Source organism: Nonomuraea sp. NPDC005501 (assembly GCF_040605905.1).
In the GTDB taxonomy this organism is placed as follows: Bacteria; Actinomycetota; Actinomycetes; order Streptosporangiales; family Streptosporangiaceae; genus Nonomuraea.
Window position 1 is genome coordinate 53,858 of the sequence record NZ_JBEXDT010000014.1, and the last position, 51,940, is coordinate 105,797.

General features: G+C 73.4%; 52 protein-coding genes (1 of these 52 only partly in view). 24 read left to right on the forward strand and 28 right to left on the reverse strand.

Annotated elements, in window-relative coordinates:
• The 6 genes from ABZS51_RS10670 to ABZS51_RS10695 all read right to left on the reverse strand — a co-directional run.
• Window positions 1-507, reverse strand: partial view of an ABC transporter permease gene (locus ABZS51_RS10670; RefSeq protein ID WP_355438509.1) — the 5' portion only. It extends 282 nt beyond the left edge of the window; 507 of the gene's 789 nt are visible here — the first part of the coding sequence; its start codon is at window positions 505-507; its stop codon lies beyond the left edge, outside the window.
• Complete coding sequence (locus ABZS51_RS10675) at window positions 504-1,442, reverse strand: ABC transporter permease (protein ID WP_355438511.1); 939 nt, start codon at window positions 1,440-1,442, stop codon at window positions 504-506. The genes ABZS51_RS10670 and ABZS51_RS10675 overlap by 4 nt, the downstream gene beginning before the upstream one ends.
• Window positions 1,439-3,064 carry a TIGR04028 family ABC transporter substrate-binding protein gene (locus ABZS51_RS10680; protein ID WP_355438513.1) on the reverse strand — a complete coding sequence of 542 codons (1,626 nt, stop codon included), beginning with the start codon at window positions 3,062-3,064 and terminating at the stop codon, window positions 1,439-1,441. The genes ABZS51_RS10675 and ABZS51_RS10680 overlap by 4 nt, the downstream gene beginning before the upstream one ends.
• Window positions 3,065-3,203: 139 nt before the next feature.
• Complete coding sequence (locus tag ABZS51_RS10685) at window positions 3,204-3,341, reverse strand: hypothetical protein (protein WP_355438515.1); 138 nt, start codon at window positions 3,339-3,341, stop codon at window positions 3,204-3,206.
• Window positions 3,342-3,406: 65 nt separating this feature from the next.
• A complete protein-coding gene (locus ABZS51_RS10690) occupies window positions 3,407-4,390 on the reverse strand; it encodes a glutathione S-transferase C-terminal domain-containing protein (RefSeq protein WP_355438517.1) in 984 nt (327 codons plus the stop codon).
• Window positions 4,391-4,471: 81 nt separating this feature from the next.
• Window positions 4,472-5,809: a lanthionine synthetase LanC family protein gene (locus tag ABZS51_RS10695; RefSeq protein WP_355438519.1), complete on the reverse strand. Its 1,338-nt coding sequence runs from the start codon at window positions 5,807-5,809 to the stop codon at window positions 4,472-4,474.
• Between the two features lie 73 nt (window positions 5,810-5,882).
• On the opposite strand from ABZS51_RS10695, the gene ABZS51_RS10700 reads away from it, so the two are divergent.
• Window positions 5,883-6,860: a sulfotransferase gene (locus ABZS51_RS10700; RefSeq protein WP_355438521.1), complete on the forward strand. Its 978-nt coding sequence runs from the start codon at window positions 5,883-5,885 to the stop codon at window positions 6,858-6,860.
• Window positions 6,861-6,932: 72 nt separating this feature from the next.
• Here the strand turns inward: ABZS51_RS10700 and ABZS51_RS10705 are convergent, their stop codons facing one another.
• Entirely contained in the window at window positions 6,933-7,853 is a 921-nt protein-coding gene (locus tag ABZS51_RS10705; RefSeq protein ID WP_355438523.1) for a hypothetical protein, read from the reverse strand.
• A 120-nt stretch (window positions 7,854-7,973) separates the two neighbouring features.
• On the opposite strand from ABZS51_RS10705, the gene ABZS51_RS10710 reads away from it, so the two are divergent.
• Window positions 7,974-8,201 carry a hypothetical protein gene (locus ABZS51_RS10710; protein ID WP_355438525.1) on the forward strand — a complete coding sequence of 76 codons (228 nt, stop codon included), beginning with the start codon at window positions 7,974-7,976 and terminating at the stop codon, window positions 8,199-8,201.
• A gap of 8 nt (window positions 8,202-8,209) precedes the next feature.
• Here the strand turns inward: ABZS51_RS10710 and ABZS51_RS10715 are convergent, their stop codons facing one another.
• The 7 genes from ABZS51_RS10715 to ABZS51_RS10745 form a co-directional block, all read right to left on the reverse strand.
• Window positions 8,210-10,873, reverse strand: coding sequence for a fumarate reductase/succinate dehydrogenase flavoprotein subunit (locus tag ABZS51_RS10715; RefSeq protein WP_355438527.1), 2,664 nt, complete (start codon window positions 10,871-10,873; stop codon window positions 8,210-8,212).
• Window positions 10,874-11,680, reverse strand: a complete 807-nt coding sequence (locus ABZS51_RS10720; RefSeq protein ID WP_355438529.1) for an ATP-binding cassette domain-containing protein — start codon at window positions 11,678-11,680, stop codon at window positions 10,874-10,876. It lies immediately after the preceding gene.
• The gene (locus ABZS51_RS10725) at window positions 11,677-12,573 is read right to left on the reverse strand and encodes an ABC transporter permease (RefSeq protein ID WP_355438531.1); all 897 of its coding nucleotides are present in this window, start codon (window positions 12,571-12,573) and stop codon (window positions 11,677-11,679) included. The genes ABZS51_RS10720 and ABZS51_RS10725 overlap by 4 nt, the downstream gene beginning before the upstream one ends.
• The gene (locus tag ABZS51_RS10730) at window positions 12,573-13,982 is read right to left on the reverse strand and encodes an ABC transporter substrate-binding protein (RefSeq protein ID WP_355438533.1); all 1,410 of its coding nucleotides are present in this window, start codon (window positions 13,980-13,982) and stop codon (window positions 12,573-12,575) included. Before ABZS51_RS10730 ends, ABZS51_RS10725 begins: the two co-directional genes overlap by 1 nt.
• An 11-nt stretch (window positions 13,983-13,993) precedes the next feature.
• Complete coding sequence (locus ABZS51_RS10735; protein ID WP_310707893.1) at window positions 13,994-14,221, reverse strand: 4Fe-4S dicluster domain-containing protein; 228 nt, start codon at window positions 14,219-14,221, stop codon at window positions 13,994-13,996.
• A 5-nt stretch (window positions 14,222-14,226) separates the two neighbouring features.
• Window positions 14,227-15,054 carry a GntR family transcriptional regulator gene (locus ABZS51_RS10740; RefSeq protein ID WP_355438536.1) on the reverse strand — a complete coding sequence of 276 codons (828 nt, stop codon included), beginning with the start codon at window positions 15,052-15,054 and terminating at the stop codon, window positions 14,227-14,229.
• Window positions 15,055-15,218: 164 nt separating this feature from the next.
• Entirely contained in the window at window positions 15,219-15,821 is a 603-nt protein-coding gene (locus tag ABZS51_RS10745; RefSeq protein ID WP_355438538.1) for a DUF305 domain-containing protein, read from the reverse strand.
• A gap of 98 nt (window positions 15,822-15,919) precedes the next feature.
• Here ABZS51_RS10745 and aroQ point away from each other — a divergent pair, with 98 nt between their 5' ends.
• Window positions 15,920-16,372 carry a type II 3-dehydroquinate dehydratase gene (aroQ, locus tag ABZS51_RS10750; RefSeq protein WP_355438540.1) on the forward strand — a complete coding sequence of 151 codons (453 nt, stop codon included), beginning with the start codon at window positions 15,920-15,922 and terminating at the stop codon, window positions 16,370-16,372.
• 12 nt (window positions 16,373-16,384) lie between these two features.
• Here aroQ and lanL read toward each other — a convergent pair whose 3' ends face one another.
• The gene (gene lanL / locus ABZS51_RS10755) at window positions 16,385-18,967 is read right to left on the reverse strand and encodes a class IV lanthionine synthetase LanL (RefSeq protein ID WP_355438542.1); all 2,583 of its coding nucleotides are present in this window, start codon (window positions 18,965-18,967) and stop codon (window positions 16,385-16,387) included.
• 143 nt (window positions 18,968-19,110) lie between these two features.
• Window positions 19,111-19,281: a hypothetical protein gene (locus ABZS51_RS10760; protein ID WP_310707888.1), complete on the reverse strand. Its 171-nt coding sequence runs from the start codon at window positions 19,279-19,281 to the stop codon at window positions 19,111-19,113.
• 293 nt (window positions 19,282-19,574) lie between these two features.
• On the opposite strand from ABZS51_RS10760, the gene ABZS51_RS10765 reads away from it, so the two are divergent.
• Window positions 19,575-21,467 carry an ABC transporter ATP-binding protein gene (locus tag ABZS51_RS10765; RefSeq protein WP_355438544.1) on the forward strand — a complete coding sequence of 631 codons (1,893 nt, stop codon included), beginning with the start codon at window positions 19,575-19,577 and terminating at the stop codon, window positions 21,465-21,467.
• A complete protein-coding gene (locus ABZS51_RS10770; protein ID WP_355438546.1) occupies window positions 21,464-22,372 on the forward strand; it encodes a MauE/DoxX family redox-associated membrane protein in 909 nt (302 codons plus the stop codon). Before ABZS51_RS10765 ends, ABZS51_RS10770 begins: the two co-directional genes overlap by 4 nt.
• 12 nt (window positions 22,373-22,384) lie before the next feature.
• Here ABZS51_RS10770 and ABZS51_RS10775 read toward each other — a convergent pair whose 3' ends face one another.
• The 3 genes from ABZS51_RS10775 to ABZS51_RS10785 form a co-directional block, all read right to left on the reverse strand.
• Complete coding sequence (locus tag ABZS51_RS10775; protein WP_355438548.1) at window positions 22,385-23,941, reverse strand: phospholipase D-like domain-containing protein; 1,557 nt, start codon at window positions 23,939-23,941, stop codon at window positions 22,385-22,387.
• Between the two features lie 10 nt (window positions 23,942-23,951).
• Window positions 23,952-26,282, reverse strand: coding sequence for a xanthine dehydrogenase family protein molybdopterin-binding subunit (locus ABZS51_RS10780; RefSeq protein WP_355438550.1), 2,331 nt, complete (start codon window positions 26,280-26,282; stop codon window positions 23,952-23,954).
• A 127-nt stretch (window positions 26,283-26,409) separates the two neighbouring features.
• Window positions 26,410-26,808 carry a DUF1992 domain-containing protein gene (locus ABZS51_RS10785; protein ID WP_355438552.1) on the reverse strand — a complete coding sequence of 133 codons (399 nt, stop codon included), beginning with the start codon at window positions 26,806-26,808 and terminating at the stop codon, window positions 26,410-26,412.
• Window positions 26,809-26,920: 112 nt separating this feature from the next.
• Here ABZS51_RS10785 and ABZS51_RS10790 point away from each other — a divergent pair, with 112 nt between their 5' ends.
• The 8 genes from ABZS51_RS10790 to ABZS51_RS10825 all read left to right on the forward strand — a co-directional run bounded on the left by ABZS51_RS10790 (window position 26,921) and on the right by ABZS51_RS10825 (window position 35,501).
• Window positions 26,921-27,520 carry a sulfite oxidase-like oxidoreductase gene (locus ABZS51_RS10790; protein WP_355438554.1) on the forward strand — a complete coding sequence of 200 codons (600 nt, stop codon included), beginning with the start codon at window positions 26,921-26,923 and terminating at the stop codon, window positions 27,518-27,520.
• 23 nt (window positions 27,521-27,543) lie between these two features.
• Window positions 27,544-28,260, forward strand: coding sequence for a ferredoxin reductase (locus tag ABZS51_RS10795; RefSeq protein ID WP_355438556.1), 717 nt, complete (start codon window positions 27,544-27,546; stop codon window positions 28,258-28,260).
• 57 nt (window positions 28,261-28,317) lie between these two features.
• Entirely contained in the window at window positions 28,318-28,584 is a 267-nt protein-coding gene (locus ABZS51_RS10800) for a DUF6510 family protein (RefSeq protein ID WP_310707880.1), read from the forward strand.
• 149 nt (window positions 28,585-28,733) lie between these two features.
• Entirely contained in the window at window positions 28,734-30,143 is a 1,410-nt protein-coding gene (locus ABZS51_RS10805) for an LCP family protein (protein WP_355438558.1), read from the forward strand.
• Window positions 30,144-30,205: 62 nt separating this feature from the next.
• The gene (locus ABZS51_RS10810) at window positions 30,206-31,483 is read left to right on the forward strand and encodes an FAD-dependent monooxygenase (protein ID WP_355438560.1); all 1,278 of its coding nucleotides are present in this window, start codon (window positions 30,206-30,208) and stop codon (window positions 31,481-31,483) included.
• 38 nt (window positions 31,484-31,521) lie between these two features.
• On the forward strand, window positions 31,522-34,314 hold the full coding sequence (locus ABZS51_RS10815; protein WP_355438562.1) for a LuxR C-terminal-related transcriptional regulator: 2,793 nt from the start codon (window positions 31,522-31,524) through the stop codon (window positions 34,312-34,314).
• A 53-nt stretch (window positions 34,315-34,367) separates the two neighbouring features.
• Window positions 34,368-35,273 (forward strand): alpha/beta fold hydrolase, encoded by a 906-nt coding sequence (locus tag ABZS51_RS10820; RefSeq protein ID WP_355438564.1) that lies wholly within the window; start codon window positions 34,368-34,370, stop codon window positions 35,271-35,273.
• A gap of 39 nt (window positions 35,274-35,312) precedes the next feature.
• Window positions 35,313-35,501, forward strand: coding sequence for a hypothetical protein (locus ABZS51_RS10825; protein ID WP_355438566.1), 189 nt, complete (start codon window positions 35,313-35,315; stop codon window positions 35,499-35,501).
• 30 nt (window positions 35,502-35,531) lie between these two features.
• Here the strand turns inward: ABZS51_RS10825 and ABZS51_RS10830 are convergent, their stop codons facing one another.
• Window positions 35,532-35,702 carry a DUF3073 domain-containing protein gene (locus tag ABZS51_RS10830; protein ID WP_310707873.1) on the reverse strand — a complete coding sequence of 57 codons (171 nt, stop codon included), beginning with the start codon at window positions 35,700-35,702 and terminating at the stop codon, window positions 35,532-35,534.
• A gap of 86 nt (window positions 35,703-35,788) precedes the next feature.
• Between ABZS51_RS10830 and ABZS51_RS10835 the strand changes: the two genes are divergently transcribed.
• Genes ABZS51_RS10835 through ABZS51_RS10845 form a run of 3 tightly spaced genes read left to right on the forward strand, consistent with a single transcriptional unit; the run spans window position 35,789 to window position 37,977 of the window.
• Complete coding sequence (locus ABZS51_RS10835) at window positions 35,789-36,121, forward strand: metalloregulator ArsR/SmtB family transcription factor (protein ID WP_310707872.1); 333 nt, start codon at window positions 35,789-35,791, stop codon at window positions 36,119-36,121.
• A gap of 51 nt (window positions 36,122-36,172) precedes the next feature.
• Entirely contained in the window at window positions 36,173-37,051 is an 879-nt protein-coding gene (locus ABZS51_RS10840; protein WP_355438568.1) for a 1,4-dihydroxy-2-naphthoyl-CoA synthase, read from the forward strand.
• 11 nt (window positions 37,052-37,062) lie between these two features.
• Window positions 37,063-37,977, forward strand: coding sequence for an aminoglycoside phosphotransferase family protein (locus tag ABZS51_RS10845; protein ID WP_355438570.1), 915 nt, complete (start codon window positions 37,063-37,065; stop codon window positions 37,975-37,977).
• Window positions 37,978-37,980: 3 nt separating this feature from the next.
• On the opposite strand, the gene ABZS51_RS10850 is transcribed toward ABZS51_RS10845, so the two are convergent.
• The gene (locus tag ABZS51_RS10850; protein WP_355438572.1) at window positions 37,981-38,736 is read right to left on the reverse strand and encodes an HPP family protein; all 756 of its coding nucleotides are present in this window, start codon (window positions 38,734-38,736) and stop codon (window positions 37,981-37,983) included.
• A gap of 123 nt (window positions 38,737-38,859) precedes the next feature.
• Here ABZS51_RS10850 and ABZS51_RS10855 point away from each other — a divergent pair, with 123 nt between their 5' ends.
• Window positions 38,860-39,387: a CGNR zinc finger domain-containing protein gene (locus ABZS51_RS10855; RefSeq protein WP_355438574.1), complete on the forward strand. Its 528-nt coding sequence runs from the start codon at window positions 38,860-38,862 to the stop codon at window positions 39,385-39,387.
• Between the two features lie 17 nt (window positions 39,388-39,404).
• Here ABZS51_RS10855 and ABZS51_RS10860 read toward each other — a convergent pair whose 3' ends face one another.
• The 3 genes from ABZS51_RS10860 to dapA form a co-directional block, all read right to left on the reverse strand.
• Window positions 39,405-40,316 (reverse strand): NADP-dependent oxidoreductase, encoded by a 912-nt coding sequence (locus ABZS51_RS10860; protein WP_355438601.1) that lies wholly within the window; start codon window positions 40,314-40,316, stop codon window positions 39,405-39,407.
• Between the two features lie 123 nt (window positions 40,317-40,439).
• On the reverse strand, window positions 40,440-40,907 hold the full coding sequence (locus ABZS51_RS10865) for an NUDIX domain-containing protein (protein ID WP_355438576.1): 468 nt from the start codon (window positions 40,905-40,907) through the stop codon (window positions 40,440-40,442).
• A gap of 21 nt (window positions 40,908-40,928) precedes the next feature.
• Window positions 40,929-41,795, reverse strand: coding sequence for a 4-hydroxy-tetrahydrodipicolinate synthase (dapA, locus tag ABZS51_RS10870; RefSeq protein WP_355438578.1), 867 nt, complete (start codon window positions 41,793-41,795; stop codon window positions 40,929-40,931).
• Between the two features lie 71 nt (window positions 41,796-41,866).
• Between dapA and ABZS51_RS10875 the strand changes: the two genes are divergently transcribed.
• Window positions 41,867-42,736 carry a LysR substrate-binding domain-containing protein gene (locus ABZS51_RS10875; RefSeq protein WP_355438580.1) on the forward strand — a complete coding sequence of 290 codons (870 nt, stop codon included), beginning with the start codon at window positions 41,867-41,869 and terminating at the stop codon, window positions 42,734-42,736.
• A 44-nt stretch (window positions 42,737-42,780) separates the two neighbouring features.
• On the opposite strand, the gene ABZS51_RS10880 is transcribed toward ABZS51_RS10875, so the two are convergent.
• Entirely contained in the window at window positions 42,781-43,719 is a 939-nt protein-coding gene (locus ABZS51_RS10880) for a serine hydrolase (RefSeq protein ID WP_355438582.1), read from the reverse strand.
• 144 nt (window positions 43,720-43,863) lie between these two features.
• Between ABZS51_RS10880 and ABZS51_RS10885 the strand changes: the two genes are divergently transcribed.
• From ABZS51_RS10885 to ABZS51_RS10895, 3 genes are all read left to right on the forward strand, one after another.
• A complete protein-coding gene (locus tag ABZS51_RS10885; protein ID WP_355438584.1) occupies window positions 43,864-44,862 on the forward strand; it encodes a polyprenyl synthetase family protein in 999 nt (332 codons plus the stop codon).
• Between the two features lie 73 nt (window positions 44,863-44,935).
• Complete coding sequence (locus ABZS51_RS10890) at window positions 44,936-45,607, forward strand: hypothetical protein (protein WP_355438586.1); 672 nt, start codon at window positions 44,936-44,938, stop codon at window positions 45,605-45,607.
• Window positions 45,608-45,655: 48 nt separating this feature from the next.
• Window positions 45,656-46,225, forward strand: a complete 570-nt coding sequence (locus tag ABZS51_RS10895; RefSeq protein ID WP_310707861.1) for a hypothetical protein — start codon at window positions 45,656-45,658, stop codon at window positions 46,223-46,225.
• Here ABZS51_RS10895 and ABZS51_RS10900 read toward each other — a convergent pair.
• Together ABZS51_RS10900 and ABZS51_RS10905 are read right to left on the reverse strand one after the other, a co-directional pair.
• Window positions 46,194-47,633 carry an MFS transporter gene (locus tag ABZS51_RS10900; RefSeq protein WP_355438588.1) on the reverse strand — a complete coding sequence of 480 codons (1,440 nt, stop codon included), beginning with the start codon at window positions 47,631-47,633 and terminating at the stop codon, window positions 46,194-46,196. The two genes, ABZS51_RS10895 and ABZS51_RS10900, sit on opposite strands and share 32 nt — an antisense overlap.
• 42 nt (window positions 47,634-47,675) lie before the next feature.
• Window positions 47,676-48,398, reverse strand: a complete 723-nt coding sequence (locus tag ABZS51_RS10905; RefSeq protein WP_355438590.1) for a class I SAM-dependent methyltransferase — start codon at window positions 48,396-48,398, stop codon at window positions 47,676-47,678.
• A gap of 128 nt (window positions 48,399-48,526) precedes the next feature.
• On the opposite strand from ABZS51_RS10905, the gene ABZS51_RS10910 reads away from it, so the two are divergent.
• Window positions 48,527-49,900, forward strand: coding sequence for an LCP family protein (locus ABZS51_RS10910; protein WP_355438592.1), 1,374 nt, complete (start codon window positions 48,527-48,529; stop codon window positions 49,898-49,900).
• Window positions 49,901-49,924: 24 nt separating this feature from the next.
• Here the strand turns inward: ABZS51_RS10910 and ABZS51_RS10915 are convergent, their stop codons facing one another.
• Window positions 49,925-50,404 carry a tetratricopeptide repeat protein gene (locus ABZS51_RS10915; protein ID WP_355438594.1) on the reverse strand — a complete coding sequence of 160 codons (480 nt, stop codon included), beginning with the start codon at window positions 50,402-50,404 and terminating at the stop codon, window positions 49,925-49,927.
• 67 nt (window positions 50,405-50,471) lie between these two features.
• Here ABZS51_RS10915 and ABZS51_RS10920 point away from each other — a divergent pair, with 67 nt between their 5' ends.
• Window positions 50,472-51,404: an ATP-binding protein gene (locus ABZS51_RS10920; protein ID WP_355438596.1), complete on the forward strand. Its 933-nt coding sequence runs from the start codon at window positions 50,472-50,474 to the stop codon at window positions 51,402-51,404.
• Window positions 51,405-51,489: 85 nt separating this feature from the next.
• Complete coding sequence (locus ABZS51_RS10925; protein WP_310707855.1) at window positions 51,490-51,876, forward strand: SCO5389 family protein; 387 nt, start codon at window positions 51,490-51,492, stop codon at window positions 51,874-51,876.
• Window positions 51,877-51,940 lie beyond the last annotated feature (64 nt).

Sequence of the window (51,940 nt, forward strand, 5' to 3'; positions counted from 1 at the left end):
CCGGCCGCCGCTGCCGAACGCCGCCTCCACGTAGTCGGTACGCCGTACCCGCACCACCTCCGAGCGCGCCAGGCGGGCGAACGAGGCGACGGACCCCACTCCCACGGCGATCGCCACGTTGACCGTGCCGGGCCCGAGCAGGATGATCACCGTGAGCGCGAGGAGCAGCCCCGGCACGGAGAGCAGCACGTCCACGACCCGCATGACGACCTCGTCCAGCGCCCCGCCGGCCGAGCCGGCGAGCAGGCCGAGCAGCGTGCCGAGCACCAGGCCGACCGCGACGGCGACGAACGCGCCGGACAGCGAGTGGACGGCGCCGTGCACCACCCGGGCGAACAGGTCACGGCCCACGGCGTCGGTGCCGAACAGGTGGCCGGGGCCGGGTGCGGTCAGCTTCTCCGCCGGCACCCCGGCGATCGGGTCGTACCCGGTGAACAGGCCGGGCGCCAGCGCCCACAGGGCGACCAGCACGACCAGCGCCCACGAGAGGATCAGGCCGGGCCTCACGCGACGGCCCTCCTCAGTCTCGGGTCGAGCACCGGGTACAGCAGGTCCACGACCAGGTTGACGAGCACGAACACCGTCGCGGCGAGCACGACGACGGCCAGCAGCACCGGCGTGTCCTGGGCGTTGACCGCCTGCTCGGTGAGCCGGCCCACGCCGTTGCGGCCGAAGACCGTCTCGGTGACCACCGACCCGGCGATGAGCTCGCCGAACGTCAGCCCCGCCACGGTGAGGGTGGGCGGGAGGGCGTTGCGCGCCACGTGCCGCCACAGGATCCACCCGGGCGAGGCCCCCTTGGCGGCGACGACGGGCACGAACGCCTGGGCCCGCACCTGGTCGAGGCTGCGCGCGAGGATCTGCGCGATGGGCGCGGAGATCGGCACGGCGAGCGTGAGCACCGGCAGCAGGAGCTGCTGCGCCTCGCTGCCGCCGATCACCGGCACCAGCCGCAGCCGGAACGAGAACACCTGGATGAGCACGATGCCGAGCCAGAACGCCGGGACCGAGATGAACAGCGACGGCACCGCCTGGAGCGCCCCCCGGATCCAGCCGAGCCGGGCGTGGCAGGAGGCGAACGCGACGGCCACGGCGATCAGCACGGCCAGCGCGAACGCCGAGCCCGCCAGCCTCGCGGTGGCCGGCAGGCCCTCGGCCAGCCGCTCGGCCACGGGCGTCCCGGTGTCGATCGAGTAGCCGAAGTCCGCTCGCAGGAAGCCGAGCAGCGTGTGCAGGTAGGCGCCGGGGCCGTTCGTGCCGTAGTAGGCGCGGATCTCGGCGATCTGCTCGGGTGACAGGCCGAGCTCCGGGTTCTGGAACTTGATGAGGATCGCGTCACCGGGCAGGAGCTGGAGGAGCACGTAGCCGGCGGTGAAGGCGGCCCACAGGACGAGCGCCGCCTGCCCCGCGCGCGACAGGAGGTACCTGGCGGATCCGCTCATGACTTCCAGACCGAGTAGAAGCTCGGCCGGGCCACCGCCTCGAAGGCGACGCCGTGGACGTTCGGCGCCACGCCGTACACCTGCGGCTCCTCGAACAGCGGGATGGCGTACGCCTGGTCGACCACGTAGCGCTGGATCTCGGCGACCTTGGCGTTGCGCTTGGCCACGTCGGCGAGGGCCGACTCCTCCTCCAGCAGCCGGTCGAGCGTCTTGTCGTTCGACAGGATGACGTCGCGGTTCTTCGTGTGGAAGTGGCTCTTGATGACGTCCTGGTCGGCGCGGCCGACCATGCTGTGCGCGACGGCGGTCTTCTCCGCGTTCTTGATGTCCACGGCCTGCGTGCCGGCGTCGGCGGGCCGGATCTCCAGCTTCACACCGAGCTTGGCCCACTGCTGGCCGACGAGCTCCAGGGTCTGCTTCGACAGCGGCTGGGGGCCGGAGACGAAGACGCCGAGCTGGAGCTTCCTGCCGTCCTTCTCGCGGACGCCGTCGGCGCCCTTCGCCCAGCCGGCCTCGTCGAGCAGCTTCGCCGCGGCCTCGGGGTCGTAGGCCAGCTCCTTGGACAGGTCGACGTAGCCCTGCGCGAGGTGGCTGAGGACCGACGTCGCGACCGGGTAGCTCGGGGTGAAGAGGGTGTCGACGACCTCCTTGGCGTTCGTGCCCTTCTGGAGCGCTCTCCGGACCTTGATGTCCCGCAGGATGCTGTTGGCCGGACGCAGGTAGAGGCCGTTGTTGACGCCCCGGGTGGGCTCGGCGCGGATGGTGAACCCGGCGTCCTTGACGGTCTGCTCGTCGTACGCCTGCACGTAGCGGACGTAGTCGGCCTGGCCGGAGGTGAGCGCGCCGACGCGGACGTTGTCCTCGGGCGTCACAATGATCTTGATCTGGTCGAGGTACGCGCGGCCCTGGTGGGCGCTGGACTTGGGCGCCCAGTCGTAGTCCTTGCGGGCCGCCAGGTCGATCTCCTTGTCCACGACCTGCCCGGCGAGCGTGAACGGGCCGGAGCCGACGACGTTCTTGAGCTGGCACTGCTCCTCGTACGGCAGTGAGATCGTCTTCTTCGACACCAGGCCGGCGCCGATGACGGAGGTGCCCTGGAGGAAGCCGGGCGAGGGCTTGCCGAAGTGGAAGCGCACGGTCTTCTTGTCGAGGACCTCGCTGCGCTCGTAGTTGTTGACGAACTCGGCGACGGGCAGCTTGAGCGCGGGGTCGCCCTTGCCGTACACGTCGAAGTTGGCCGCGACGGCGTCGGCGTCGAGCGGCGTGCCGTCGCTGAAGGTCACGCCGTCACGCAGGTGGAAGGTGTACTGCGTGGCGTCCTTGTTCACCTCCCACGAGGTGGCGATCCACGGCTCGATCTCCAACGTCTCCGGGTTCTGCCAGGTGAGCTTGTCGGTGAGCTGGTTGAGCACGCCGCCGTTCGGATAGAAGCCGGCCGCCGGCAGGTAGAGGCAGGTCGGCGCCTGGTGTTCGAGGTACGTCAGCGTCCCCCCGTACACCGGCTTGCCGGCCGCCGCGGCGGCGCCGGCGGCCGGGGCCCCGCCGCCGCAGGCGCTGAGCAGGCAGGCGGCGACGGCGACGGCGAGGGACGCGAGGACCGGGCGGGGTGTGGACGATGACATGCGAATGCCCTTCGGGGAACAGGGGGACAAGTCGCCGGGTCCCAGCCCGGCGCCTAATCCATATTAACCTACCTGTTTTATAGGCATTAGGCACGCCCGCATGCTGAGACGGCCCTGCGTCACGGCGTCAGGTTCGCCGCTACGGGACGCCGGGCCCCTCGTCGGGCTCGGCGTCGTCGTCGGGCAGGTCGTACCAGTGGACGTCGCCGGGGAACTCCTCCGGCTCGCCCGAGCCGTGCGCGCCGGCGGCGTCGTAAGCGGGTCTGGTCGTGGTCACGGAGGACTCCTCCAGGGGAGGCGCGCCGGTACGCCCCGGCGCGCGCAGCAAAGGGTAACAACCGATCAGGAGGCGGCCAGGCGGTCGCGGTCGTGCGGGGCGCCCCAGTCAGCCTCCACCGGCTCGACGGCGATCCGCACGAGCCCGTCCCCTCCGGACGGGCTGGTGCGGAACGTGGCGAAGTCGGTCGTCTCCCGGAAGGCGGGCCGCTGGTAGAGGTCGCGGGCGTACCCCCACAGGGCAGGGAAGTCGGTCAGGGCCCGCTCGCTGATCCGCGCCTGCGGGTTGTGGAGGAGGTCGAACCGGGCCAGCGTCGGCCACAGCCGCACGTCCGCCTCGGTGATCCGGTCGCCGAGCAGGAACCGCCGCGTCGCCAGCCGCTCCTCCAGGCGCTCCAGCGCGGCGACCGCGCGGTGGCGCGACTCCTCGTACTCGTCCTGCGTCCCGGCGGCGGCCACCCTGCCGGGCGCGTGGTTGACCTCCTGGAGGATCTCCTCGTTGAGCGCGTCGATCTCCTCCCGCCGGTCCTCGGGGTAGAGGTCCACGGACGGGTCGGCCCACTCCCGGAACTGGGTGCCGAGGTCGAGGGTGATGTCGGGGAAGTGGTTGCTGACGATCCGGCCGGTACGCCGGTCCCAGAGCACGGGCACGGAGATGTGGCCGCGGTAGCCCGGCTCCGTGGCCTCGTATGCCTGCTCCAGCAGCGTGAAGCCGTTGACCGGGTCGGGACCGCGCCGCTCGCGGAAGGCCCAGCCGCGGCCGTCGCGGTCGTCGTCCACGTACGACAGCGACACCACGTCCTCCAGCCCGGCCAGCTTCCGCGCGATCGCGGCGCGCTGCGCCCAGGGGCAGACCCAGGCGACGTAGAGGTGGTAGCGGCCCGGCTCGGCCCGGTAGCCGCTGGAGCCGTCGGCGGTCACCCGGCCCTGGAAGGGGTAGATCGGGCGGTTCCACGTCGGGGAGGTGTGCAGGCGCCCGGGGCCGTACGGGCCGTGGGTCTCAAGATCGGCCACGCTGGCGTAGGCGGGCGCGTCCGTGGTCGCGGTCATCAGAGGGGCTCCTCACATGTAAAACCAGTAGGAACAGTAGGGAACAGGCAGACGGATGGACCTCGATACGGATGCGGTCAGTCAGGAGGCGGCCAGGGCGGTGGGCGGCAGCGGGATGGCGGGGAACGGGTTGTCGGGCAGCAGGATCACCCGGCGTGCCCGGGCGGCCTGGCCGGCGGCGTCGAGGTGGAGCAGCGCGGCGCCGATGCCGGCCGCGCCGACCATGTAACCGGTGTCCGCGCTGACCTCCTCCGGCCGCAGCCGCCGGTACGCCTGGTACCACCGGTAGCCGTGGCCGTCGTGGTCGCTGGCTCGGCCGATGAGGTTGCCGGCCAGCGTCCGGGCGAAGTCCAGGTGGGCCACGCGCCCGGTCGCCGCCCACAGCCCGACGAACAGCTCGATCAGCCCGGCCGCGCCGCAGCACTGGCAGGCCACGTTCCAGTAGCCCTCGGTCTGCCGGTACGGCACGCCGCTGCTCGTGATGCCCCGCGCCAGGCGCTCCACCCAGTCGAGGTCGCCCGGGTCGCCGGCCACCTGGTGCAGCTCGTAGAACATCCGCGCCACCCCGGCCGAGCCGGAGCAGAAGCCCAGGTAGTGCAGCCCGCGGGCGTGCGGCACGTGGTGGGGCACCACCGCGGAGTCGCCGCTCACGATGCTGACCTCGCGCACGAAGTCCGCCCCGCTGCGCGCCGCGCGCAGGAAGCGGTCGTCGCCGCTGACGCCGTACAGGCGGGCGAGCAGGAACGCCGTGCCGGCCGTACCGGCGAGGAAGCCCGGCGTCACCGCGTCCACCGGCAGGTCGGCGCAGTCGCCGAACAGGTGGCCCGGCACGGGCAGCCGCGCGATGCGCAGACCGGCCTCGACGGCGAACTCCTCGTAGGCCGGCACGCCCAGGTGGGCCCCGGCCCTCAGCAGGCCGAGCACGATGCCGCCGTCGCCGCGCTGCGCCGGGTCGGGCGACCAGCCGGCCTCGCCGTCGGCCGTGCGCCCCCTGCTGACGATCAGGTCGGCGATGGCCCTGGCCTCGGACTCGAAACGGGCGTCGCCGAGAGCCCAGCCGGCCTCCATGAGTGCGATCATGACGCCGGTCAGGCCATGGTAGAGAGAAAGGTCGCCCTGGTCACGCCAGGTGGCGGCCAGGCGGCGGGCTCCGGCCCGGGCGTCGTCGAGGTACGCCTCGTGGCCGGTGGCGGCGGCGAGCTCCAGGAAGAACAGCACGATGCCCGCGCCGCCGGAGTACAACGACCAGGGCTCCTCGGGGGTGGCCGCCGGCCGGCCGCGGAGATCGGGGTTCGCCTGCCAGTGCCGGCCCTGCGCGTCGTCCACCGCCGCCGACCTGATCCACCTGCCGGCCAGGATCGCGGCGGTCAGTGGGGATTCCGCGCGGGCGCTGGGTGAGCGGGTCCTGTCCAGACTCATGACTAGATTATCCCACACATTTGGTAGGAAAATAAGGATTGACGGAGCATGGAGAGAAGGAAGGACGAGGACGATGCCGCTGCCCCACTTCCTGGTGATCGGCGCCCCCAAGGCCGGCACCACGGCCCTGCACGCCGCGCTCCAGCAGCACCCCGGACTCCACCTGCCGCACGTCAAGGAGCCGAAGTTCTTCCTGACCGACGGACCGCCCCCCACCCGCGGCGGCCCCGGCGACGCGCCCACCTACCGGGAGCACGTCTGGCGCAGAGCCGACTACGAAGCCCTCTTCGCCGGCGCGCCGCCCGGCGCCCTGCTCGGGGAGGCCACCCCGTTCTACCTGTACGACCTGGACGCGCAGCGGCGCATCCATGCCCTCGTCCCGCACGCGAAGCTGATCGCCATCCTGCGCGACCCCGTCGAGCGGGCCCACTCCAACTGGACGCACCTGTGGTCGGCCGGGCTGGAACCCATCGGTGACGTGGTGCGCGCCTGCGCCGACGAGCCCCGCCGGATCGCGGCCGGGTGGGCGCACTTCTGGCACTACGTCGGCCTCGGCCGGTACGGCGAGCAGCTCGCGCACCTCTACACCCTCTTCCCCCGCGACCAGGTCCTCGTCTTCCGGTACCGCGACCTCGTCGACCGGCCCGCCGAGACCCTCGACCGGATCACCGGCTTCCTCGGGGTCGAGCGGGGCCTGGTCACCGAGGTGCCCCGCGAGAACGTCACGGCCCACCCCGAGCAGGACGGGCGGCACCGCCTGCTGGCGGCGGCGACCCGCACGGCGCGCTTCCTGCCGCACGGGCTGGAGCGGGCGCTGAACGGCCGCCTGGAGCACCTGATCCAGCGTCGCGGCAAATCTCGCCGGCCGCTCACCTGGGAGCAGCGGCGGGCGCTGATCCCGTACTTCGCCAAGGACGTCGAGCTGCTGCAACAGGTCACGGGGGCGGACTTCAGCGACTGGCTGCAGCCGCGGGAGCGCTCCGGCGGCCTGGTGGGCGCCCGCCCGCCGGGCCAGCGACAGGCCCGCAACGGCCGCCCGAAGCAGGGCTGACCCACTCGCCGTCCCCGCCCGCGCCCCGGCGACGAGGCGCGGGCTCATGCGGGGCATGGGCCGGGGCGCCGCTCAGGCGGGGCGGAGCTCGGTGCGCAGCTCGTGGCTGCCGTCGGCGCAGGTGTACTCGTAGTACAGGCGCACCCCGCCCTCCGGCAGGTCCACCACGTCCAGGTAGCGCAGCCCGCCGCCCCCGTGCGGGGACGAGGCGGCCGGGGCGTCGCCCAGGGGTGTCAGCGCCGCCGGGTCCGTCCCGGTCGCGATCCCGGTGCGCTCCTCGTAGTTCTCGGCGGCGCTCGCCCGGCCGTCGTAGAAGGCCAGCACGCCGGCCGGGGTGAAGCGCACGGCGCTCACCCGGGTGCCGCGCGAGTCCCACGTGCCGGGTCGGCCGCTCAGGGCCGTGCCCTGCCACGTCCAGGACAGGCCGTCGTCGCTGGTCGCGTAGTCGGTGACCATCTGGTCGGCCTCGTCGGGGTCGGCCAGCGGGTGGCAGGAGGCCCACAGGTGCCAGGTGCCGCCCCGCCGTACGATGACCGGGTCCTTGACGCCCGTCTTGGGGTCGCCGGGCAGGACGGTGGCACGCGCGGCCGGGTCGAAGGAGCCGGGGTCGTCCGCTTCCAGGACCTCGACGCGCCAGTGCTTGGTCCCGTACGTGGCGCAGCTCAGGTAGAGGCGCCAGCGCCCGCCGGGCAGGCGGACGAGCGTGGGACGCTCCAGGGACTCGGCGTCCATCTCCGCACGCGTGATCGTCAGCAGCGGCTCGAACCGCTCGCCGTCGGTGGAGCGGGCCACGACGACGGCGTGGCCGCGCCCCTCCCCGATGGGCCGGCGCAACCGGTACGCCAGGTGGATCACTCCGTCGTGGGCGACCGCGCTGGGCGCGCCCACCCAGTGCCCGGCTCCGGACGACTCGGGCACGACCGCGGCCACCGAGCGCTCCGGGGCGGGGATCAGTGCCTCCACGGCCGAGGCGTTCCCGTCTTCGATCAGCATGGGCACGAGGGTAGGCGTCCGGACCGGGAGATTCATGAAGATTCGCCCTTCATTGGTGTCGAGATCAAGACCCCTTGACCATTCCAACAATTCCTATTGCTTTCGTAGGAAATATAGCGCATGATCGAGGCCGCTGACGGGATCGGCGAACGGCGGGTGGAGGACTGGGGTGCCTCCGCCCGCCTCCCGTCCCGCGCATCCCCCGCGGGAAGGCACTCCCATGAGGACTCCTCGCTGCGGGAGGCGGGGTGGCGGCCGGTGGCGGCGTTCGCCGCGGCCACGGCGGTGAACGTGTCGGTCGCCCTGGGGCCGGCCGTGCTGCTGTGCAGCGGCCTCTCCGCCACCTGAAAGCCTGATCACGGCGTCAGGGCTCGGCGGGCGTAGGCGCGGACGTCGGCGTCGGCGTCGGTGAGGGCGTCACGCAGCGCGGCGGCCACCTCGGCACGTTCCGCCCAGCGGGTCAGCGCCAGCACGGCCGCCTTGCGCACGTCGAGGTTGGCGTCCGACAGCGCCACGATGAGCGGGGCCGCCGCCGTCTCGGGGCCCGCCGCCGCGAGGCAGCGCGCCGCGCCCACCCGCACCTCCCATGCCGGGTCGGCCAGCCCTCGTACGGCGAGGGCCTCCAGCGGCGTGCCGACCGTGCCCGACGACTCCAGCGCCGCCGCTCTGACCAGCGGGTCCGCATCCTCGGCCAGCGTCTCCAGGGCGGCCGACGGCTTGCCGACGAGCCCGATGCCCTTGGCCGCCCACACCCGCACCTCCCGGGACGGGTCGGCCACGGCGGCGGCGAGCACGTCGGTCTCGTCCAGCGACACGAGCCCCCGGACGGCCTCGATGCGCACCCGGTGGTCGGCATCGCCCAGCCCCGCCACGAACACGTCGCGGCCGCCGAGCCGCAGGCTCCGCAGCACGTCCAGCACCGTGGCACGCACGAGCGCGTCCGCGCCGGACAACCTCGCGGTCAGGGCCGTCCCCAGCTCGGGCGTGGCGGGCAGCACCTCGACCAGCTCCCGCAGGCCGGTGGCGGCGGCCCGCCGTACCGTGCCGTGCGCGTCACCCAGAGCGGCCACGAGGGCCGCCCCCGTGCCCGCGGGCACGGTCTCGGTGAGGGTGGCGATGGCGGCGCGCCGCACCTTGGGGTCGGGGTCGTCGAGGTACGGCGTGAGGCGCTCGACCGTGGGCTGCTCCTCCGCCAGCCGGTGCAGCTCCAGGATGCGGGGCGAGCGGCCGACCGAGGCCCGCTCGGCGCGGCCGTGCGCGGGGGCCCGCCGCACCGCCGTGGAGGTGTGCGCCCCGAGCAGCACCGGCTCGGCGGCGACCGGCTCGAACCCCTCGACCGGCACCAGGTACGGCTCCACCGGCCGCTTGACGAACTCCATGGCGCCGTCGGCCCGGCGGCGCAGGTTCAGGTGGAACAGCCACTCCCCGTCGTCGCGCCGCGGCTGGTCGGCACGCTCGTGGTAGAGGCCCCAGCGGCTCTCGGTGCGGGTGATCGAGGCGCGGGCGGCCATCTCGGCGCAGTCGCGGATGAAGTCCACCTCGGCGCAGCGCATCAGCTCGTGCGGGGTGCGCGCGCCCATCGCGGCGATCTCGCCGCGCATCCGCTCGAACGACTCCAGGGCGATCTCCAGCTTCGCGCCGGTCTTGGGCGGGGCGACGTAGTCGTTGACGAAGCGGCGCAGCTTGTACTCCACCTGGGCGTGCGGCGGGCCGTCGGGGTTGCGCAGCGGGCGGTAGACCAGCTCGTGCGCGGCGGCCACCTGGTCCTCGGGCGGCGCACCGCCGGGGGCGGCCCGGTGCTCGGTGGCGTGGGCGCCGGCCAGGTCGCCGAAGACGAACGCGCCGATCATGTAGTTGTGCGGCACGCACGCCAGGTCGCCCACCGCGTACAGGCCGGGCACGGTCGTCGCACCGTGCTCGTCCACCCACACGCCCGACGCGGAGTGCCCGCCGCAGAGCCCGATCTCGGAGATGTGCATCTCCACGTCATGCGTGCGGTAGTCGTGGCCGCGCCCCGCGTGGAACGTGCCACGTGTGGGCCGCTCGGTCGAGTGCAGGATGCCCTCCACCGCCGCGATCGTCTCCTCGGGCAGGTGCGTGAGCTTGAGGTAGATGGGTCCGCGCGCGGAGGCGATCTCGGCGGCCACCTCGGACATCATCTGCCCCGACCAGTAGTCGGAGTCGACGAACCGCTCGCCGCGGTTGTTGACCTGGTAGCCGCCGAACGGGTTGGCCACGTACGCGCAGGCCGGGCCGTTGTAGTCCTTGATCAGCGGGTTGATCTGGAAGCACTCGATGCCGCTCAGCTCGGCGCCCGCGTGGTAGGCCATGGCGTAGCCGTCGCCGGCGTTCGTCGGGTTCTCGTACGTCCCGTACAGGTAGCCGCTGGCGGGCAGCCCGAGCCTGCCGCACGCGCCGGTGGCGAGGATGACCGCCCCGGCCGACACCGTGACGAACCGCCCGGAACGGGTGTCGAACCCAGCGATCCCCACGGCCCGGCCGCCCTCGGTGAGCACCCTCACGGGCATGACCCGGTTCTCGATGCGCACCCGCTCGCGCAGGTCGCGGTGGCGCAGCACCCGGTAGAGGACCTTCTTGACGTCCTTGCCCTCGGGCATGGGCAGCACGTAGCTGCCCGAGCGGTGCACCTTGCGCACCGCGTACTCGCCGTGCTCGTCCTTCTCGAACTTCACGCCGTACCGTTCGAGGCGGCGCACCATGGCGTGGCCCCGGGTGGCGGTCTGGTAGATCGTCTTCTGGTTGACGACGCCGTCGTTGGCCCGGGTGATCTCGGCGACGTAGTCCTCCGGCGTGGCCTTGCCGGGGATGACCGCGTTGTTGACGCCGTCCATGCCCATGGCCAGGGCGCCGCTGTGCCGTACGTGCGCCTTCTCCAGCAGCAGCACGCGGGCGCCGCGCTCGGCGGCGGTGATCGCGGCCATCGTGCCGGCGGTGCCGCCGCCGACGACCAGCACCTCGCACTCCAGGTGCAGGCGGTCCTCGATCGCGGGGACGTCCATCTACAGCTCCTCCAGGATCCTGGCGCGCAGCGCGCCGCGGTCGGCGGCGGGCTCGCGCGGCGTGGGCACGTCGATCAGCGAGCGGACGCCGCCCCGCCCGAGCACCACGACGCGGTCGGCGAGCAGCAGCGCCTCGTCCACGTCGTGGGTGACGAAGACGACGGTGGCCCGGGTGTCGCGCAGCACGTCCAGCAGGAGGCGCTGCATCCCGGCGCGGGTCTGGGCGTCGAGCGCGCCGAACGGCTCGTCCATCAGCACGGCGCGCGGCGCGGCGACCAGGGCGCGGGCGAGCTGCACGCGCTGGCGCATCCCGCCGGACAGCTCGCGCGGCAGCCGCTCCTCGAACCCGGCCAGGCCGACCCGCGCAAGCCACCGGTCGGCGGCGGGGCGGCGCTCGCGCCGGGGCACCCCGCGCAGCCGCAGCGGCAGCTCGACGTTGCGCCGCACGCTGCGCCACGGCAGCAGCGCGTCGTCCTGGAACACCATGGCCCGGTGGTGGGCATCACGGTGGTGGGCATCACGGTGGCGGGCATCACGGTGGCCGGCGTCTCCGTGGCCGGTCGACGCGGCGTCGCCTGCGACGATCTTCCCGTCGTACGGCCTGAGCAGCCCGGCCAGTGCCCGCAGCAGCGTGGACTTGCCCGACCCGGACGCTCCCACGATGACGAGCACCTCGCCGGGCCGCACCTCCAGGTCCACATCACGCAGCACCAGGCCGCCGCCGTATCCCAGGGACAGCCCGTCGAGCGTGAACCCGAGCCCTCCCTGGACGATCTCCCCTGCGGTCTCCGCTGTCGTCGCGCTCATGCGCCGCTCCCTTCCGCGCGGGGCAGCCAGCGGGTGACCCGCCGGCCGACCAGCTCGACCCCCGCCGAGGTGAGCCAGCCCAGCAGCCCGATGGTGATCATGCCGACGATCACGGCCGGGTAGTCGACGATCGTGTACGAGCTCCACGTCCGGTAGCCGACGCCGAACTCGCCGGAGATCATCTCGGCCGAGATGACGCAGATCCACGCCACGCCCATGCCGACCGACAGCCCGCCGAACACCCCCGGCAGGATGCCGGGCAGCACCACGTGCCACAGCACGTGCCGCCGCCCGCCGCCGAGGGTCCTGACCGCGTCCTCCCACAGCGTCGGCAGCGCCCGCGCGGCGTGCCGGGTGCTCACCATGATCGGGAAGAAGGCGGCGGCGAACGTGATGAACACGATCCCCTGCTCGTCCGCCGGGAAGAGCAGGATCGCCACGGGCACCAGCGCGATGGCCGGGATCGGCCGCACCGCTTCGAGCAGCGGCAGCAGCACGTACCCGCTCCGCCGGGACCTGGCCACCACGATCCCCACGGCGACGCCCGCCACGGCGGCGAGCCCGAACCCGGTGAGGATCCTGACCAGGCTCTGCAGCAGGTCCAGGTAGTAGAGCTGGGTGGTGAGCTGGCGGGCGGCCTGCCGGCCGATCTCGACCAGCGTGGGCAGCCGGTCGAACCGCAGCCACAGCCGCACGTCGTTGGCGGTGAGGACCTGCCACAGAGCGGCGGCGGCCAGCAGCGACGCCGCCCTGACGGCCCACGCCGCCCCGCGCCGCCCGCGCCGCTCACGCGGAGCCGCCGCCCCACCGCTCACGCCCGCCGACACGGGACCGGTCGACAGGGGCTCGGAGGAGGTCACCGGCTGGGTCTTGAGGTCGGTCTCGGCACTCATCAGGCGTCACCCCCGCCCTTGGCCGCCTGGACCGCCTGCTCGTACGTGACCGGCTCGGCCTTCGGGTGGCGCTCGCGGTAGGCGTCCGCGCCGTCCTGGGTGGTGAAGGGCAGCAGCCGGGCCTTCTCGGGGGCGGTACGGTCGCGCAGCCAGATCGACTTGTCGGCGAACCACCGGGTCCCGGTCGTGGTGTCCGGCACGTAGGCGGCCCGCACGGCGCCCTTGGCCGTCGCGATCTGGCGCAGGAGGCATGTCGGCGTCTCCGCCGGGTGGGTCGCGCTCTCCCCTGCCGGCCAGAGCTCCGAGGCGGTGGCGGGGTCGGACACGGTCCCGCCGCAGGCGGCGTCGGTGCCGGTGACGCGGGCCTGGTTCACCGTCGAGGCCCGGTCGGAGTCGTACGACGGCCCGTACGCCTCACGCAGGTAGCGGTCGTCGACGAAGGAGGAGACGTTCACGCCCCCGAAGTCGGGGCTGATCCGCTTGAGGTAGGCCACGTCGTGCTCGTGCGCGGCCTGGAGCGGCTGCTTGAGCGTGACGTCGAAGGTGGAGATGCCGCCCGGGCCGTTGTAGAGGTAGACGACCTCGGGCGGCAGCCCCGTGACCTTCGCGACCGACTCGGCGGCGGCCAGAGGGTGCTCGTGCAGGTAGCGGGTGGCGTCGATCTGCGCCTGGAGGAACGCCTTCACCACGTCGGGGTGCTCCTTGGCGTACGCCTGGCGCAGCACGACGCCGTGGAAGGTCGGCACGTCGAGCGCCGAGCCGTCGTAGACCAGCCGGCCCTTGCCCTGGAAGACCAGCAGCCCCGGCCAGGCGACGAACTGGGCGTACCCCTGCACACCGCCCGATTCGAGCTGGGCGGCGCCGACGGCCGGTTGGTGGTTGACCACCTCGACGTCCTTGGCGGGGTCGAGGCCGGCCTTCTCCAGCGCCTGGACCAGCGTGCCGTGGCCGGCGGAGCCGACGCTGGCGGAGATCTTCGTGCCCTTCAGGTCGGTCAGCGTCCTCGCCTTCGACCCGGGCGGCACGACCACCATGTTGAGGCCGCCGCGCAGGTTGTAGCCGGTGACGGAGACCAGCTCAGTGCGGGCCGTCTCGACGGCCTGGGTGCGGGAGGCGTTGATGAGCAGCGGGTAGTCGCCCATCGAGCCTATGTCGATCTTTCCGGCGACCATCTTGGCGGTGATGGGGGCGCCGGTGTCGTAGTCCTGCCACTCGACCGTGTAGCGGTCGCCGAGCCGCTTCTCCAGGTAGCCGAGCGAGCGAAGCAGCGTCCCGGCGGTCACCGTGTTGATGGTCTTGGACTGGTAGCCGACGACGACCTTGACCTTCCCGTCGCCGCCGCCCGCCGCCTGGGACACCGAGCAGCCGGCCAGGGCGAGCACCAGCGCGGCGGCCAGAGCCTTGCGCATGTCGGGTCCCTTCATCGCAGCAGGTAGGGGATGTCGATGGTGATGGCGTCCACGGGGCAGCGAGCGGCGCAGGGGCCGCAGTACCAGCACTCGTCCACGTGCATGTACGCCTTGCCGGTCTCGTCGCTGATCGCGAGCGAGTCGAGCGGACACGCCTCGACGCAGAGCGTGCAGCCGTCGATGCAGAGCGCCTCGTCGACGGTCACGGGGACCTCGACCCGCTGGTTGACCAGGGCCATGCCTGTCACTCCTCGCCTGATGGGATGCCTGATGGGATGCCCGATGGGATGCCCGGGAGGGCGCCTGGGGGGACGCCCGGGGGGATGTGGTGCTCGCGGCGCAGATGGCCGCGCATGGTCAGCCGGTCGCCCCGGAACCGGACGAACTCCAGGTCCACCGGGCGGCCGTCGGACAGGTGGGTGAGCCGCTCCACCATGAGCAGGGCGGCCCCGCGCGGGGCGCCGAGGGTGGCGGCGGTGTGGGTGTCGGCGTTGACCGCCTCGACGGTCAGCTCCGCCATGCCGAGGGGCTGCCCGGCGACCTGTTCGAGCAGCACGAAGATGTCGTTGTGGACGAGGTCGGCGTCGAACAGCGGCTCGCCCACGTCCCGTACGAGGTAGGTCAGGTCGAGGGAGAGCGGCAGGCCGTTGAGGCTGCGCAGCCGCTCCAGGTAGACGACCTGCTCGCCGGGCGGCAGGCCGAGCCGGTGGCTGACGGGGGCGGGCGGCTCGATGAGACTCATCGTGCGGACCGCGTTGGTCACCTCGCCGTGCTCGTGCAGGGTCTCGGCCAGGCCGAGGAGCTGGTGCAGGCCGTGCGGGTACTTCTCGGCCGCGACGGTCGTGCCCACGCCGGGGCAGCGCTCGACCAGGCCCTCCTCGCGCAGCAGGTCCAGGGCCTCGCGCACGGTGTTGCGCGAGATGCCGAACTCGCGGGCCAGCACCCCTTCCAGGGGGAGCCGGCCGCGTGGCAGGTTGCCGTGCACGATCTGCCGGCGCAGCAGGTCGGCCACCTGCCTGGCGCGGTCGGCGCGGCGTCGTCGGGTGTCGGGTGCGGCCACCGGCCGGTCCATGCCTCTCCTCCCGGCTCGCTCCTCATTTCCCGTTTAACCTATCAATCAGGTAGGGAAGATGGGATAACGGCCGGATTGCGCCACCTGACAGGTGGCGGGCATGGTGCTGACCTGCGGCTCAGTCGAGCGGGCGGCAAGATCTGCCACCCCCGCGACCCTTCCGGTCAGGCGAGGTGCTGCCTGATGGCGGCGACCTCCTCGCGCTGCTCCTCGACGAGCCTGCGAGCGAGCGTGACCGTGGGCGCGTGCTTGCCGAGGGCCTGCGCCACCTCGGCCATCTTCACGCCGGCGTCCAGGTGGTCGGCCAGCGCCTTCAGCCACGCCCGGTCGAACGCGGGCCCGGACAGCTTCTTCAGCGCCGCCAGGTCGTCGGCCGACACCATCCCGGCCATGTTCGTGCCCGACTCCATACCCGGCATGTCATGACCGGCGTGGCTCTCGTCCGGCACCTCGGCCTTCCACGAGCGCAGCCACGACGTCATCTGCGTGATGTCCTTCTGCTCGGCGGCGACCAGCTTCCCGGCGAGGTCGCGCACGTACGCCGTGTCGCTGCGGTCCGGCGCCAGCTCGGCCAGCCGGATCGTCAGCCGGTGGTGCGTGATCATCTCCTGCGAGAACGAGACGTCGGCCTCCGCGTGGCCGTCCTGCGTCGCCGCCCCGGCCATCGCGGCGGGCGGGGCGGGCTGGGCCTGGGAGGCGGCTGCGCATCCGGCGACGAGCTGGACACCCAGCACGGCCAGGACGGCCACGACGCGCTTCTGGGGCATGCTCGCTCCTCGGGGATCGGTGGGTTCGGGAGTCCGGGCTCGTTCCCAGGTACGCGCCCCTCGCCCCACCGGTTCACCCCTCGGGTTAGTCTCCCGCTGTGACCTCGGTTCTGATTCTCAACGGCCCCAACCTCAACCTCCTCGGCACTCGCAGGCCGGAGATCTACGGCTCGGCCACGCTCGCCGACGTGGAGGAGCTGTGCCGGCAGGAGGCCGGCAAGCTCGGCCTCGACGCGGTCTTCCGGCAGTCCAACCACGAGGGGCAGCTGGTCGACTGGATCCAGGAGGCCGGCGCGGAGGTCAAGGCGGGCCGGTGCATCGGCGCCGTCCTCAACGCCGGCGCCTACACCCACACCTCGGTCGCGCTGCACGACGCCATCGAGGGCGCCGAGCTGCCCGTGGTGGAGGTGCACATCTCGAACGTCCACCGGCGCGAGGAGTTCCGGCACCACTCGTACCTGTCGCCGGTCGCGCGCGGCATCGTGGTCGGCTTCGGCGTGTACGGCTACGCCCTGGCCGTCAACGGCCTGTACCACGCGACCAGGGCGTAGGCCGCCTGGCCCCTACCCGGGCAGGCGCCAGGCGGCCGTCCACAGGCGCGTGCCCGAGCGGCGGTCCAGCCGGCGCAGGAACGACAGCACCCCGGCGGTCCCCGTGGCCCAGGTGTACCCGGCCTTGTCCAGGTCGTTGCCCGGGAACACCGGCCGCTCCGGCTCTCCCCCGGCGCGCACCAGCATGAGCTCGGCGATCTGCTCCGCCCCGCGCCAGTGGCGGTCGTCGCCCGTGACCAGGGCCAGGTCGATCAGCGCCTCGCCCATGCCGGCCAGGCCGCAGCACTGCGAGACCACCCACGCCTGCGGGGCGACCGTCAGCCCGGCCAGCGCGCCCCGTTCGGCCAGCGCCAGGTAGGCGTCGTCGCCGTACGCCGCCGCGGCGTGCGCCAGCGCGCTGGCGATGCCCGACACGCCCTGGCACCAGGACGCGCCCATCGGCCGCGCCTCCGGCCCCGCCAGCTCGGCCAGCATGGCCTCGGCCCGTACGGCCAGGCCCGCGAACCGCTCCCTGGCCGCCTCGCCGGCCGCCGGGTCGCCGGTGACCTCGTGGTAGGAGAGCAGGAAGTCCGCGCAGCCGGCCTCGCCGTGGGCGAACGCGGCATCCACGGCCACCCCCGACCCGGGCGGCGGCGGCACGTCCTCCTCCGGCGCGGTGACCTCCCCCGCGAGCAGGCGCCTGGCGCACTCCGCGGCGACCTCCAGATGCCGGGGGTCGTCGCCGATCGCGGCCAGCGCCAGGTGGCCGGCTCCGATGCCGGCGACGCCGTGCGCCTGGTCGGCGCGCTGGGGGCCGTCGAGCGTGACCGGCTCGGGCACGGCCAGCTCCGGCACGGCGGTCAGCCGGGCGGCGGTCAGGAACAGCGCCGTCCCGGTGCGGCCGAAGTACAGGGACGGAGGAAGCACGGCGGGCGGCATGACGCGGGCCGTCCAGCGGGCCAGGTCGGCGGCGACGGCCTTGGCCTCAGGGTGGTGCAGCAGCTCCATGCCGACGCCGGCGCAGCCGCCGTAGACGTTCGTGACCGGCGGGCTCGCCCGGCGCGCGTCCTCGGGGGCGTCCATGAGGCGCTCGGCGAAGGCGACGCATTCGCGGGTCGTGTGGTCGAGGACGCTCGCCAGCAGGTCTCCGGTCAGCCTCGGCGGCACGGGCCGCGTCCGGGCGGGGAACGCGGACGCCCCGCCCAGGCCCGACCTCAGCGCCGCGGCGGCCTCGGTGCGCTCCTCCGCGTCCAGGCTGAGCAGCGACGGCAGCAGGCCGCGCACGCCCCCCGGAGTGCCGGGGGACATCCGCGCGAGGCACATCAGCGTGCGCTCCAGGTTGCGGACCGGGTCGGGGTCGATCATGACGGGGTTCATGCCGGTGGTGGCGAAGAACAGGGTGGCGCCGAGCGAGAAGTAGTCGTCGGCGGGCCCGGACTCCCGGTCGGTGTGCTGGTCGGGCACGCTGTAGCCGCGGCTCCAGCCCGGGAGCTGGAGGCCGTCGTACCGGCTGTTGCCGAAGTCGATGAGCGTGCAGCGGCCGTCCTCGCCCAGCACGACGTTCTTGGGCGACAGGTCCCGGACCACCACCCCGCGCGCGTGCACGGCGTCCAGCACCTCCAGCAGGCGCGCGGCCAGCGCGCCGAGGTCGCGGTCCCATGGCCCGGCCCCGGCGGGCCGGTCGGTGAACAGGCCGTTCTCGGCCACGAACCGGTTGAGGTCGCGGCTGCCCGCGTCGGTCATGACGAGGAACTCGTCGTCGCCGTGGCGGAAGTGGTCGATCGGCTCGGGCACGCCGGGCACGCCCTTGAGTGCCTGGAGGACGCGCAGCTCGTTGCGCAGGTACATCCGCAGGTCCCAGCCCTGGGTGTTCTCGCCGACGTACGCGCGGGCCTCCTTGACCACGACGGGCCGGCCGGCCGCGTCGGTGGCCCGGTAGACGTTGCCCCGGGGGCCGCGCACGACGCCGGAGGTCACGCGGTATCGCCCGCCGATCAGCCTGCCCCCGGAACCGGCCTGCGCGGCGGACGAGCCGGAACCGGCCTCCCCCGCGGGTGAGGAGTCGCCGGGCCGGAACGGGTCGGTGGCCCACGGCGGGCAGGAGTACTCCGGGCCCGCCGCCCCCGGCAGCCGCTCCCCGTCCGGCCCGACCACCACCAGCTCGAAGTCCCCGTTGTCGTCCACGCGGTACTGCGGGGCGAAGGGCGCGTACCGGTAGTAGACCGGCGCGTCGCTGCGGATCCGCCGGTCGCTGACGATGCGCGGCGCGGCCATCCCGGCGAGCGCGCTCGCGAGGGCGTGCCCGATCTCCACCACCGCGTTCTGCGCCGGGTAGACCGTCATGGCCTTGCCCACGGCGCCGGGGTCGAGGTCGCCCGAGTTGAGCTCCATGAGCGTGTGTGCCGAGCGGGCCACCTTGAAGGCGCACCCGGCGGCGGCGAGGACGGGCAGGGCCCGGTCGAGGGTGTCGGCGAGGGTTCCGGGACGTGCCGAGACGTGGAGCTTCCAGCCTTGGACCGGGGTTTCCGCCTCAGGGTCGTGAACGCTGATCCACGTGTCGTCCTCGTAGATTTCCCTACCATACGAATCGGCAAATCGGGTAAGGCGGTCGCGCACATTTACGTCCATCGTGACCCTTCGATCGCGGAGCGCTTATGCCGATGAAAGGAAAGGCCACCGGAACTGCGCCGATGGCCTTTCCACAGCGCTTTGCACGGCCACGCGTCCCCGCGTGGCCGCGAGCGGGTTACCGGATGGAGCTACACGATGGACGGGCAGCAGGGAAAGCTGCTGCAGACCGTACGCTTGCAGGTGTTGACGCAGGCCTGGGGGCCGTGGAGCAGCTTGCCCAGCTCACCTTCGAAGTCGACCATGAGGTCTTCGAACTCGATGACGCCTGCGTCGCGGGGCTCAAGGGCCAGCACGGACATGGGGGCTCCTTCCTTGGCCGTCGATGGACGGCCGCTGTAGGGATCTGAGCCTCGGGATGACGCTGGTAAGCGCCTTTTCCCGTGCCCTGTGCGCCGTCGAGAATCGCGTTCACGACCAAGGCGACGCACAAACGGTCGCATTATGGGCAGATATCCGGACGCATGTCCAGAGGCATCGCGGATTGCCAAAAAGGCATTTACTTCGTCCTTTACACTGCCGCGATGGTCACTTAGATTGACTCCGTGATTCGGGGAACTCCGCCGTGCCGGCTGTCACGAGAGGGCCTCCCCGCGTGAGGCTGTGGCGCAGGCGGGGGCCCGACGTCCCGGACGACAGGTCCGGGCTGGTGGTCGCCTACTGGGAGAGCCACGACGAGCACCTCCTGACCACGACGCTCGGCACCATCGCCCGCCGCCTCCCCTCGCTCGTCGCCGCCGCGCTGCGGCTGGCCTGGCAGGCGAGCCGCCGGGACACGGCGGTGGCCGTGGCGGGCAGCCTCGCGGCCGGCGTGTTCACGGTCTTCGGCCTGGTGGCGACCTCCGACGTGCTCGCCTCCCTGTTCGCCGCCGGGCCAACCCCCGAGCGGGTGCGGGCCGCGCTGCCCTCACTGGTGCTCGTCGCCGCCGCGGCCGGGCTGCGCGGCGCGCTGCTGACGGGCGCGGGCTGGGCGCAGGCCCGGCTGAAGCCGCTGGTCGAACGGCTCGCGGAGACCAGGCTCTTCGAGCTGACCACCCGCGTCGACCTCACCGCGTTCGACGACCACGACTTCCACAACGGGATGCGGCGCGCCCGCGACAGCGGCGTGCCCGACAGCGCGACCGTGGTCGAGACGGCCATCGCCGTGCTCACCGCCGCCGTCGGCGTGCTGGCCTCCGCCGCCGCGCTCGGCCTGCTGCACCCGGTCCTCATGCCGCTGCTGCTGGTCACGGCCGTGCCCGCCGGCTGGGCGGCCGTACGCGCCGCCCGCCTCGGCTACCAGGGGTTCTACCGGCTCTCCGCCGCGCGGCGGCGCAAGTTCATGCTGTCCGACCTGATGGCCGAGCGGTTACCCGCCGCCGAGGTCCGGGCCTACGGGCTGCGCGACTTCCTGCTCGGCCAGTACGCCAAGGTGGCGGACCTGGAGCAGGAGGTGCAGCTCGACGTGGCCCGCCGGCGGACCGCCGCCAAGGCGGCCGGCGACCTGCTGACCGGGGTCGCCACGGCCGGCGTGTACGCGGCCCTCGGCGGGCTGCTCGCGGCCGGGATCGTCCCGCTGGCGGTGGCCGGGGCGGCGGTGCTCGCCGTCAGGACCGGCCAGGGCTCGCTGACGGGCCTGGTCCAGGCCATGAACCGGCTGTACGAGGCCGGCCTGTACTTCGGCGACTACCTGGCCTTCCGCGAGCTGGCCGAGGATCGCGTCGCCCGCACGGACGGCACGCTCCCGCCCGCGCCGTTCCGCCGGCTGACCGCCGACGACGTGACCTTCACCTACCCGGGAGCCGACCGCCCCGCGCTGTCGGGCGTCAGCGTGACCGTGAACCGCGGCGAGGTCGTCGCCCTCGTCGGCGAGAACGGCTCGGGCAAGACCACGCTGGCCAAGCTCCTGGCCGGGCTCTACCGGCCGGACCAGGGCGCGATCCGCTGGGACGGCGCCGACCTCGGCACGCTCGACGCCGACGCGCTGCGCCGGCACGTCTCCGTGATCGCCCAGGACCACACGCGCTGGCCGCTCACCGTCCGGGAGAACATCATCATGGGCGAGCCCGTGGACGAGCACCGGCTGGCCGCCGCCGCGGAGGCGTCGGGCGCGCACGAGGTGGTGGCCGCGCTGCCGGACGGGTACGACGCCCTGCTCGACCGCCGCTTCCGCGGGGGGCACGACCTGTCGGGCGGGCAGTGGCAGCGCATCGCCGTGGCGCGCGGCTTCTACCGCGACGCGGCGCTGGTCATCTTCGACGAGCCCACCTCGGCGCTGGACGCGCGGGCCGAGCACGCCCTGTTCGAGCGGATCAGGAAGCACGCCGACGGCCGTACGATCGTGCTCATCACCCACCGGCTGGCCAGCGTCCGCTACGCCGACCGGGTCTACGTGCTCGACCGCGGGCGCGTGGCCGAGCACGGCACACACGAGGAGCTGATGGCGCGCGACGGGCTCTACGCCGACCTCTACGAGTTGCAGGCGTCCGCCTACCAGGGGGTGCCGTGATCGTCCTCGCGTCCGCGTACCTGGCGGTGGCGGCGGTGCTGCTGGGGGCGGCCCTCGGCAAGGTCCGCGACGTGCGCGGGTTCGCGGCGACCATCGACGGCTACCGGGTGCTGCCCGCCCCGCTGGCCCTGCCCGCGGCGGTGACCGTGCTGGCCGTCGAGGTGGCGGCCGCGGCGCTGCTGCTGGCGCCGGGCCTCCGCCGGCTGGGGGCCGTGGTCGCGGCGCTGCTGTTCGCGGTGTTCCTCGCGGCGATGGGCTCGGTGCTGCGGCGCGGCCTGCGGGTCGGCTGCGGCTGCTTCGGCGGCCGCGACCTGGTCGGGCCCGGGACGATGGTGCGGACGGGGGTGCTCCTGGCGCTGGCGCTCATGGCGGTCGCGGCGGGTCCGTCGCCGTTCGCGCCGGCTCAGGTGGCGGTGGCCGCCGCGCTGCTCGGGCTCGCGTTCGTGCTCCCGATCCTGCTGCCCGGCGCCGGACGTCACGGCTCGTCCGGCGGGCGTACCGATACGTCCGGTCGTACCTACACCACGGGCCGGACCGAGCACGGGCCGCGGCCCGGCACGCCGTTCGCGCTGGAAGGGGCGCCGGAGCGGGCCTCGGACCAGGTCCTGTACGCGCTGGTCTCGCCCGGGTGCGGGCTGTGCACCACGATGCTCCCCCACTTCGTGGCCATGGCCGCCCGGATGGAGGTCGTCCTGGTCACCGCGGCGCCCAAGGACGGGGCCGACGGGCTGGACGGGCTGCCCCGGGTGGTGGACCCGGACGTGTACGAGCGCAACGACATCCCGTGGCCGCCGTACGCGGTCGTCACGGACCGCCACGGCGTCGTCCTCGCCGCCGGAGGCACCTCCGAGCCAGCGCAGCTCCAGGCCGTCCTGGAAAGCGCCGCGTCCGCCCGTCCCGCCTGACGGACGAGGCGGTCAGAAGCGGCGGGAGCGGCGCATGTCCGAGGGGCGGCCGTCCGGGTCGACCGCGACCCGGTACAGCGGCATGGCCAGCAGCTTGCGCACCCGCCCCAGCTCCGGAGCCGGGTGCGGCCGCAGGCGGCCGGGCGGACGCGGGCCCCGACGCCCGTCCCGGTGCCAGGCGTCCAGGCGCCGCGCCGACTCCGCCAACGCCTCGAAGGCCGCCTTCGGGTCGCACAGGTCGTCCACGTCGTCCGGGTCGCGGTCCAGGTGCTCGGCGGCCAGCGTGAGCCGCAGCTCCCGGGCGAACCGGCGGCCACCGGCGGGCGGGCGCGGGTCGGGCTCCTCGTCCACGACCGCGCAGCTCAGCTCCGAGTCGTACGTCCACGACCGCAGGTTGACGTTGTCGGACCCGACCGACGCCCACACGTCGTCCACCACGCACACCTTGGCGTGGACGTAGACCGGGGTGCCCGCGTGGTTCTCCAGGTCGTACACCGCGACGCGGTCGCCGCCCGCCTGCTTCAGCCGGCGCAGCGCCTCGCTGCGGCCGATGAGGCTGGCCGGGCCGGCCAGCCAGCCGTCCTGGTCGGGATGGCGCGGCACCACGATGATCATGCGGAGTTCTTCCTCGCGCTCCAGCGCCTCCGCGAACGGCTCGATCACCTCGGTGGACCACAGGTACTGGTCCTCCAGGTACACGAGCGAGCGGGCCCTGCGCAGGACCTTCTGGTAGGCGCGGGCCACGCTCCGCTCGCCGCGCGGGGCGAACGGGTACGGGCGGCGCCGGTAGGGGTAGGTCCGCAGCAGCTGCACGGCGTGCGTCCCCGCCGGTCCGGGAGCCGGGCCCGGCGGCGGCAGCGCGGGCACGTCGTCCATCCGCTCCAGATGGTCGCGCAGCCTCCTGAACGGCTGCCGCGTCTCCGGGGCCGGGTCCTCCCACCGCTCGCGGAACACGGTCTCCACCTCCGCGACCGCGGGCCCGTGGATCGCCACCTGCACGTCGTGCCACGGCGGGCTGTCGCCGTACACGCCGGGCATGGGCGCAGCCTGCGGGTCGCCGTGGTGGGCGGCGTCGTCGCGGCGGCTGTGACACAGGTCCACGCCGCCGACGAACGTCACATCGTGGTCAGGGTCGTCGCGTCGCCGGATGACGACGAACTTCTGGTGGTGCGCGCCGCCGGGCCGTACCCGGGTGTCCAGCACCGCCTGACCGCCGGCCGCCTCGATCTTCTCGCCGAGGTGCCGGTTCTCCTCGGCGCTGAAGCGCAGCGCGTCCAGGTGCGAGCGCCAGATCAGCCCGTTGACCAGCGCTCCCCTGGCGGCCGCCCCCGACAGCGCCTCGGAGATCTGCGGTCCGCCGTCGGTGAGCCGCTCGTCTGGGTCGCCGCGCCAGTCGGCGAACAGCACCAGATCGTGCGCCCGCACGCTGTCCAGGCACGTCTTGAGCTCGGCGAAGTAGGTGGCCCCGTGGATGAGGGGGCGCACCAGGTTGCCCGTCGTCCAGGCACCCAGCCGGGTGGCCGGGTTGTCGCGTTCGTCCTGGGTGAGGAACCAGTCCGCGAAGTCCATTCGGCTACGGCTACCCGGTGGGCGTGCGGGCATGCGTCAGCAGCCTCCACAACCGCTCGGGCGTCAGCGGCGTGACCGTGATCTCGCCGGCGACCTCCGGCAGGGCGGCGGCGACCGCGTTGCCGATGGCGGCGGGCGGCCCGATGGTGCCGGCCTCGCCGACGCCCTTCATGCCCCCGGGCGTGATGGGCGAGGGCGTCACCAGCGTCGCCAGCTCGATCGCGGGCACCTCCCTGGTCGTGGGCAGCAGGTAGTCGATGACCGGCTGGCCGTCGGCGGTGTGGACGACCTCCTCGGTCAGGGCCATGCCGATGCCCTGCGCGATGCCACCGCTGAGCTGGCCCTCGACGATCGCCGGGTTCACCAGCACGCCGGCGTCGTTGACCGCCCAGTAGCCCTCCACCTCGACCGCCCCGGTCTCCGGGTCCACGGCGACGGCCGCGGCGTGGGCGCCGTAGGCGTAGGTGTAGGCGGCCGGGTCGTAGACGGCCCGCTCCTCCAGGCCGGGCGACGCGCCCTCGGGCAGGTCCCAGCCGCGCCACGCCGACGTGGCGACCTCCCGCAGCGTCAGCGAGGCGCGCGGGTCGCCCTTCACCCGTACGGCCCCGTCGGTGATCTGCAGGTCCTCCGGCGCGGCCTCCAGCCGGTGCGCGGCGATGGTCAGGATCTTGTCGCGCAGCCGGGCCGCGGCCTGGACCAGCGCTCCCCCGCCGACGGCGAGCGCCCGGCTGGCGATGGAGCCGATCGGCGAGTAGGGCGTCGCCGCGGTGTCGCCCAGCACCACCCGGACCCGGCCGGGATCGACGCCCATCCGGTCGGCGGCGAGCTGGGCCAGCGTCGTCTCGATGCCCTGCCCGATCGCGGCCACGCCGGAGGCGACGACGACCGAGGCGTCCGGCTCCATGCGCAGCACCGCGATCTCGTACCCGCCGACCTGCTGCCCCGCGGCCTTCATGTCCTGCGACGGCCCCAGCCCGGTCGCCTCCACGTGGCACGAGAACCCGACGCCCCGCCGGCGTCCGTCGCCGCCGGGGAACACCCTGACCATGTCCCTGAGCATGCGCAGGGCGCGCGGGTAGTCGCCCGAGTCGTACGGCTGCCAGATCCGCGTCACGCACGGCAGCTCCTCCGGCCCCAGCAGGTTGCGCAGGCGCAGCTCCACCGGGTCGAGCCCGAGCCGCCGCGCCGCCTCGTCGATCAGCCGCTCCCGCGTGTACGTCGCCTCCGGCTGGCCGAAGCCCCGGTACGAGCCGGTCGGCGTGGTCGTCGTGACGACGCCGCGCAGCCGTACCCCTGCCCGGAGGAAGCGGTACGGGCCGGGCAGCATGATGGCGGTCACCGCGAACGGCGAGATGCCGACGTTCGACGGGTGCGCCCCGAGGTCGCCGACGACGTCGGCGTGCAGCGCCACGAACCGGCCGTCGGCGTCCAGCGCCAGCCGCGCCCGGTGGACGGCGGCCCGGGCGGGCAGGGTGGCGACCAGCCGGTCGCCGGGCGACTCCGTCCAGCGCACGGGCCGGCCGCCCAGACGCATCGCGGCCAGGCAGACCAGCGTCTCGTCGGGGTAGATGTGCTCCTTGCCGCCGAACCCGCCGCCGGTGTCGCCGCTGACGACGCGCACCCGGTCGTGGGTGAGCCCGAGCGCGTCGGCGGCGTGGTCGCGCACGTGGTGCGGCGCCTGCGTCGAGGTGCGGATCGTCAGCTCCCCGTCGATGAACGTGGCGACGAGCGCGCGCGGCTCCATCGGGTACGGCGACGCCCTGCCGTACCGGAAGGCCAGCTCCACCACGTGCTCGGCGCCGGCGATGGCCTCCTCGCAGTCCGCGTCGCCGAGGACCGAGTCGGTGAGCACGTTGGAGCCCCAGTCGGGGTGGAGGAGAGGGGCGTCCGGCTCCATCGCCCGCTCCACGCCGACGACCGGGGGCAGCTCGTGCACGTCGAGGTCCAGCAGCGCGGCGGCGTCGGCGGCGGCCTCGGGCGTCTCGGCGACGACCACGGCGAGCGGCTGGCCCACGTACCGGATGGTCTCCTCCAGGACCGGGTAGGAGGTGTCGCGCTGCCCGGCGGCGAGCGTCACGCACGGCAGCCGCACGTCGACGGCGTCGGCGGGCGTGATGACGTCGAGCACGCCCTCGACCGTCCACGCGGCCTTGGCGTCGCACCCGGTCAGCCGCCCGTGCGCGACGGGGCTGCGCACGACGACGGCGTGGGCCGTCCCGGGCAGCCGCACGTTGCCGGCGTACCTGGCCCGGCCGGTCAGCAGCCGGGCGTCCTCCCGGCGCGGCGCCCGCGCGCCCACGTGCCCGCCCGTGCCCCCATCAGTAACGGCACCATCGCTCATGGCCTGATTGTGAGCGCCGTCCCCCGGCGGGTCCATACACAACGCGCACAGCGGGAGACGCGTTCGGTGGGAGACGCGTTCAGTGGGACGCGCGTTCGGTGGGACGCGCGTTCGGTGGGACGCGCGTTCAGTGGGACGCGCGCCACTCCGCGACGACGCGCTCCACGTCGAACGGCAGCAGGTTGAGCGGCGGGCCGGACAGGCCGGTGCGGATGGCCTCGCGGATCCTCGCGTTGATCTCCTCGACGATCTGCCGCGCCTCGCGCTCGGAGCGGGCTGCGCGCGCCTCGGCCAGCGCCTCCTCGGCGTCCTTGCGCAGGGCGAGGGTCGGCGGCAGCGGCATGGACAGGCCCTCGCTGCGCAGCTTCTGCTTGATCCACCACATGTCGTCGTGCGGCTTGTCGAGGTCGGGCAGCGGCTTGCCCTTGCCCGGCAGGTCGTCGAACTCGCCCCGCTCCTCCGCCTCGCGGATCTGCCGGTCGATCCACGACTCGAAGTTCACTCCGTACGGCTTGCGGTCGCTCAAGATGCGGCTCCCCGGATGACGACGGCCCCTCCTGCCAGGCTACGTGCCCCATGGGGATCATGGAATGGTGCCGTGATGGAATGGCGGGACAGGTGTCACTGAAGGAGGCCCCGTGGCCATCGTCTCGCGCGGCTTTCGCGGCCGCCCCAGAGAGGGCGGCGACCGGCTGCCGCCCGGCCAGTACCTCGTCGAGGACTTCCCCGTGCTGTCGGCCGGGCCGACGCCGCGGGTGCCGCTCGACCGGTGGGAGTTCACCATCGACACCGAGGCCGGCGAGACCCACCGCTGGTCGTGGCAGGAGCTCATGGCGCTGCCCGGCGAGCGGCCGACCGTCGACATCCACTGCGTCACCAGGTGGACCAAGCTCGGCACCCAGTGGGAGGGCGTCTCGCTCGACGTGCTCTTCGAGAACGTGGAGAGCGCCGCCGAGTACGCGCTGGTCCACTCGTACGGCGGTTACACCACCAACCTGCCGGTCGAGGACCTGCTCGACGGCAAGGCGTGGATCGTCCACACCTTCGACGGCGAGGAGCTGGCGCCCGTCCACGGCGGTCCGGCCCGGCTGCTGGTGCCTCACCTGTACTTCTGGAAGTCGGCCAAGTGGGTGCGCGGCATCCGGCTGGTGAACGAGGACTGGCCCGGCTTCTGGGAGACGGCCGGCTACCACAACTACGGTGACCCGTGGCGCGAGCAGCGCTACGAGGGCGACTAGTGGGGCGGCCGGCGACCCGCCGCGTGAGCTGGCGGCCCGCCCGGCTGACCGAGGTCCGCGACGAGACGCCCAGCGCCCGCACGCTGCGCTTCGAGGTGCCCGGCTGGTCCGGCCACCTCGCGGGCCAGCACGTGGACGTGCGGCTGACGGCCGACGACGGTTACAGCACGCAGCGCAGCTACTCCCTGGCCGGGCCCTCCGACGGTGAGACGGTCGAGCTGACCGTCGAGAGCGTGCCCGGCGGGGAGGTCTCGCCGTACCTGACCGAGATCATGGAGATCGGCGACGAGGTGGAGCTGCGCGGGCCGGTCGGCGGGTGGTTCGTGTGGCGGCCGGAGAGCGCCGCGCCGGTGCTGCTCGTCGCCGGCGGGTCCGGCATCGTGCCGCTGATGGCGATGCTCCGCGAGCGCCGCCGTGTGGGCAGCCGCGTGCCGTTCCGGCTGCTGTACTCGCTGCGCGGGCCCGGCAGCCGCTACTACGCCGAGGAGCTGCGCCGGCCCGAGCCCGGCGTCGACGTGACCTTCCTCTACACGCGCTCCACGCCCGTCCCCTGGCCCCGGCCGGCCGGGCGCGTCATGCTGGACGACCTCGCCGAGGGCGGCTGGCCCTCCTCCTTCGAGCCCGACTGCTACGTGTGCGGCCCGACGGGGTTCGTGGAGGCCGCCGCCGACCTGCTGCTCGCGCTCGGCCACGCCCCCGAGCGCGTCCGCACCGAACGCTTCGGCCCCACCGGGGGCTGACCGGACACCAGACACTTCGGCCTCACACCAGGCTGACCGGACCATCAGGGGACAGGCATGACCGCTGAACACCTCGACGGGAACGCGCTGGCCGGCCCGCTGGCCGAGCTGTTCGCCGTGGACGTCACCGCGGCGACCGGCCGGTGCGCGAGCTGCGGCCTGGCGGGGCCGATCGCCGCGCTGCACGTGTACGGCCCCGAGCCGGGACTGGTGGGCCGCTGCCCGGGGTGCGAGGAGGTCGTGCTGCGGGTGGTGCGCGGCCCCGGCAGCGCCTGGCTGGACCTGCGCGGCGCCCTGTCGCTCCGGGTGCCGCTGCCGGACTGACCATCAAGCCCGGCCAACCGGATATTTCGCCATCCTTACGTCACCCATACGCGAGATAAGTACACTCGGCGTGGTTCAACCGGCCGAACATCTGCGCCACCAGGCTCTGGCCACGGGCGGTCCCCCTCGGCCCCGTCTTTGGGAGTCATGTGAGCAGCGGGCTTGTCGACGCGCCGCCGTCCCCCCCGACCGGCACGTCCCGGCGCGGCCGGCGACGCTGGACGCGGTGGGTCCTGGTGGTCGCCGTCACGGTCGTCCTCCTGATCGCGGGCGGCGCGGTCGCCGTGTACGCCCGGCTGACCGGCAACGTCAAGCACACCGACGTGAGCTCCGAGGACCTCGGCCCGACCCGGCCGCCCAAGGTCGCGGGCACGGCGCTCAACGTGCTGATCGTCGGCTCCGACCAGCGCAACGGCAAGAACGCCAAGTACGGCCGCGTCGCCGGCGAGCGCACCGACACCATCATGCTCGCCCATCTGTCGTCCGACCGGAACAACGCGATGGTCGTCAGCTTCCCCCGCGACTCGCTGGTCCAGCTCCCCGCCTGCCGCGCCAAGGGCGGCCTGCCCGGCCAGCAGGCCCACCTCGGCATGATCAACGAGTCGTTCAACTCCGGCGGCATCGCCTGCACGTGGCGGACCGTCGAGTCGCTCACCGGCATCCACATCGACCACTTCGTCAAGGTGGACTTCACGGGGTTCAAGGGCATGGTGGACGCCATCGGGGGCGTCGAGGTGTGCCTGCCCCAGGCCGTGAACGACAAGAAGGCCCTGCTCCACCTGCCCGCCGGGCGCCAGAGCCTCGACGGCGAGCAGGCGCTCGGCTACGTGCGCGCCCGCTACAGCCTCGGCGACGGCTCCGACATCGGCCGGATCCAGCGGCAGCAGATGTTCATCGCCTCGATGGTCAAGAAGGTGATGAGCGGCCAGACCCTGACCGACCCGGCCAAGCTGCTCGGGTTCCTCGACGCGGGCACCAAGGCCGTCACCACCGACCCCGGCCTCACCCCGTCCGTGATGAAGGATCTGGCGAGCAACCTCCAGGGGCTGAACGCCGGGAAGATCCGCTTCATCACCACGCCCTGGCACTACTCGCTGACCCAGCCCGGCCGGGTCGAATGGGTGCAGCCGCAGGCCGCCAGGCTGTTCCAGATCGTGGCCAAGGACCGCAGCCCGGAGGGTGTCAAGGGCGGCCAGACCAAGGTGGCCCGCTCCAAGGTCCAGATCGAGCTGCGCAACGGCACGTACCGCGGCGGCCTCGGCACCCAGGTCGCCGCCGCCCTCGAACAGCGCGGCTACCACATCACCAAGGTCGGTGACACGGCCCGCAAGCCGTACCCGAAGACCTCGGTCTTCTACTCGCCGAGCGGCGAGACCAGTGTCCCCACGCTGAGCAAGGACCTGCCGGCCGTGACGCCGCGCTCCGTCCCCAAGGCCAGGACGAGCCGGCTGATCCTCGTCATCGGCGACGACTGGAAGGGTCTGAAGCCGCTGCCGCCGGACGACACGGAGGCGATCGCGGGCTTCGACGCCACCCACGACACCTGCGCCGCCACCTGACCCGTCCGGCCGGGGTGCAACCGGGCGCCTCATGGCCGCCGAAGGCGGGGCAGGAGGTGGCCATGACCACAGACCATGGCGGTGGGCGGCCCCGGGCCGACGAGGCGTACGACACCGGCTGTGTCGTCGTCGGAGGCGGGCCGGGGGGCGTCGTGCTCGCGTACCTGCTGGCGCGCGGCGGGGCGCGGGTGACGCTGCTGGAGTCGCACGGCGACTTCAACCGCCGCTTCCGCGGCGACTCGATCGCGCCCGCGGTTCTCGACTACCTGCACACGCTCGGGCTGGCCGACGAGATGCTGGAGACGCTGCCCCACACCGTGGCCGGGGAGTTCGTCTGGCGGGCCGGGGGCCGCGCCTACATCCTGGCCGACTACCGCCGCGCCAGCCGCCGCCACCCCTACTACGCCCTCATCCCCCAGGCCCGGTTCCTCCCGTTCATGGCGGAGAAGGCCGCCGCCTATCCCGGGTTCGAGCTGCGGATGGGGGCCCGTGTCGGCCGGCTCCTGCGCGACGGGGACGGCGGCCGGGTGAACGGGGTCGCGTACGCGGAGGGCGGCGTCACGCGCGAGCTGCGGGCCCGCGTGGTGGTGGCCGCCGACGGCCGCAACTCGAAGCTGCGCGGCCTCGGCGGCTTCACGGCGACCGAGCTGGGCGCCGGCCTCGACGTGCTCTGGTACGCGGTGCCGAGGACGCCGGACGACCCGCCCGTGTCGGGCCTGCAACTGGTCACCGCCCCCGGCGCCCTGCTGGCCGTGCTGAACCAGGACACGAGCTGGCAGCTCGGCTACCTGATCGCCGCGGGCGGCCACGGCCGCGTCCGGGAGAGGGGCGTCGGGGCCGTCGTGGAGGCGTTCACGCGGGAGCTGCCGTGGCTGCGCGACCGGCTCTTCTCGCTGACCGACGTCAACCAGCTCACGCTGCTCCCGGTGCGGATCACCACGGTCGACACCTGGTACCGCCCGGGGCTGCTGCTCATCGGCGACGCCGCCCACGTGATCTCCCCGGTGGGAGGGAACGGCATCAACCTCGCCATCGCCGACGCCGCGGCCACCGCCAACGCGCTCCTGCCCTGCCTGCTCGACCCCGCCTCGCCGGCCGCCGCGCTGGACGCGGCCTGCCGCGAGGTGGAGGCCGTCCGCCGCCCGCCGACGGACAGGGAGCAGCGGAGCCAGCGGCGCGCCGAGCGCGCGGCGGCGGCCCGGCTGGCCAAGGGGACGACCGCGCCGCCGTTCGTCTTCCGGCTGTTCGACCGGGTGCCGATGCTGGCCACCCTGAACGGGCGGCAGAACGCCTCGCTCATCCGCGTGCCGTCGCCCCGGTCCGAGATCCTGCGGGCGTGACTCAGAGTCCGACATATCGCCGTATACAGTCCTTTCTCATGCTGTACGGCAGAGTCTCGGAGACCACCGCGATCACCGGCCTCCTCGCCTCGGCCGCCGCCGGGGAGGGCGGGGCCCTGGCGCTGCGCGGCGAGGCCGGGGTCGGCAAGTCCGCCCTCCTGTCCCTGGCCGCCTCGCTGGGAGAAGCCTCCTCGGGAGGCGGCGCCATGCGGGTGCTGCGGGCCGGTGGGGTGGAGCCGGAGGCGGACCTCGCGTTCGCCGCGCTGCACCAGCTCCTGCGGCCCGTGACCGGCCTGCTCGACGCGCTCCCCGGGCCGCAGCGCGACGCGGTCGCCGGGGCGCTCGGTCTGGCCGCGCCCAGCTCGGACCGGTTCCTGGTGTCGGCCGGGGTGCTGTCGCTGCTGGCCGAGGCGGCCGTACCGGACGGGCTGCTGTGCCTGGTGGACGACGTGCAGTGGCTCGACCGGGCGTCGGCGGACGCGCTGCTGTTCGCGGCCCGGCGGCTGCGCACCGAGGGCGTGGCGATGCTGCTGGCCGTCCGGGGTGACATGCCCGTGAAAGGGGTGCCGGAGCTGCGGGTGGGCGGCCTCGACGCGGCCAGCGCGGGCGACCTGCTCGGGTCGCGGTTGGCCGTGACGCTCGGGTCCGGCGCCGGGGTGGCGCCGGTCGTACGGGATCGGCTGGTGGCGCTGTCGGGCGGCAACCCGCTCGTGCTGAGGGAGACGGCGGCGCGGCTGACGGTGGGGCAGCTCGCGGGACGAGCGCCGCTCCCGGACCCGCTGCCGGGGGGCGAGCAGCTCTTCGGCGACCAGGTGGCGGGGCTGGGCGAGGCGGCCCGCCTGGTGCTGCTGGCCGCCTCGCTGGAGAGCGATCTCGACGTCGTCCTGCGCGCCTCGTCCCGTCTGAACGGCACCCTCCCGGACACCGGGAACGACCTCAGGAACGGGCCCGGGGACGGGGACGGGCCCGGGAACGGGTTGGTGGAGGCGGAGGCGGCCGGCCTGGTGGCGGTGGAGGGCACGCGGGTGCGTTTCCGGCATCCGCTGGTCCGGTCGGCGGTCCACGCGTGGGCCGGCTCGGCGCGGCTGCGGCAGGCGCACGCGGTCCTCGCGGCGCTGGTAGAGGGTGACAGGCGAGCCTGGCACCTGGCCGCCGTCGCCCTGGCGCCGGACGAGGAGGTGGCCGCCGCCCTGGCCGCGTCGGCCGGGCGGGCACGGGCGCGCGGCGGGTACGGTGATGCGGCCACCGCCCTGGCCCGGTCCGCCGAGCTCACCCCCGACCCCGGCCGCCGGGCCGAGCGCCTGGTGGAGGCCGCCACGGCCGCCTGGCTCGCCGGCCGCCCGGGACAGGCCGAGACCCACCTCGCGGAGGCCCGCGAACTCGCCGAAACCCTGCCCGGTCATCCCGCGGACCCCGGCGACACCCCGTACGACGAGACCGGGCGCCCCGCATCCCAGGGCGGGGTGCGGACGGTGGCGGGGCTGGTCGGGGAGATCGCGCGGTTGCGGGGCCGGTTCGAGCTGAACGGGGGCGACGCGGCCGAGGCCGTGCGCATCCTGGGCGCCGGTGACTCGCTGGAGGCGCTGGCCGACGCCTCCGAGGCGGCGAGCTACGTGGGCGACGTGGACGCCATCGTGGAGCTGGGGCGCCGGGCACGGGCCCACCCCAGAGGCTTCCTGCGCGACACCGTGGCGGGCATCGGCGCCATGCTCGACCCCGGCGGCGACGACGGCGAGGAGCTGCTGCGGGCGGCGCTGGCCCGTACCGGGGAGCTGCGGGAGGCCGCCGAGTTCCTGTGGGCGTGCGCGGCGGCCAGCTACCTCGGCGAGGCGGACGTGTCGGCCGAGCTGGCCGGCCGGGCGGGCGCCGTGGCCAGGATGTCGGGCATCGCGGGGCAGCTCCCGGTCGTGCTGGAGTTCGTCTCGACGGCCGAGCGCATCAGGGGCCGGCTGGCGGAGAGCGCCGCCATCGCCGAGGAGGGCCTGGCCCTGGCCCAGGAGGCCGGCTACACGAACTCGGTCGGCGCCCACCTGGCGAACCTCGCCGTCGTGGCCGCCCTGCGCGGCGAGGAGGAGACCTGCCGGCGGTACGCCGCCGAGGCGCTGGCCATCGCGATCCCGCACCGGGTCGGCCTGCGGGCGGCCGTCGCCTCGTACGCGCTGGCCATGCTGGATCTCGGGCTCGGCAGGTTCGAGGCCGCGCACGCCCGGTTCGTGTCGATCACCAGGGCGGGGCCGGGCGCGGGGCACCCGACCGTGGTGTGGCGCTCGACCCCGGACCGGGTGGAGGCGGCCGTGGCGGCGGGCGATCCGGACGCGGCGCGCGAGGCGGTCGAGGGGCTGGAGCGGTGGGCGGCCGGCGCGACGACCCCCGCGTCCAGGGCGCTGCTCGCCCGGTGCCACGCCCTGGCCGGGGGCGGCGACGAGCTGTTCGAGGAGGCGCTGCGGCTGCACGGGGAGCCGTTCGAGGGGGCGCGCACGGCCCTGCTGTACGGCGAGCGGCTGCGCCGGACCCAACGGCCCGGACAGGCGCGGGCGCACCTGCGGGCAGCGAGGGAGACGTTCCAGCGGCTGGGCGCCGAGCCGTGGGCGCGGCGGGCGCACGGCGAGCTGCGGGCGGCGGGCGAGACGGCGGCCCGGCCGCAGAGCGACGCGCTCGCGGCGCTCACGCCGCAGGAGCTGCGCATCGCGCGGCTGGTGGCGGCCGGCGCGTCCAGCAAGGAAGTGGCCGCCCAGCTCTTCCTCAGCCCGCGCACCGTCGAGTACCACCTGTACAAGGTGTATCCGAAGCTCGGCATCACCTCACGTACTGAGCTGGCCCGGCTGCTGTGAAGCCCAGTAGTCCTACGGAAGGCGTACGGGCGCCGGCCAGGCAGAGTTGCGGCATGCAAACGAACCTGATCGACATCGACGGCGTCCAGCTCCACACCGAGGAGTTCGGCGACCCGGCACACACTCCGATCCTGCTCATCATGGGCTCGATGACGCAGGGGGTCCTGTGGCCCGACGCGTTCGTGGGCCGGCTCGCGGCCGGCGGCCGGCGGGTGATCCGCTACGACCACCGCGACACGGGCCGCTCGTCCACCTTCGACTTCGCCGAGCACCCGTACACGTGGGAGGACGTCACGGACGACGTGCTGCGGGTCATGGACGCGTACGGCCTGGACAGCGCGCACCTCGTCGGCCATTCGGCGGGCGGGCTGCTCGGCCAGCTCATCGCCGTCCGGCACCCGGAGCGGGTCAGGACGCTCACCGTGATCGGCTCCTCCCCGCTCGGCGGGCACGAGGGCGAGGTGCTCATGCGGGCGCTCATGGGCGAGCCGCAGCCGGAGGGCAGCCTGCCGCCGCCCCGGCCCGGGTTCGTCGATCACTACCGGAAGGTGATCGCGAGCCCGCCGCCCGAGGGCCGGCGCGAGCGGATCGACGGCATGATCGAGGAGGCGCGGGTGCTGCACGGCGCCGCGCTGCCGTTCGACGAGGACGCCGAGCGGCGGCTCCAGGAGCGCGTCCACGAGCGGGCGCGCGACCTCGCCGCCGCCGCGAACCACCGGCTGGCCTTCGCCGCCAAGCCCGACTTCGAGCCGGAGGGCGTGCTGCACCAGGTGAAGGCACCGACGCTGGTCGTCGAGGGCACGCACGAGCCGGTCAAGCCGGGGCACGGCGCGATCATCGCGGAGCGGATCCCCGGGGCGCGGCTGCTCATGGTCGAGGGCATGGGGCACACCCTTCCGCCCGAGACGCACGAGGAACTGGCCGGCGCCATCCTCGCCCACACCGCCACCCGGACATGACCCCGGCGCGGGCGGCCGGTGGTGTACGAGGCGCCGAGGGTGCTCGACGCCCCGCTACGACTGGACGGCTACGAGGTGCCCGCCGGACCCGGCAGCCCGCTCGTGCACCACGACCCGGCGGTCCGGGACGAGCCCGAGGAGTTCAGGCGGCTCAGAGACGTCACGCTCGCGCCGGCCAGGCACGCCCGCGTCACCGCGCGGGCCCGTGCCCGTGCGCACACCTCGTGACCCGCCGTGACTGAGCAGCCCGGACCCGCCTCAACGGGCGGGCTCGGACTCCTGCTCGGACGACGTCACCGGATGCAAGTCGTCACGCCTCGAGTCGACGCCGAGCTCCTCGCGCAGCCGGTCGTAGTCGATGGTGTGGCTGGTGTACTTCAGCTGGCGAGCGACCTTTGTCTGCTTCGCCTTGGCTCTTCCTCGGCCCATGGCAACTCCCTAGTCCCCGCTGTCATCCTAGCCAACAACGTTACGACTTGAAGAATTATGCAAGTGAACTGGATTAGTCTGTCACTATGCACGTGGAGGTCTACCAGGCCAAGGCCGACTTCTTCCGCACTCTCGGCCACCCCGCTCGCGTCCGAGTGCTGGAGCTGCTGCAGGAAGGACCGCTCCCCGTAAGGGATCTCCTGGCCCAGATCGACATCGAGGCGTCGAGCCTGTCCCAGCAGCTCGCGGTGCTGCGCAGGGCCGGGATCGTGAGCGCCATCCGCGAGGGCAGCACGGTCGTCTACACACTCGCGACCCCCGAGCTGTCCCAGCTCCTCGACACCGCCCGGCGCATCCTCACCGACATGCTCGCCGACCAGGGTGAGCTGCTGGCGGAGCTGCGAGCCGAGGTCACCTGACGAGCTCACCTGATCGGGGCGGCGCGAAGGGGTTCGGTTAGGCTCTGGCGCATGGTCTCCGAGCTGTTCGATCCCAAGGCGTGGCAGGCGGTCGAGGGATTCGACTTCACCGACATCACCTACCACCGGGCGGTCGACCAGGGCACGGTCCGCGTCGCGTTCAACCGCCCGGAGGTGCGCAACGCCTTCCGGCCGCAGACGGTCGACGAGCTCCACCGCGCGCTCGACCACGCCCGGCAGACCACCGACGTCGGCTGCGTCCTGCTCACCGGCAACGGCCCGTCGCCCAAGGACGGCGGCTGGGCGTTCTGCTCGGGCGGCGACCAGCGCATCAGGGGCAAGGACGGCTACCAGTACGCCGACGGCTCCCCCTCCACGGGCCGCCTGCACATCCTGGAGGTGCAACGGCTCATCCGGTTCATGCCGAAGATCGTGATCTGCGTGGTCCCCGGCTGGGCGGCCGGCGGCGGGCACAGCCTGCACGTCGTGAGCGATCTCACACTGGCCAGCGAGGAGCACGCCCGCTTCAAGCAGACCGACGCCGACGTGGCCAGCTTCGACGGCGGCTTCGGCTCGGCGTACCTGGCCCGGCAGGTGGGCCAGAAGTTCGCCCGCGAGATCTTCTTCCTCGGCGACACCTACTCGGCGGCCGACGCGCACCGGATGGGCATGGTCAACGCCGTGGTGCCGCACGCCGAGCTGGAGACCACGGCCCTCGACTGGGCCCGCAAGATCAACGGCAAGTCGCCGACGGCGCAGCGGATGCTGAAGTTCGCCTTCAACATGATCGACGACGGGCTCGTGGGGCAGCAGGTCTTCGCGGGCGAGGCGACCCGGCTCGCGTACATGACGGACGAGGCGGCCGAGGGGCGCGACTCGTTCCTGGAGAAGCGGGCGCCCGACTGGTCGCCGTACCCCTGGCACTACTGAGATCTCCCACGATGGAGATCGTGGTGCCGGCGGCGCTGACCGCGCGGCACGTGCAGCTCGACGGTGAGGCCGGGCGGGCCTGGTCGGCGGGGCTGCCCGCGCTGGCCGAACGCTACCTGGAGGAGTGGCAGCTGGGCCTCGACGGCGGGCCGTGGCACGGCATGGTCTCGCTGGTGCTGCCCGTGGTGCGCGCCGACGGCACGCGGGCCGCGCTCAAGCTCCAGCCGGTGACCGACGAGAACGTCGGCGAGGGTCCCGGCCTGCGCGCCTGGGCCGGGCGTGGCGTCGTACGGCTGCTGGAGGACGACCGGAGCACGGGCACGCTCCTGCTCGAACGGCTCGACGCGGAGCGGTCGCTCTCGTCCGTGCCCGACGACATGGAGGCGCTGCGGATCCTGACGGGGCTGCTCGGGCGGCTGGTGGCCCTGCCCGCGCCGCCGGGGACGCGGCGGCTGGGCGACATCGCCCGCGGCATGCTGGACGAGGTGCCCGCGACCGTCGACGGGCTGGGCCGCGACGGCGACCGGGAATGGGTGGACACCTGCGCGGCGGCCGTCGCCGAGGTGGCGGGCGAGCCGGGCGACCGGCTGCTCCACTGGGACCTGCACTACGACAACGTGCTCGCCGGCGACCGCGAGCCGTGGCTGGCCATCGACCCGAAGCCGCTCGCCGGCGACCCCGGGTTCGACCTCATGCCCGCGCTCCACAACCGGTGGGACGAGGTCGTGGCGTCAGGAGACGTGCGGCGGGCGGTGCTGAGGCGCTTCGACCTGATGACGGACCTGCTCGGGCTGGAGCGGCCGCGGGCGGCCCGGTGGACGCTCGGCCGGGCCCTGCAGAACACGATCTGGGACGTCCAGGACGGCTCCGACCGGATGAACGAGGTGCAGCTCGCCATCGCCCGGGCCGTGCGCGAGCGCGTCTAGCCGTCACAGCCAGTAGGCCGGGTACCGATGGGCAGGCAGCAGCCGGCCGAGCAGCACGCCGCTGGCGATCACGACGGCGCTGGCCACGGCCACCGGGGTCAGCAGGTACCACGGGGCGGGCGCGGTGAGGCCGATGAGGGCTGCGGTGGCGGCGGCCGGCGGGTGCGGGGCGCGCAGCAGCAGCATCGGAGCCGTGGTGAGCGCCGCGGCGACGGCCGCCGTCCAGATCGACGGCCCGCCCACCGCGGTCACGGCCAGAGCCACCACGGTCGCGCCCGCGTGCCCGAGGACGACGCTGCGGGGCTGCGCGAACGGCGCGGCCGGGGCCAGGGCCACGATGGCGGCGCTGGCCACGAACGGCAGCGCGAACAGCGCCAGCCCGCTCACTCTGGCCACACCGGCGAGCACGAGCAGCGCCGCGAGCGCCGCCCCGGTCGCCGTCACCACCGTCCGGACCGGCACCCGGGCGGGAGCTCCCGACACGATCGCGCTGCGGAGGGCCAGGAGGCCCCGGTGTCCACCGGTCCGCTCCCCGCGCGAGCCGAGGGAGGACGGCTCGGCGAGCGGCCGTGGGCCGCCCTTGAGGTCCGCCGCCTCGGGGGCCGTCGCGTCGCCGGGACGGAGGGGGCGCCGGACGTCCGCCGGTGCCGTCCCCCGTACGCGGCGCGGGGTGACCGCCGGGTGGTCGGGTGACGGGGCCGGGTGGGACGGGCCGGCGGGATGGTCGGCGTGGCGGCGCTTGCGCTGGCGGTGGGGCATCGAGGCTCCAGACGTGGCGGCCGAGAGGACGGGGGAGGCCGCCAACCGGCTAAATCGCTTTGACCGGTTAAGTGATAGCATGGTGAAAGATAACCGGTCAAACCGATTTGAGAGGTTAGCCAAGTGAGAGTCCGCCCGCTTCGCGGCGAGCCCGTGGCGTTGGACCTGGTCAACACGGTGTGGGTGGAGCACGGCGCGCGGGCCGACCAGCTCGACGACCTCGACGGGGTTCGTGCCTGGCTGTCCGACCACGCGATGGCCGCCGGCCCGGACTCCGATCTGGAGGCGGTGCGCGACCGACTCGTGCCGGCCCGCGAGGCCGTACGGGACGCGCTCGAAGGCCGGGGCCACACGGGCCTGAACGACGTGCTCGGCCATGGCGCGGTCCGGCCGGTGATGCGTGACGGCGAGCCCGGCGAGCTGGTCGTCGTGGACGAGCCGGCCTGGCTGCCGGCGTGGACGGCGGCGGCGGCGTTCGTGCGGATGATGGGCGAGCGGCCGTCGCGGGTGCGCAGATGCGCGCACCCCGACTGCATCCTGTGGTTCCTCGACGTGAGCAAGAACGGCAGCCGCCGCTGGTGCTCCATGGAGGGCTGCGGCAACCGCGCGAAGGTGGGCCGGTTCAACCAGCGGCACAGGACCACCGGCTGACCGGCCCCTGCCGGGGATCAGCCGACGATGAGGGCGACCTTGCCGCGGCCGTGGCCGGTCTCGATCTCCCGGTGCGCGTCCGCCGCCTCCTCCAGCCGGTACGTCCGCCGGATCGGGAAGAGCAGCCGGCCCGAGGCGTACTCCGCCGCGTACCGGCCGAGGCGCTCGGCCGTGCGCTCTCCCCGCGTCACCTTGATGCCCAGCTCGGCGGCCTTGCCGTGCTCGACCAGCGTGAGGACGCGGGCGCGATCCTTGACCAGCTCCAGCGAGACGTCCACCGCCACCCCGCCGGCCCCGTCGAGGGCCGCGTCCACGCCGCCGGGCGCGAGCGCGCGGACCCGGTCCGCCAGGCCGTCGCCGTACACGACGGGAACGGCCCCGAGGGCGCGCAGGTGCTCGTGGTTCTCCTCGCGGGCCGTGCCGATCACCGAGGCGCCCCGCCACCGGGCGATCTGCACCGCCGCCGTGCCCACCGCGCCGGCCGCGCCGTGGACGAGCAGCGTGTCGCCCTCCCCCACCGCGAGCCCGTCCAGCGCCAGCTCCGCCGTCTGCACGGCCGCGGTCAGCGCGCCCGCCACCTCCCATGGGACCCCGCCGGGCTTGGGGGTCACGTGGGAGGCCGGCACGACGACGTACTCCGCGTACGCGTTGAGCAACGAGAACCCGAGCACCTCCGTCCCCGGCTCGACACCTGACGCACCCTCGCCCACCTCGTCCACGACACCCGCGAACTCATTGCCGGGCACGCGCGGCAGCCCGCCGGTGACGCCCGGAGGGGTCCAGCCCCGACGGACCGCCGTGTCGAACGGCTGCACGCCCGCCGCCCGCACCCGTACCCGCACCTGCCCGGGCCCGGGCTCGGGCAGGGGCACCTCCATGACCTGGAGCACCTCGGGGCCGCCGGGGGTCGCGAACGCCGCTGCTCTCATCGTTGCCTGACTCATGCGCCGAGCGTGCCGCCTCAACCGCGCTTGAGGTCAAGCGATGTTTTACGTGAAACATGCTCCGGGAAGCTCCGGACGCGCACCGGCGAACCGGTCACCCGGCCGTCTTCACCAGTCGAGAGCGACGGGCCGCTCGGGCCGGACTCCTCGGAGCAGGTCTTTCAGCAGCACGGCCAGCCCGGGTGGGAAGACCCGCTCCGTGGTCGCGCCGAGCTCGGCCGGGGTCCACCATCGGTGCCCGAACCCGTCGTCTCCGGTTCCGCGAACTTCCGCCGTCGGGACCCGGGCGAAGAAGTACGTGTGCACGGTGTAGTAGTGACTTCCCTGGACGGACCACTGTCCCGCGTTGATGGCCACCGGCTCACCCAGGTCTTCGGGCCCGAGGACGAAGCCGGCCTCCTCGTGCACCTCTCGGCGGGCCGCGTCCGCCACCGATTCGCCCGGCTCGATCCCGCCTCCGGGCAGGTGCCATGCGGGCTCGCGTGGCCAGGGGTCGGGTGGGACGAAGCGGAACAGCAGCACGCGGTCGCCGGGGGCGGCGAGGATGACGCGCGCCGTGGGGCGGTTCGTGATCATTCGTCCGAGGGTAACCAGCTCTCAGCCCAGCAGGGCCAGGGCCGTCGTGATCGAGGGCTCGCTCGCGGGCAGCAGGGGCAGTCGGACGTCGGGTGTCGGGATGAGGCCCTGGGCGTGCAGGACGCCCTTGGTGACGACCGGGTTCGGCTCGGCGAACAGGGCGGCCGACAGCCGGGTCAGGCGATGGCCGAGGTCCCGTGCCCGCGTCACGTCGCCCGCGCTCCAGGCCGCGGCGAGGTCGGCGAAGTCCGCGGGGGCGAGGTTCGCCGAGGCCATGATGCCGCCGGAGGCGCCCGCGGCGAGCAGCGGCGAGATGACCGCGTCGTCGCCGCCCAGCACGTCGAAGCCCTCGGGCAGGTCGCCGAGCAGGTCCAGGACGTCCTGGTCCACGCCGCCGGTCGCGTACTTCACCCCGGCGATCATCGGGTGCCGGCCCAGGCGGCGCAGCGTGGCGGCGCCCACGGCCTGACCGGTGCGGTAGGGGATGTGGTAGATCACCAGCGGCACGGGCGTCCCGTCGGCCAGCGCCTCGAAGTGCGCGACCACGCCCCGCTCCGAGGGACGCAGGAAGTACGGAACGGTCACCAGCGCGGCCGTGACGTCCGGCGGCAGCTCCTCCAGCGCCGCGAGCACCGAGCGGGTGTCGTTGCCGTTGACGCCCACGGTCAGCGGCGCCCCGCGCTCCCGGCAGAGCTCGGCACACACCTCGACCACCTGCGCGCGCTCGGCCGGCGTCAGCGCCGCGACCTCGCCGGTGGTGCCGAGCGCGACCAGGCCGGACGCGCCCTCGTCCAGCACGCGGCGGGCGAGCTTGTCCAGCGCCCCGGCGGCCACCTCCCCGGTGGAGGTGAACGGCGTGACGAGCGGTACGTGGATTCCCTTCAGCATGCTTCGAGCCTGGCCCGCGCCCGTACGTCAGGTCCAGTTCGGATTCGTGCGGTTGAGCCTAAGCTGGACTGATGCTCGACCCTCGGAAGCTGCGTCTGCTTCGTGAGCTGGCCAGGCGCGGCACGATCGCCGCCGTCGCCGAAGCCGTCATGTTCACCCCGTCGGCGGTGTCGCAGCAGCTCAGCGCGCTGGAGCGGGAGGCGGGCGTGCCGCTGCTGCGGCGGACCGGCCGCGCCGTCACGCTGACCCCGGCGGGTCGCCTGCTGGTGGAGCACGCGCAGGCCGTACTGGAGGAGCTGGAGCGCGCGTCGGCGGCGCTGGCGGCCGTCCGGGGCGAGCCGTCGGGGCCCGTGCGGATCGGCGCGTTCCCGACGGCGGCCCGCGCGCTGATGCCCGCCGCGCTCGCCGAGCTGGCCCGCGCCTGCCCGGCGCTGGAGCCGATGGTGTCGGAGATCGACCCCGCCGACGTCTCCGGCGCGCTGCGGGCGGGCGAGCTGGACGTCGCCCTGGTCCACGAGTACGACTTCGTGCCGCCGGAGGCGGACCCCGCGCTGGCCACGGAGCCGCTGTTCGCCGAGTCCATGTACCTGACCGGCCGGATGGCGCTCGCCGAGGCCCGCGACGACCCGTGGATCACCGGCAAGCCCGGCACGCTCTGCCACGCCATGACGATCCGGGCCTGCCAGGCGGCGGGGTTCGAGCCGCGGGTGCGTCACCAGGTGGACGACTTCGACACGGTCCTCGCGTTCGCGGCGGCCGGGCAGGGCGTCGCGCTGGTGCCGCGCCTGGCCGCGCTCGCCCCGCCGCCGGGCGTGACGCTCACCGAGCTGCCGCTGAGCCGCCGCACGCTGGCGGCCTTCCGCAGAGGGTACGGCGGCCACCCGGCGACCGGGGCGGCCGTGGCCGCGTTCCGCGCCGCGATCGGCCGCCTCCCTCTGTGAGGCGGGTGTCGGTCTGAAACGGGTGTCGGTCCGTGAGCCCGGTGTCAGTCCTCCTTGAGAACCTCCTCCAGCGCCACCGCGGCGCTCGACTGCTCGGCGGCGTCGTACTCGCCGGCCGTGAGGGCCACCACCAGCCGCCGCTCGGGGACCACCACGATCCGCTGGCCGCCGTTGCCGGTCGCGCCCACCCACTGCCCCGGGCTCACGTACCACTGGTACCCGTAGGCGAACCCCTCCGAGATCTCGACCCGGGGCCGCAGCATCTCGCCGATCCACCACTCCGGCACCAGCCCGCGCCCGCCGTCGAGCACCAGCGACCCCAGCCCGGCCATGTCGCGCGGGCGCAGCCGCAGCCCGGCGGCGGCGAGCACGACGCCGCCGTTGGCCGTCCACTCGAACGGCATCCCGAGCGGCCCGAACAGCCGCTCCCGCGCGAACTCCTCCAGCGGCACGCCCGCCCCGTCGGCGATGAGTCTGCCGAGCAGTGCGGACGCCCCGCCGCAGTAGTGCCACCGCTTCCCGGGCTCCTCCACGACGGGACGTTCCAGGACGTACCGGTAGCGGTCGGGCGCCGCCTCCATGGCCAGCTCGCTGTTGGCGGTGCTGGTGTACGGCACGTTCTCGTTCCAGTCCAGGCCGAGGGTCATGGTCAGCGCGTGTTCCACCGTGAGGCCCTCCCTGCCCTCCGCCAGGTCCGCGTACGCGGGGAAGGCCGGCAGCAGCGGCTCGCCGGGACCGGGCACCAGGCCGTCGCCCAGGGCCATGCCGTACAGGAGGGCGACCACGCTCTTGGTCACGGACCGGACGTCGTGCAGCACGTCCGGCCCGAACCTCACGTGCCCCAGCGGCTCGCCCAGCCGGAAGTCCTCCCCGTCGCCGTACCGCTCCAGGACCACCCGCCCGTCCCGGACCACGACGAGCCCGTGCAGGCCCGGCGCCGTCCCGGCCGCCAGCAACCCGTCGACCCGCTCGGCGATGCCCATGCGTCCTCCTCCGTAGCCGTCGTCACGAGAACAGGCGTACAGCCTGACACGGTGTCACACTCCACCCCCGTGTCGCCGAGCGGCCTGAGGCTCCTCTCAGCGTCTCTCAGGGACGGCTCAGCGAGCACAAGGCAGGCTGGGCGCATGGACCAGCTCATCGGCTCCCCCGCCATCGCCCGGGGCCTGCGCGACGTCGAGGACCGCATCGGCCGGCTCGGCGGCTCCTCCGCACTGCCGGGCATCAACGCGGGCGCCGGCCGGATCATCAGCGCCGGCGGCAAGCGGCTGCGGCCGGCGCTGACCCTGGCCACCGCGCTGGCCCTGGGCCGGACGCCCAACCGCCGGGTCGTCACGGCCGCCGCCTGCGTGGAGCTGATACACGCCGGATCGCTGGTCCATGACGACCTCATGGACGGCGCGACCGAGCGGCGCGGCGCGCGCACGCTCAACGCCGAGCTGGGCGACGGCAAGGCACTGGTCATCGGCGACTTCATGCTGGCCAGGGCGGGACTGGCGGCGATCACCGCGGTGTCCCGGCCGGTGGCCGAGGTGCTGGCCGCGGCCGTGGTGGAGCTGGCCGAGGGGCAGTACCTGGAGACGGCCTCCCTGTACGACCCCCACCGCACCGTCGAGGCGGCGCTGGCCTCGATCCGCGGCAAGACGGCCGCGCTGTTCCGCGCCGGGTGCCTGGTGGCGGCGATCTGCGCGCGGGCCACCGCCGAGGAGCGGGCCGGGATGGCGGCGTACGGGGAGCGGTTCGGGCTGATCTTCCAGATCCTCGACGACCTGCTCGACCTGACCGCGCCGAGCGGTCTGCTGGGCAAGCCGGCGGGCCAGGACCTGCGCCACGGCGTCTACACGCTGCCGCTGCTGCTGACCCGGGACGCCGGGGTGACCGGGTCGCTGGGCGGAGAGCTGACCGGCGAGCAGGTGGAGGAGGTGATCCGGGAGCTGCGGACGGCGGGCATGGTGGAGCTCACGCTGGAGTACTGCCGCGGGCTGGCCGCCGACGCGGTCGCCGCGCTCCCGGTGCTGCGCCACGGCGAGGCCGCGGCCCTGCTGTACGGCCTGCCGACCGCGTACCTCCGGCAGGTGGGCGAGATCGTCCGGTCGACGGGCGTCGGCTGCGATTTGTTGGAATGATTGGAAGGAATAACCCGACAGATCCCGGAACGTGTGCTCATACTGGAGGAAGCTGGCCCTACAGGAGCACCCCATGCGGAAGACGCCCCCTCGCATGACACCGGAGGAGGAGCTGTCTGCGACCCAGTTCCTCCAACTCGCCGCAGTCGACTTCACCGGCATCTACGCCGTCCACCTCGCCGCCAAGGACGAGCGGCTGAAGATGACCAGACTGGGGATGAGCCTGCTGTCCGGCCCCTTCCTGGCGACCATCGCGCTCATCAGCGCCAAGGTGGTGGACCCGCGCGCCCTCACCTCCTGGCACACCGTGCCGTGGTACCTGTTCGCCCTGGTGACGGCGTTCGGGCTGCTGACCGGGCTGCCGTTCCTGCGCCTGATCGAGGCGGTCAACGCGCACGCCCGCACCGCGCGGGCGATCAACAACTTCCGCCTCCTGTACGCGACCCGGCTCAAGGACGAGCTGGCCTGGTCGCCCAATCTGCCGGTGGACCCGCGCTACCCGGAGACGTTCGCGCCGCTCGCCTGGCCGGGGATCAACGTCATGATGCTGGCCGTCGCCGACAGCGCCTACCTGGTGGTCGGCGTCACCGGCCTCAGCGGCCAGGCGCCCAATGCGGTGCTGCTGAGCACCAGCATCGCGCTGGTGGCGCTGGTCCACTACTCGGTCTACTACGTGCGCTGCAACGTCACGAGGCGGCGCCGCCTGCCACGCAATCCGTACGAGTTCCCGAACGTGGAGACCTGAATGCCCGGCCCAGCGATGTGGGCGTCATGTGGGGAGGCGTGGATCTGGATGATGCGCCACGTGTGGACGGAGGGCGCGCTCGGCGACGACGACCGCGGCCCCGTCATGGAGGGGCCGCCCGTGCTCTTCGAGATGGCGCAGGTGCGGCGGGACGACCCGCTGCTGGAGAGGTACGGCGACGCCGACCGGCTCGCGCTCTACTGCCGCAAGTTCACCCAGGACACGGTCGTGTCCCCGTTCAAGTACAGCTACGGGGCCCGGATCCGGGGACAGCTCGGGTGGGCCGTGGACCTGCTGCGCACCAAGCCGTACAGCAAGAGCGCGTGGATCTCGCTGACCGGGCCGGGTGAGCCGTACGACTCGGTGCCGTGCCTGAGCGGGCTGGCCTTCCGGATCCGCGACGGCGGGCTGGTGATGACGGCGGCGTTCCGGTCGCAGAACGCGTTCACCAGCTACCTGAACTACGTGCCGCTGTCGGACGTCCAGACCGGGGTCGCGCGGAGCCTCGGCCTGGACTGCGGTCCGATGCGGGTGTTCGTCGACGTGCCGCACCTCTACCTGTCCGACAGCACGCAGGTGCTGAGGGTCATGCGGCCGTGTCCACCGAAGCTGCCGTGAGCGGCGCGGCGATCTCCTCCAGGCCCTTCTGCTCGGCCTTGACCCCGAGGAACAGCTCCACGATCCCCGCGGCGATCATGATGACGGCGCCGATGCTGAACGCCAGCGCCGTGTCGCCCGGCACGCCGGTGGAGACCAGCCCGGCGAAGACCAGCGGACCGGCGATGCCGCCCGCCGCGGTGCCGATCGCGAAGAAGAACGCGATCGCCATCGCCCTGGTCTCCATCGGGAAGATCTCGCTGACCGTCAGGTAGGCCGAGCTGGCGCCCGCCGAGGCGACGAACAGCACCGCGCACCAGCAGGCGGTCAGCGTGACGGCGGTGAGCATGCCCTGGCTGAACAGCCACGCGGTGCCGAGCAGCAGCAGGCCCGAGCCGATGTACGTCGCCGAGATCATCGGCACCCGGCCGACCGTGTCGAACAGCTTCCCGAGCAGCAGCGGGCCGAGGAAGTTGCCGACCGCGATCACGGCGAAGTAGTACCCGGTGTGCGTGTCGATCTTGTAGAACGTGGACAGGATCTGCGCGTACCCGAAGGTGATGGCGTTGTAGAGGAACGCCTGCCCGATGAACAGCGACAGCCCGAGGATCGTGCGCTTGGGGTAGAGCGCCACCATGGTGTGCGCGATCCGGCCGAAGCCGATCGACCTGCGCTGGTGGATGGTGACCGAGCTCTTCGGCTCCGGCAGGTCGCCGCCCACCTGCTCCTCGATCTCGCCGACGAGCTGCTCGGCCTCCTTGCCCCGTCCGTGGATGAACAGCCAGCGCGGGCTCTCCGGCACGTGCCGGCGTACGAGCAGGATGGCCAGGCCGAGCACCACGCCGAGGCCGAAGGCGACCCGCCAGCCGATGTTGACCGGCAGGTCGTTGAGCAGCGGCACGGTCAGCAGGGCGCCGCCCGCCGCGCCGAGCCAGTAGCTGCCGTTGATGATGATGTCGATGCGGCCCCGGTGGCGGCTCGGGATGAGCTCGTCGATGGCCGAGTTGATGGCCGCGTACTCGCCGCCGATGCCGAATCCGGTCATGAACCTGAACAGGAAGAACCACCAGGCGTTGAAGGAGAAGGCCGTCATCGCCGTCGCCACCAGGTACACGACGAGCGTGATGATGAACAGCTTCTTACGCCCGTACTTGTCGGTCAGCCAGCCGAAGAACAGGGCGCCCAGACAGGCTCCGGCCACGTACAGGGCGGCGGCGGTCCCGGCCACCTGGCCCTGGGTGATGTCGATGCCGCTGCCGGGCTTGGCGAGCTGGGCCGACAGGTTTCCGACGATGGTGACTTCGAGGCCGTCGAGGATCCAGACGGTGCCGAGGCCGATGACGATCATCCAGTGCCAGCGTGACCACGGCAGCCGGTCCAGCCGTGCAGGCACCTTGGTGGTGATTGTGCCGGTATCCACGTCCCTCATGAAAGAAACCTGGTACCCGACCGGCGGATCGCAAACGTCGCCTCACCGGGCGGTGAGGGGCTTTCGGGCCTCCAGCATCCAGGTCCTGAACCACGGCCCGCCGTACCAGAATCGCCAGCCAAGGTCGCGCCGGCGGACGTCCACGACGCCGAGCTCCCGCAGCGTGTCCTCGTAGGCGGGCGTGTGCTGGAAGTCCGCGACGAGCATGAGCCCGCCGGGCCGCAGCACGCGGTGAGCCTCCCGGACGGCCTTCTCCCGGCCCCCGGCGTCCGGGATGTTGTGGATGGCCAGGCTCGACACCACCACGTCGAACGACTCGTCGTCGAACGTCAGCTCGCGCATGTCGCCGGTGACGAGGTCGACCGAGACGCCCTCGGCCTCGGCGTTGGCCCGGGTGACGCTCTCGTCGTTGCCCGACTGGTCACGCGAGCGCCACAGGTCCACGCCGGTGGCCCGGCCCTCGGGCAGCCGCCGCGCGGCGAGCAGCAGCACCGCCCCGCGCCCGCAGCCGAGGTCGAGCAGCCGCTCGTCGCCCTTGAGCCGCTCCAGCTCGGCCGCCCACACGGCGAACTTGCCGCGCCGGGTCGTGTAGAGGTAGCTGGCCGCGCTGGCCAGCGTGTAGAGACCGCCGAGGAGGAAGGCGATCCCGGCCGCCGGGACGTCCTGGCCGAAGGACGTCACCGCCAGGACGAGCAGGGCGACGGCCCCGACCACGAGACCGAGCAGGGCCATCGGGGCGTCGAACCCGTAGCGTCCACGTCTCATACTCACGTTATATCGCAAGTATCAGTTGACCGGGAATTGGTACGACACTTCCCCTAAGCCGCCCTTATTCGACATCAAACCATCACTAACGTGGAGGACAGCTGCGCAAAACAGGGGGTTGACCAGGGATGACGAGCAGAGACCGTGGCTTCGGTCCTGGTGCGGCGATCGCGCTGACCCTGGGATCGGCACTCCTGTGGGGCGTGGCACATGTCGCCACGGATCGCCGTAAGACCGGCTTCGCGCTCATGGTGACGTACGTGCTGGTGCTGGCCGTGATCATCACCGCGGTGACCGCCTTCGGCACCAAGGTGCTGGCCCTGGCCGTGCAGCCCCTCTGGCTCACGGTCTTCTCGGTCGCGCTGGCCGCGCTCGCCCTCGCCTGGTCGGTCGTGATCGTCCGGTCGTTCGTGCTCGTCCGGCCCCGCCGGTCCAACGCCGTGGGGCGCGGCCTCACCGCGGCCTTCACCGCCGGGCTGTGCGCGCTCGTCCTGGTGCCCACCGCGTACGCGGCCCGGCTCGCCTACGTGTCACACGACGTGGTCGACTCGATCTTCACGGCGGACATGACCCCGATCGTCGCCGACGACCCGTGGAACGGGGCCGCGCGGATCAACGTCCTGCTCATCGGCGCCGACTCCGCGCCCGGCCGTCCCGGCGTGCGGACCGACAGCATGACCGTGGCCAGCGTCGACACCGCGACCGGCAACACCACCCTGTTCGGCCTGCCGCGCAACCTGGAGCACGTCCAGATGCCGCGCGGCCCGGCCCGCCGGCGCTTCCCGCAGGGCTTCACCGGCGACGGCCCCGACACGCCCGGCCTGCTCAACGAGGTCTTCCAGTACGCCGAGGACTACCCGGAGACGGTGCCCGGCGTGCGCCGCGGCCAGCGCGGACCCGACCTGCTCAAGCGGACCGTCAGCGACATCCTCGGCATCCCGGTGACCTACTACGCGATGGTCGACATGAAGGGCTTCGCCCAGATCATCGACGCCATGGGCGGGGTGAAGGTCACCATCAAGCAGCCCATCGTGTACGGCAAGTACCGCGAGGGGCTCCTGTCCGCCGGCACCCGCAAGCTCTCCGGCCAGGAGGCGCTGTGGTTCGGCCGTTCCCGTACCGACAGCGACGACTACGTGCGCATGGGACGCCAGAAGTGCCTGCTCTACGCCGTCGCCAAGCAGGCCGACCCGGTGACCGTGCTCAACAGCTTCGAGAAGCTGGCCGCGGCGACCAAGCGCGCCATCTCCACCGACGTCCCGCAGAACCTGCTGCCGCCGTTCATCGAGCTGTCGGACCGGGTGAAGCACGCGCGGATCAGGAGCCTGAGCTTCGTGCCGCCGCTGATCAACACCGCCGCCCCCGACTGGAGCCTCATCCGGGCCAAGGTCGCCAAGGCGCTGGCCGACCGGCCCTCCGTGCGCGCCCCGGGACAGCCCAGGGCCGGCGCGACCGTCCAGGGCTACGACCGGCCGATCGCGCTGGACACCGCCTGCCACTAGGACGAGCCCGGCCCGGACTGGCGGTCAGACCGTCTCGTCCAGGTGGTCGGCGTAGTAGGTGATCGCCCGCTGGTACTGGCCGGCCGCCTCGGTGCCGGCCAGCACCTTGAGCAGCGTGGACACCGCCTCGCGCGCCCGGCCGGCGTTGTACAGCGCCATGGACATGAACGTCCGCAGCCCCGGGTCCTCCGGGAACTCGGCCAGCCCGCGCCGGAACGCCGCCAGCGCCTCGTCGTACCGCCCGAGCACCCTGAGCGTGCTGCCGTAGCCGGTGAACGCGCCCAGCCGGTCCTCGGGCTTGAGCCCCTCGCCCGCCAGCGCGCGCTCGTAGAAGGGCGCCGCCTCCTTCTCCAGGCCGAGCACGTCGTGGACCCACGCCGTCTGGTAGGCCACCTCGGCGTCCTCCGGGTGCCGCTCCGCCAGGCCGAGAAGCAGCTCGCGGGCCTCCTCACGGCTGCCCTCTTCCCGCAGCCGCACGGCTCGCGCCAAATCGTCGTCGCGCATGAGGCCAGTGTGGCATGATGGGCGCCATCGAAAACGACAACGGTTTTCATCATCATCTGGAGCTATCGTGAGGGTGGCCTTCGTCGGCAAGGGCGGCAGCGGCAAGACCACGATGTCGGCGCTGTTCGCGCGGCACGTGGCGAGCCAGGGCGGCCCGGTGGTCGCCATCGACGCCGACATCAACCAGCACCTGGCCCTGGTCCTCGGCGCGGAGGAGCGGCCCGAGCCGCTCGGCGCCCGCCTCCCCGAGATCAAGGAGCACCTGCGCGGCGACAACCCCCGCATCCCGTCGGCCGAGGCCATGGTCAAGACGACGCCGCCGGGGCGCGGGTCCCGGCTGCTGGGCTTCGACGACCTCGCCGCCTCGCCGTACGCGGTGACGACGCCCGACGGCGTCAGGCTGCTGGCCACCGGCCCGTTCGGCGAGGAGGACCTCGGCGTCGCCTGCTACCACTCCAAGGTGGGCGCGGTGGAGCTGCTGCTCAACCACCTGGTCGACGGGCCCGGCGAGTACGTCGTGGTGGACATGACGGCCGGGGCCGACTCCTTCGCCTCCGGGCTGTTCACCCGGTTCGACCTGACGTTCCTCGTGGCCGAGCCGACGCGGCAGGGCGTGGGCGTCCACCGGCAGTACTCCGAGCACGCCGCCGGGTTCGGCGTCCGCGTGGCCGTCGTCGGCAACAAGGTCCACGGGCCGGGCGACGTCGACTTCCTGCGCGCGGAGGTGGGCGAGGACCTGGTGGCCTGGATGGAGCACTCGGCCGCCGTCCGCGCCATGGAGCAGGGCCGGCCGCTGGCCCTCGACGACCTGGAGCCGGCCAACTCCGACACGCTCGCCACGCTGCTCAAGCACGTGGACGCGCAGGAGAAGGACTGGACGACGTTCGGCCGCCAGGCCGAGGAGTTCCACCTGCGCAACGCCCGTGCCTGGGCCGACGCGCGCACCGGCCTCGACCTGTCCCTGCAGATCGACCCGGGGTTCACCTACGGCCGCCGGTGAGCACACGAGTGTCCCCCTCCAGCCATCTGGAGTCCCACGCCGACGGCTCATAGCGTCGGTTCGATCCCCTTCGAGAGGAGACAGCATGTCGCTGACCGTTCCGAACGACCTGCTCGACCAGGCCAGGACCGGCGAGATCGAGGACGCGGCGTTCGTCGCGTGCGTCCGCGACTCCCTGCCCTACGCGTGGTCGGTGATCAGCGAGCTGGTCCAGCAGCGGGAGCGCGACGGAGCCGAGTTCGCCGACAACGAGGTGCCCCCTCCGTCGGAGGAGGCGCGCGGCCAGCTCCTGCGGTGCCTGGCGAGCGACGCCATGCGCGGCGCGCTGGAGCGCCACTTCGGGGTACGGCTCGCGTTCCAGAACTGCCACCGGGTCGCGGTCTTCGACCCGGCGGCGACCGAGGCGCTGAGCGCGTTCGTCACGCCTCGCGCGCAGATCCTCAACCAGAAGCCCGAGCTGGTCGACTGCTGACCGGCGCACCGGCCGCGCGCCCGCCCGCCCGACGACGGCGGGCGCGGGGCCCCGCGGGATCGAC

What these genes read in the sequence shown, in the direction of transcription:
- ABZS51_RS10675 (WP_355438511.1), bottom strand. Translation starts at nt 1,442, where the DNA reads ATGAGCGGATCCGCCAGGTACCTCCTGTCGCGCGCGGGGCAGGCGGCG.
- ABZS51_RS10680 (WP_355438513.1), bottom strand. Translation starts at nt 3,064, where the DNA reads ATGTCATCGTCCACACCCCGCCCGGTCCTCGCGTCCCTCGCCGTCGCC.
- ABZS51_RS10690 (WP_355438517.1), bottom strand. Translation starts at nt 4,390, where the DNA reads ATGACCGCGACCACGGACGCGCCCGCCTACGCCAGCGTGGCCGATCTT.
- ABZS51_RS10695 (WP_355438519.1), bottom strand. Translation starts at nt 5,809, where the DNA reads ATGAGTCTGGACAGGACCCGCTCACCCAGCGCCCGCGCGGAATCCCCA.
- ABZS51_RS10700 (WP_355438521.1), top strand. Translation starts at nt 5,883, where the DNA reads ATGCCGCTGCCCCACTTCCTGGTGATCGGCGCCCCCAAGGCCGGCACC.
- ABZS51_RS10705 (WP_355438523.1), bottom strand. Translation starts at nt 7,853, where the DNA reads ATGCTGATCGAAGACGGGAACGCCTCGGCCGTGGAGGCACTGATCCCC.
- ABZS51_RS10710 (WP_355438525.1), top strand. Translation starts at nt 7,974, where the DNA reads ATGATCGAGGCCGCTGACGGGATCGGCGAACGGCGGGTGGAGGACTGG.
- ABZS51_RS10715 (WP_355438527.1), bottom strand. Translation starts at nt 10,873, where the DNA reads ATGGACGTCCCCGCGATCGAGGACCGCCTGCACCTGGAGTGCGAGGTG.
- ABZS51_RS10720 (WP_355438529.1), bottom strand. Translation starts at nt 11,680, where the DNA reads ATGAGCGCGACGACAGCGGAGACCGCAGGGGAGATCGTCCAGGGAGGG.
- ABZS51_RS10725 (WP_355438531.1), bottom strand. Translation starts at nt 12,573, where the DNA reads ATGAGTGCCGAGACCGACCTCAAGACCCAGCCGGTGACCTCCTCCGAG.
- ABZS51_RS10730 (WP_355438533.1), bottom strand. Translation starts at nt 13,982, where the DNA reads ATGCGCAAGGCTCTGGCCGCCGCGCTGGTGCTCGCCCTGGCCGGCTGC.
- ABZS51_RS10735 (WP_310707893.1), bottom strand. Translation starts at nt 14,221, where the DNA reads ATGGCCCTGGTCAACCAGCGGGTCGAGGTCCCCGTGACCGTCGACGAG.
- ABZS51_RS10740 (WP_355438536.1), bottom strand. Translation starts at nt 15,054, where the DNA reads ATGGACCGGCCGGTGGCCGCACCCGACACCCGACGACGCCGCGCCGAC.
- ABZS51_RS10745 (WP_355438538.1), bottom strand. Translation starts at nt 15,821, where the DNA reads ATGCCCCAGAAGCGCGTCGTGGCCGTCCTGGCCGTGCTGGGTGTCCAG.
- ABZS51_RS10760 (WP_310707888.1), bottom strand. Translation starts at nt 19,281, where the DNA reads ATGTCCGTGCTGGCCCTTGAGCCCCGCGACGCAGGCGTCATCGAGTTC.
- ABZS51_RS10775 (WP_355438548.1), bottom strand. Translation starts at nt 23,941, where the DNA reads ATGGACTTCGCGGACTGGTTCCTCACCCAGGACGAACGCGACAACCCG.
- ABZS51_RS10780 (WP_355438550.1), bottom strand. Translation starts at nt 26,282, where the DNA reads ATGAGCGATGGTGCCGTTACTGATGGGGGCACGGGCGGGCACGTGGGC.
- ABZS51_RS10800 (WP_310707880.1), top strand. Translation starts at nt 28,318, where the DNA reads ATGACCGCTGAACACCTCGACGGGAACGCGCTGGCCGGCCCGCTGGCC.
- ABZS51_RS10810 (WP_355438560.1), top strand. Translation starts at nt 30,206, where the DNA reads ATGACCACAGACCATGGCGGTGGGCGGCCCCGGGCCGACGAGGCGTAC.
- ABZS51_RS10815 (WP_355438562.1), top strand. Translation starts at nt 31,522, where the DNA reads ATGCTGTACGGCAGAGTCTCGGAGACCACCGCGATCACCGGCCTCCTC.
- ABZS51_RS10820 (WP_355438564.1), top strand. Translation starts at nt 34,368, where the DNA reads ATGCAAACGAACCTGATCGACATCGACGGCGTCCAGCTCCACACCGAG.
- ABZS51_RS10830 (WP_310707873.1), bottom strand. Translation starts at nt 35,702, where the DNA reads ATGGGCCGAGGAAGAGCCAAGGCGAAGCAGACAAAGGTCGCTCGCCAG.
- ABZS51_RS10835 (WP_310707872.1), top strand. Translation starts at nt 35,789, where the DNA reads ATGCACGTGGAGGTCTACCAGGCCAAGGCCGACTTCTTCCGCACTCTC.
- ABZS51_RS10840 (WP_355438568.1), top strand. Translation starts at nt 36,173, where the DNA reads ATGGTCTCCGAGCTGTTCGATCCCAAGGCGTGGCAGGCGGTCGAGGGA.
- ABZS51_RS10845 (WP_355438570.1), top strand. Translation starts at nt 37,063, where the DNA reads ATGGAGATCGTGGTGCCGGCGGCGCTGACCGCGCGGCACGTGCAGCTC.
- ABZS51_RS10850 (WP_355438572.1), bottom strand. Translation starts at nt 38,736, where the DNA reads ATGCCCCACCGCCAGCGCAAGCGCCGCCACGCCGACCATCCCGCCGGC.
- ABZS51_RS10860 (WP_355438601.1), bottom strand. Translation starts at nt 40,316, where the DNA reads ATGAGAGCAGCGGCGTTCGCGACCCCCGGCGGCCCCGAGGTGCTCCAG.
- ABZS51_RS10865 (WP_355438576.1), bottom strand. Translation starts at nt 40,907, where the DNA reads ATGATCACGAACCGCCCCACGGCGCGCGTCATCCTCGCCGCCCCCGGC.
- dapA (WP_355438578.1), bottom strand. Translation starts at nt 41,795, where the DNA reads ATGCTGAAGGGAATCCACGTACCGCTCGTCACGCCGTTCACCTCCACC.
- ABZS51_RS10875 (WP_355438580.1), top strand. Translation starts at nt 41,867, where the DNA reads ATGCTCGACCCTCGGAAGCTGCGTCTGCTTCGTGAGCTGGCCAGGCGC.
- ABZS51_RS10880 (WP_355438582.1), bottom strand. Translation starts at nt 43,719, where the DNA reads ATGGGCATCGCCGAGCGGGTCGACGGGTTGCTGGCGGCCGGGACGGCG.
- ABZS51_RS10885 (WP_355438584.1), top strand. Translation starts at nt 43,864, where the DNA reads ATGGACCAGCTCATCGGCTCCCCCGCCATCGCCCGGGGCCTGCGCGAC.
- ABZS51_RS10890 (WP_355438586.1), top strand. Translation starts at nt 44,936, where the DNA reads ATGCGGAAGACGCCCCCTCGCATGACACCGGAGGAGGAGCTGTCTGCG.
- ABZS51_RS10895 (WP_310707861.1), top strand. Translation starts at nt 45,656, where the DNA reads ATGATGCGCCACGTGTGGACGGAGGGCGCGCTCGGCGACGACGACCGC.
- ABZS51_RS10900 (WP_355438588.1), bottom strand. Translation starts at nt 47,633, where the DNA reads ATGAGGGACGTGGATACCGGCACAATCACCACCAAGGTGCCTGCACGG.
- ABZS51_RS10905 (WP_355438590.1), bottom strand. Translation starts at nt 48,398, where the DNA reads ATGAGACGTGGACGCTACGGGTTCGACGCCCCGATGGCCCTGCTCGGT.
- ABZS51_RS10910 (WP_355438592.1), top strand. Translation starts at nt 48,527, where the DNA reads ATGACGAGCAGAGACCGTGGCTTCGGTCCTGGTGCGGCGATCGCGCTG.
- ABZS51_RS10915 (WP_355438594.1), bottom strand. Translation starts at nt 50,404, where the DNA reads ATGCGCGACGACGATTTGGCGCGAGCCGTGCGGCTGCGGGAAGAGGGC.
- ABZS51_RS10925 (WP_310707855.1), top strand. Translation starts at nt 51,490, where the DNA reads ATGTCGCTGACCGTTCCGAACGACCTGCTCGACCAGGCCAGGACCGGC.